This is a genomic window from Nonomuraea sp. NPDC052265 (genome assembly GCF_044547985.1).
Lineage (GTDB): Bacteria > Actinomycetota > Actinomycetes > Streptosporangiales > Streptosporangiaceae > Nonomuraea.
Genome location: NZ_JBIUBJ010000004.1, coordinates 1 through 52,747 on the forward strand (window position 1 = coordinate 1; position 52,747 = coordinate 52,747).

At 73.6% G+C, this 52,747-nt stretch carries 62 protein-coding genes (1 of these 62 cut by a window edge); 40 read left to right on the plus strand and 22 right to left on the minus strand.

Translation table 11 applies throughout. The features are described from left to right. Positions 1-246: 246 nt before the first annotated feature. Positions 247-570: a hypothetical protein gene (locus ACIHAD_RS13460; protein ID WP_397354671.1), complete on the minus strand. Its 324-nt coding sequence runs from the start codon at positions 568-570 to the stop codon at positions 247-249. Positions 571-964: 394 nt separating this feature from the next. Between ACIHAD_RS13460 and ligA the strand changes: the two genes are divergently transcribed. After that, complete coding sequence (gene ligA / locus ACIHAD_RS13465) at positions 965-3,040, plus strand: NAD-dependent DNA ligase LigA (RefSeq protein WP_397354672.1); 2,076 nt, start codon at positions 965-967, stop codon at positions 3,038-3,040. Positions 3,041-3,238: 198 nt separating this feature from the next. Here ligA and ACIHAD_RS13470 read toward each other — a convergent pair whose 3' ends face one another. After that, complete coding sequence (locus ACIHAD_RS13470; protein WP_397354673.1) at positions 3,239-4,135, minus strand: hypothetical protein; 897 nt, start codon at positions 4,133-4,135, stop codon at positions 3,239-3,241. A 349-nt stretch (positions 4,136-4,484) separates the two neighbouring features. Further along, positions 4,485-5,060 (minus strand): TetR/AcrR family transcriptional regulator, encoded by a 576-nt coding sequence (locus tag ACIHAD_RS13475; protein ID WP_397354675.1) that lies wholly within the window; start codon positions 5,058-5,060, stop codon positions 4,485-4,487. Between the two features lie 62 nt (positions 5,061-5,122). Between ACIHAD_RS13475 and ACIHAD_RS13480 the strand changes: the two genes are divergently transcribed. Then, entirely contained in the window at positions 5,123-6,085 is a 963-nt protein-coding gene (locus ACIHAD_RS13480) for an SDR family NAD(P)-dependent oxidoreductase (RefSeq protein WP_397354677.1), read from the plus strand. Between the two features lie 146 nt (positions 6,086-6,231). Continuing rightward, entirely contained in the window at positions 6,232-6,630 is a 399-nt protein-coding gene (locus ACIHAD_RS13485) for a sensor histidine kinase (protein ID WP_397354678.1), read from the plus strand. Positions 6,631-6,632: 2 nt separating this feature from the next. On the opposite strand, the gene ACIHAD_RS13490 is transcribed toward ACIHAD_RS13485, so the two are convergent. Further along, complete coding sequence (locus tag ACIHAD_RS13490) at positions 6,633-6,998, minus strand: YybH family protein (RefSeq protein ID WP_397354679.1); 366 nt, start codon at positions 6,996-6,998, stop codon at positions 6,633-6,635. Between the two features lie 70 nt (positions 6,999-7,068). On the opposite strand from ACIHAD_RS13490, the gene ACIHAD_RS13495 reads away from it, so the two are divergent. The 19 genes from ACIHAD_RS13495 to ACIHAD_RS13585 all read left to right on the plus strand — a co-directional run bounded on the left by ACIHAD_RS13495 (position 7,069) and on the right by ACIHAD_RS13585 (position 21,903). Beyond that, positions 7,069-7,974 (plus strand): LysR family transcriptional regulator, encoded by a 906-nt coding sequence (locus ACIHAD_RS13495; RefSeq protein ID WP_397354680.1) that lies wholly within the window; start codon positions 7,069-7,071, stop codon positions 7,972-7,974. A 31-nt stretch (positions 7,975-8,005) separates the two neighbouring features. Further along, positions 8,006-8,467: a ClpX C4-type zinc finger protein gene (locus ACIHAD_RS13500; protein WP_397354681.1), complete on the plus strand. Its 462-nt coding sequence runs from the start codon at positions 8,006-8,008 to the stop codon at positions 8,465-8,467. Between the two features lie 47 nt (positions 8,468-8,514). Next, entirely contained in the window at positions 8,515-9,153 is a 639-nt protein-coding gene (locus tag ACIHAD_RS13505) for a TetR/AcrR family transcriptional regulator (RefSeq protein WP_397354682.1), read from the plus strand. Positions 9,154-9,165: 12 nt separating this feature from the next. Further along, positions 9,166-9,450, plus strand: a complete 285-nt coding sequence (locus ACIHAD_RS13510; RefSeq protein WP_397354683.1) for a DUF6204 family protein — start codon at positions 9,166-9,168, stop codon at positions 9,448-9,450. A 30-nt stretch (positions 9,451-9,480) separates the two neighbouring features. Next, complete coding sequence (locus tag ACIHAD_RS13515) at positions 9,481-10,041, plus strand: helix-turn-helix domain-containing protein (protein ID WP_397354684.1); 561 nt, start codon at positions 9,481-9,483, stop codon at positions 10,039-10,041. Positions 10,042-10,059: 18 nt separating this feature from the next. Continuing rightward, complete coding sequence (locus tag ACIHAD_RS13520; RefSeq protein WP_397354685.1) at positions 10,060-10,587, plus strand: GNAT family N-acetyltransferase; 528 nt, start codon at positions 10,060-10,062, stop codon at positions 10,585-10,587. Between the two features lie 81 nt (positions 10,588-10,668). Beyond that, positions 10,669-11,967 carry an alpha-amylase family protein gene (locus ACIHAD_RS13525; protein ID WP_397354686.1) on the plus strand — a complete coding sequence of 433 codons (1,299 nt, stop codon included), beginning with the start codon at positions 10,669-10,671 and terminating at the stop codon, positions 11,965-11,967. Positions 11,968-12,141: 174 nt separating this feature from the next. Then, complete coding sequence (locus tag ACIHAD_RS13530) at positions 12,142-12,774, plus strand: DNA/RNA non-specific endonuclease (protein WP_397354687.1); 633 nt, start codon at positions 12,142-12,144, stop codon at positions 12,772-12,774. A 61-nt stretch (positions 12,775-12,835) separates the two neighbouring features. Continuing rightward, the gene (locus ACIHAD_RS13535) at positions 12,836-13,429 is read left to right on the plus strand and encodes a biotin transporter BioY (RefSeq protein ID WP_397354688.1); all 594 of its coding nucleotides are present in this window, start codon (positions 12,836-12,838) and stop codon (positions 13,427-13,429) included. Further along, positions 13,429-14,769, plus strand: a complete 1,341-nt coding sequence (locus ACIHAD_RS13540) for a class I adenylate-forming enzyme family protein (RefSeq protein ID WP_397354689.1) — start codon at positions 13,429-13,431, stop codon at positions 14,767-14,769. The genes ACIHAD_RS13535 and ACIHAD_RS13540 overlap by 1 nt, the downstream gene beginning before the upstream one ends. A 1-nt stretch (position 14,770) precedes the next feature. Beyond that, a complete protein-coding gene (locus ACIHAD_RS13545) occupies positions 14,771-15,895 on the plus strand; it encodes a thiolase family protein (protein WP_397354690.1) in 1,125 nt (374 codons plus the stop codon). Then, positions 15,892-16,566, plus strand: coding sequence for an energy-coupling factor ABC transporter ATP-binding protein (locus ACIHAD_RS13550; RefSeq protein WP_397354691.1), 675 nt, complete (start codon positions 15,892-15,894; stop codon positions 16,564-16,566). The genes ACIHAD_RS13545 and ACIHAD_RS13550 overlap by 4 nt, the downstream gene beginning before the upstream one ends. Continuing rightward, positions 16,563-17,168 (plus strand): energy-coupling factor transporter transmembrane component T family protein, encoded by a 606-nt coding sequence (locus tag ACIHAD_RS13555; RefSeq protein ID WP_397354692.1) that lies wholly within the window; start codon positions 16,563-16,565, stop codon positions 17,166-17,168. The genes ACIHAD_RS13550 and ACIHAD_RS13555 overlap by 4 nt, the downstream gene beginning before the upstream one ends. 33 nt (positions 17,169-17,201) lie before the next feature. Next, the gene (locus tag ACIHAD_RS13560) at positions 17,202-17,513 is read left to right on the plus strand and encodes a hypothetical protein (protein ID WP_397354693.1); all 312 of its coding nucleotides are present in this window, start codon (positions 17,202-17,204) and stop codon (positions 17,511-17,513) included. Between the two features lie 217 nt (positions 17,514-17,730). Further along, positions 17,731-19,770 carry a prolyl oligopeptidase family serine peptidase gene (locus ACIHAD_RS13565; RefSeq protein ID WP_397354694.1) on the plus strand — a complete coding sequence of 680 codons (2,040 nt, stop codon included), beginning with the start codon at positions 17,731-17,733 and terminating at the stop codon, positions 19,768-19,770. Positions 19,771-19,802: 32 nt separating this feature from the next. Continuing rightward, positions 19,803-20,141, plus strand: coding sequence for an ArsR/SmtB family transcription factor (locus tag ACIHAD_RS13570; RefSeq protein ID WP_397354695.1), 339 nt, complete (start codon positions 19,803-19,805; stop codon positions 20,139-20,141). Further along, complete coding sequence (locus ACIHAD_RS13575; protein WP_397354696.1) at positions 20,128-20,745, plus strand: SRPBCC family protein; 618 nt, start codon at positions 20,128-20,130, stop codon at positions 20,743-20,745. The genes ACIHAD_RS13570 and ACIHAD_RS13575 overlap by 14 nt, the downstream gene beginning before the upstream one ends. Continuing rightward, positions 20,742-21,140, plus strand: coding sequence for a VOC family protein (locus ACIHAD_RS13580; RefSeq protein WP_397354697.1), 399 nt, complete (start codon positions 20,742-20,744; stop codon positions 21,138-21,140). The genes ACIHAD_RS13575 and ACIHAD_RS13580 overlap by 4 nt, the downstream gene beginning before the upstream one ends. A gap of 124 nt (positions 21,141-21,264) precedes the next feature. Next, positions 21,265-21,903 (plus strand): NAD(P)-dependent oxidoreductase, encoded by a 639-nt coding sequence (locus ACIHAD_RS13585; RefSeq protein WP_397354699.1) that lies wholly within the window; start codon positions 21,265-21,267, stop codon positions 21,901-21,903. A gap of 7 nt (positions 21,904-21,910) precedes the next feature. Here the strand turns inward: ACIHAD_RS13585 and ACIHAD_RS13590 are convergent, their stop codons facing one another. After that, positions 21,911-22,498: a TetR/AcrR family transcriptional regulator gene (locus ACIHAD_RS13590; RefSeq protein WP_397354700.1), complete on the minus strand. Its 588-nt coding sequence runs from the start codon at positions 22,496-22,498 to the stop codon at positions 21,911-21,913. A gap of 44 nt (positions 22,499-22,542) precedes the next feature. Here ACIHAD_RS13590 and ACIHAD_RS13595 point away from each other — a divergent pair, with 44 nt between their 5' ends. Further along, complete coding sequence (locus ACIHAD_RS13595) at positions 22,543-23,490, plus strand: GNAT family N-acetyltransferase (RefSeq protein WP_397354702.1); 948 nt, start codon at positions 22,543-22,545, stop codon at positions 23,488-23,490. Positions 23,491-23,497: 7 nt separating this feature from the next. Here the strand turns inward: ACIHAD_RS13595 and ACIHAD_RS13600 are convergent, their stop codons facing one another. After that, positions 23,498-23,995, minus strand: coding sequence for an FBP domain-containing protein (locus tag ACIHAD_RS13600; RefSeq protein WP_397354703.1), 498 nt, complete (start codon positions 23,993-23,995; stop codon positions 23,498-23,500). 69 nt (positions 23,996-24,064) lie between these two features. Here ACIHAD_RS13600 and ACIHAD_RS13605 point away from each other — a divergent pair, with 69 nt between their 5' ends. Beyond that, positions 24,065-24,634: a TetR/AcrR family transcriptional regulator gene (locus ACIHAD_RS13605; protein ID WP_397354704.1), complete on the plus strand. Its 570-nt coding sequence runs from the start codon at positions 24,065-24,067 to the stop codon at positions 24,632-24,634. A 47-nt stretch (positions 24,635-24,681) separates the two neighbouring features. Next, on the plus strand, positions 24,682-24,951 hold the full coding sequence (locus tag ACIHAD_RS13610) for a hypothetical protein (protein ID WP_397354705.1): 270 nt from the start codon (positions 24,682-24,684) through the stop codon (positions 24,949-24,951). Between the two features lie 15 nt (positions 24,952-24,966). Here the strand turns inward: ACIHAD_RS13610 and ACIHAD_RS13615 are convergent, their stop codons facing one another. Further along, positions 24,967-26,136: an SWIM zinc finger family protein gene (locus ACIHAD_RS13615; protein WP_397354706.1), complete on the minus strand. Its 1,170-nt coding sequence runs from the start codon at positions 26,134-26,136 to the stop codon at positions 24,967-24,969. Continuing rightward, a complete protein-coding gene (locus tag ACIHAD_RS13620; RefSeq protein WP_397354707.1) occupies positions 26,133-28,868 on the minus strand; it encodes an SNF2-related protein in 2,736 nt (911 codons plus the stop codon). The genes ACIHAD_RS13615 and ACIHAD_RS13620 overlap by 4 nt, the downstream gene beginning before the upstream one ends. A gap of 101 nt (positions 28,869-28,969) precedes the next feature. Between ACIHAD_RS13620 and ACIHAD_RS13625 the strand changes: the two genes are divergently transcribed. The 3 genes from ACIHAD_RS13625 to ACIHAD_RS13635 are packed head-to-tail and all read left to right on the plus strand — an operon-like array spanning position 28,970 to position 31,306. Further along, on the plus strand, positions 28,970-29,587 hold the full coding sequence (locus ACIHAD_RS13625) for a DedA family protein (RefSeq protein ID WP_397354708.1): 618 nt from the start codon (positions 28,970-28,972) through the stop codon (positions 29,585-29,587). After that, entirely contained in the window at positions 29,571-30,671 is a 1,101-nt protein-coding gene (locus tag ACIHAD_RS13630; RefSeq protein WP_397354709.1) for a sensor histidine kinase, read from the plus strand. The genes ACIHAD_RS13625 and ACIHAD_RS13630 overlap by 17 nt, the downstream gene beginning before the upstream one ends. Continuing rightward, positions 30,662-31,306, plus strand: a complete 645-nt coding sequence (locus ACIHAD_RS13635; protein WP_397354710.1) for a response regulator — start codon at positions 30,662-30,664, stop codon at positions 31,304-31,306. Before ACIHAD_RS13630 ends, ACIHAD_RS13635 begins: the two co-directional genes overlap by 10 nt. 155 nt (positions 31,307-31,461) lie before the next feature. Here the strand turns inward: ACIHAD_RS13635 and ACIHAD_RS13640 are convergent, their stop codons facing one another. Next, entirely contained in the window at positions 31,462-32,424 is a 963-nt protein-coding gene (locus tag ACIHAD_RS13640; protein WP_397354711.1) for an alpha/beta hydrolase family protein, read from the minus strand. Positions 32,425-32,584: 160 nt separating this feature from the next. On the opposite strand from ACIHAD_RS13640, the gene ACIHAD_RS13645 reads away from it, so the two are divergent. Beyond that, the gene (locus ACIHAD_RS13645) at positions 32,585-33,145 is read left to right on the plus strand and encodes a TetR/AcrR family transcriptional regulator (protein WP_397354712.1); all 561 of its coding nucleotides are present in this window, start codon (positions 32,585-32,587) and stop codon (positions 33,143-33,145) included. A gap of 75 nt (positions 33,146-33,220) precedes the next feature. Beyond that, the gene (locus ACIHAD_RS13650; protein ID WP_397354713.1) at positions 33,221-33,829 is read left to right on the plus strand and encodes a dihydrofolate reductase family protein; all 609 of its coding nucleotides are present in this window, start codon (positions 33,221-33,223) and stop codon (positions 33,827-33,829) included. An 11-nt stretch (positions 33,830-33,840) separates the two neighbouring features. Here the strand turns inward: ACIHAD_RS13650 and ACIHAD_RS13655 are convergent, their stop codons facing one another. Continuing rightward, positions 33,841-34,641, minus strand: coding sequence for a TetR/AcrR family transcriptional regulator (locus tag ACIHAD_RS13655; protein ID WP_397354714.1), 801 nt, complete (start codon positions 34,639-34,641; stop codon positions 33,841-33,843). A gap of 149 nt (positions 34,642-34,790) precedes the next feature. On the opposite strand from ACIHAD_RS13655, the gene ACIHAD_RS13660 reads away from it, so the two are divergent. The 3 genes from ACIHAD_RS13660 to ACIHAD_RS13670 all read left to right on the plus strand — a co-directional run bounded on the left by ACIHAD_RS13660 (position 34,791) and on the right by ACIHAD_RS13670 (position 36,269). Continuing rightward, a complete protein-coding gene (locus tag ACIHAD_RS13660; protein ID WP_397354715.1) occupies positions 34,791-34,949 on the plus strand; it encodes a hypothetical protein in 159 nt (52 codons plus the stop codon). Positions 34,950-34,997: 48 nt separating this feature from the next. After that, positions 34,998-35,579: an SRPBCC family protein gene (locus ACIHAD_RS13665; protein WP_397354716.1), complete on the plus strand. Its 582-nt coding sequence runs from the start codon at positions 34,998-35,000 to the stop codon at positions 35,577-35,579. A gap of 108 nt (positions 35,580-35,687) precedes the next feature. Next, the gene (locus ACIHAD_RS13670) at positions 35,688-36,269 is read left to right on the plus strand and encodes a sigma-70 family RNA polymerase sigma factor (protein ID WP_397354717.1); all 582 of its coding nucleotides are present in this window, start codon (positions 35,688-35,690) and stop codon (positions 36,267-36,269) included. A gap of 126 nt (positions 36,270-36,395) precedes the next feature. Here ACIHAD_RS13670 and ACIHAD_RS13675 read toward each other — a convergent pair whose 3' ends face one another. Continuing rightward, complete coding sequence (locus ACIHAD_RS13675) at positions 36,396-37,220, minus strand: alpha/beta hydrolase family protein (RefSeq protein ID WP_397354718.1); 825 nt, start codon at positions 37,218-37,220, stop codon at positions 36,396-36,398. Between the two features lie 81 nt (positions 37,221-37,301). Here ACIHAD_RS13675 and ACIHAD_RS13680 point away from each other — a divergent pair, with 81 nt between their 5' ends. The 3 genes from ACIHAD_RS13680 to ACIHAD_RS13690 all read left to right on the plus strand — a co-directional run bounded on the left by ACIHAD_RS13680 (position 37,302) and on the right by ACIHAD_RS13690 (position 39,216). After that, the gene (locus ACIHAD_RS13680) at positions 37,302-37,913 is read left to right on the plus strand and encodes a TetR/AcrR family transcriptional regulator (protein WP_397354719.1); all 612 of its coding nucleotides are present in this window, start codon (positions 37,302-37,304) and stop codon (positions 37,911-37,913) included. Between the two features lie 363 nt (positions 37,914-38,276). Then, positions 38,277-38,813 carry a dihydrofolate reductase family protein gene (locus tag ACIHAD_RS13685; RefSeq protein ID WP_397354720.1) on the plus strand — a complete coding sequence of 179 codons (537 nt, stop codon included), beginning with the start codon at positions 38,277-38,279 and terminating at the stop codon, positions 38,811-38,813. A 1-nt stretch (position 38,814) separates the two neighbouring features. After that, positions 38,815-39,216 (plus strand): hypothetical protein, encoded by a 402-nt coding sequence (locus ACIHAD_RS13690; protein WP_397354721.1) that lies wholly within the window; start codon positions 38,815-38,817, stop codon positions 39,214-39,216. A gap of 134 nt (positions 39,217-39,350) precedes the next feature. Here ACIHAD_RS13690 and ACIHAD_RS13695 read toward each other — a convergent pair whose 3' ends face one another. Continuing rightward, positions 39,351-39,818 carry a GNAT family N-acetyltransferase gene (locus ACIHAD_RS13695; protein ID WP_397354722.1) on the minus strand — a complete coding sequence of 156 codons (468 nt, stop codon included), beginning with the start codon at positions 39,816-39,818 and terminating at the stop codon, positions 39,351-39,353. Between the two features lie 207 nt (positions 39,819-40,025). Between ACIHAD_RS13695 and ACIHAD_RS13700 the strand changes: the two genes are divergently transcribed. Continuing rightward, positions 40,026-40,310, plus strand: a complete 285-nt coding sequence (locus tag ACIHAD_RS13700) for a hypothetical protein (protein WP_397354723.1) — start codon at positions 40,026-40,028, stop codon at positions 40,308-40,310. A 65-nt stretch (positions 40,311-40,375) separates the two neighbouring features. On the opposite strand, the gene ACIHAD_RS13705 is transcribed toward ACIHAD_RS13700, so the two are convergent. Then, on the minus strand, positions 40,376-41,080 hold the full coding sequence (locus ACIHAD_RS13705) for a sigma factor (RefSeq protein ID WP_397354724.1): 705 nt from the start codon (positions 41,078-41,080) through the stop codon (positions 40,376-40,378). Further along, entirely contained in the window at positions 41,077-41,406 is a 330-nt protein-coding gene (locus ACIHAD_RS13710) for a YciI family protein (protein ID WP_397354725.1), read from the minus strand. The genes ACIHAD_RS13705 and ACIHAD_RS13710 overlap by 4 nt, the downstream gene beginning before the upstream one ends. A gap of 34 nt (positions 41,407-41,440) precedes the next feature. Between ACIHAD_RS13710 and ACIHAD_RS13715 the strand changes: the two genes are divergently transcribed. Next, complete coding sequence (locus ACIHAD_RS13715; RefSeq protein ID WP_397354726.1) at positions 41,441-41,875, plus strand: SRPBCC family protein; 435 nt, start codon at positions 41,441-41,443, stop codon at positions 41,873-41,875. A 6-nt stretch (positions 41,876-41,881) separates the two neighbouring features. On the opposite strand, the gene ACIHAD_RS13720 is transcribed toward ACIHAD_RS13715, so the two are convergent. Next, entirely contained in the window at positions 41,882-42,469 is a 588-nt protein-coding gene (locus ACIHAD_RS13720) for a response regulator (protein ID WP_397355370.1), read from the minus strand. Between the two features lie 67 nt (positions 42,470-42,536). Continuing rightward, a complete protein-coding gene (locus ACIHAD_RS13725) occupies positions 42,537-43,838 on the minus strand; it encodes a sensor histidine kinase (RefSeq protein WP_397354727.1) in 1,302 nt (433 codons plus the stop codon). Positions 43,839-43,988: 150 nt separating this feature from the next. Between ACIHAD_RS13725 and ACIHAD_RS13730 the strand changes: the two genes are divergently transcribed. Further along, a complete protein-coding gene (locus ACIHAD_RS13730) occupies positions 43,989-44,984 on the plus strand; it encodes a hypothetical protein (protein WP_397354728.1) in 996 nt (331 codons plus the stop codon). 26 nt (positions 44,985-45,010) lie between these two features. Here the strand turns inward: ACIHAD_RS13730 and ACIHAD_RS13735 are convergent, their stop codons facing one another. Further along, positions 45,011-45,439 (minus strand): hypothetical protein, encoded by a 429-nt coding sequence (locus ACIHAD_RS13735; RefSeq protein ID WP_397355389.1) that lies wholly within the window; start codon positions 45,437-45,439, stop codon positions 45,011-45,013. Positions 45,440-45,473: 34 nt separating this feature from the next. Here ACIHAD_RS13735 and ACIHAD_RS13740 point away from each other — a divergent pair, with 34 nt between their 5' ends. Beyond that, a complete protein-coding gene (locus tag ACIHAD_RS13740) occupies positions 45,474-46,154 on the plus strand; it encodes a LysR substrate-binding domain-containing protein (RefSeq protein ID WP_397354729.1) in 681 nt (226 codons plus the stop codon). 64 nt (positions 46,155-46,218) lie between these two features. On the opposite strand, the gene ACIHAD_RS13745 is transcribed toward ACIHAD_RS13740, so the two are convergent. The 5 genes from ACIHAD_RS13745 to ACIHAD_RS13765 all read right to left on the minus strand — a co-directional run. Next, complete coding sequence (locus ACIHAD_RS13745) at positions 46,219-47,550, minus strand: serine hydrolase domain-containing protein (RefSeq protein ID WP_397354730.1); 1,332 nt, start codon at positions 47,548-47,550, stop codon at positions 46,219-46,221. 205 nt (positions 47,551-47,755) lie between these two features. Beyond that, positions 47,756-48,865, minus strand: a complete 1,110-nt coding sequence (locus tag ACIHAD_RS13750) for a hypothetical protein (protein WP_397354731.1) — start codon at positions 48,863-48,865, stop codon at positions 47,756-47,758. Between the two features lie 124 nt (positions 48,866-48,989). Beyond that, positions 48,990-49,298 (minus strand): MiAMP1 family antimicrobial peptide, encoded by a 309-nt coding sequence (locus ACIHAD_RS13755; RefSeq protein WP_397354732.1) that lies wholly within the window; start codon positions 49,296-49,298, stop codon positions 48,990-48,992. A 223-nt stretch (positions 49,299-49,521) separates the two neighbouring features. Further along, the gene (locus ACIHAD_RS13760; RefSeq protein ID WP_397354733.1) at positions 49,522-50,715 is read right to left on the minus strand and encodes an Ig-like domain-containing protein; all 1,194 of its coding nucleotides are present in this window, start codon (positions 50,713-50,715) and stop codon (positions 49,522-49,524) included. 187 nt (positions 50,716-50,902) lie between these two features. Then, positions 50,903-52,747: the 3' portion of an ATP-dependent RecD-like DNA helicase gene (locus tag ACIHAD_RS13765; RefSeq protein ID WP_397354734.1), read on the minus strand. The gene runs 324 nt beyond the window's last position; the window shows 1,845 of its 2,169 coding nt (coding positions 325-2,169); its start codon lies off the right edge, out of view; its stop codon occupies positions 50,903-50,905.

Here is a 52,747-nt window from a genome sequence, read left to right on the forward strand (position 1 = left end):
TGGTGGCGTCGTAGATGAGGGTGTGGGCCACGGCCTCCATCGCCGGCCAGCCCGGGAAGTCGCGCATCGGGGCCACGAACTCGGCCGGGATGCCGCGCCGAGGAGGGCCGAGCCGCCCTCGACGCACTGATCACGAGTACGGGCAGGAGAACCCGGTAACTCGTCCGCTCCCACTCCCGCGTACCCGGCGGCGGTGAGAGGGGTGACCGGCAGCGCCAGGCGCGCCGCCGACACCCCGGTATCCGGCTATGGGGCGTTCGTACCGTCGCGCGCTTCGATGGCCGCGGCCATGAAGTCCTGGAAACGCGCGAACTGCTGCTGATCCATCTTCAGCTGTACCCCGTTGACGATCCGGTCCTTGTACCGGGTACCGATCGTGACCTTGAAGCCGTCACCGTGCGGTTTCGCGTCCACTCCGAGGAACGCCACGTGGTATCGCCTGGCCTCGGCCAGGCAATGGAAGATTTCGAAGGTCCTCCCGTCTTGCACCAGGATGTACTCACCGATCGCGAACTCCGCTGTCATGGCTTCCCGTTCATGCCGCTTGATGTGTCCGGGGTCAGGGGTCACCCCAGGCACTGTCGTCGAACCACGAGCCCCTGCTCCGGTGGTTGCTGTACGGGTGAGACGCCACGGGCCTGCCGACAGTTGTCACGCTCGGGCGATCGAGCAGCGCGACCCGAACCGGGAGGCGCCGCCGGGGTCATGTTGCGCTGCCTGCCGGGGGCGCCCGGGACCCGGAGGTCGCAGCGGTGACCAGGATCGTCCTCAGGCATTCAGCTTGCCTCCGCCGTCGACGGTGAGGACCGTGCCCGTGGTGAAGGCGTTGCCGACGACGAACGCGATCGCGAAGGCGATGTCGGCCACGCACCACGCCCGGCGAGACCGCGTTGACCCTGATCGGCAGTCGGCCAAGACCCACGGCGAGCGGCGGATTGTCGGTGACGACCGGCATTGTAGTGCTATGACCGAGACGCCCCCTTTCACCGTCCTCGCTGATGACACGGCCTACGCCGAGGCCGTGCAGCTGGCCGTGGACTCCGCCGCCGCCTACTACGCCGACGGCACCTCCACCCTCGACGACGACGCCTACGACCGGCTCGTGCGCGGCATCCAGGCGTACGAGGAGGCGCATCCCGAGCAGGTGCTGCCGACGTCGCCGACGGGCAAGGTCGCGGGCGGCGCGGTCGTGGGGGACGTGCCGCACACCGTGCCGATGCTCAGCCTGGACAACGTGTTCGGCGCCGAGCAGCTCGCCGACTGGGCCGCCTCGGTCGAGCGCAGGCTCGGCCGTCCGGTCACCGCGTGGAGCGTCGAGCCCAAGCTCGACGGCCTGGCCATCTCCGCCCGCTACCGCGGCGGCCGGCTGGCCCAGCTCGTCACCCGGGGCGACGGCACCGCGGGTGAGGACGTCTCGCACGCCGCCGGCACCATCGTCGGCCTGCCCGAGCGGCTGGCCGAGCCGGTCACGGTGGAGCTGCGCGGCGAGGTCATGATGACGACGTCGCAGTTCGAGGAGGCGTGCGCCAAGCGCTCGGCGCACGACGGCACCACGTTCGCCAACCCGCGCAGCGCCGCCGCCGGCACGCTGCGCGCCCAGGACCGGCCGTACGTGTGCGAGCTGACGTTCTTCGGCTACGGCGCGCTGCCCGCGCCCGGCGACGAGTCCGACCTGGCGGTGCGGCTGCGCGAGCTGCCGCACAGCCAGGTCATGGAGTGGGTGGCCGGGCAGGGCGTGCAGACCACGGCGGCCACCGCGGTCGCCGGGATCGTCACCGACACGCTGGAGCGGGTGCAGGAGCGCGTCGGCGAGATCGCCGCGGCCCGCGCCGGGCTGCCGTTCGGCATCGACGGCATCGTGATCAAGTGTGACCTGGCCTCCGACCAGGCCGAGGCCGGGTTCAGCTCGCGTGCGCCGCGGTGGGCGATCGCCTACAAGCTGCCCGCCACAGAGAAGATCACCAAGCTGGTCGGCGTGGAGTGGAACACCGGCCGCACCGGCATCATCGCCCCGCGCGCCGTGCTGGAGCCGGTCGAGCTCGACGGCAGCGTCGTCACCTACGCCACCCTCCACAACGTCGCCGACATCACCCGCCGTGGCCTGATGCTGGGCGACAGCGTGGTCGTCTACAAGGCGGGCGACGTGATCCCGCGCGTGGAGTCGCCGGTGGTGCACCTGCGTACCGGCGAGGAGCGGCCGATCCCGATCCCGCAGGTCTGCCCGTCCTGCGGCGACGCCATCGACAGCTCGCAGGAGCGGTGGCGGTGCGTGCGCGGCCGGGCCTGCCGGGCGATCGCCTCCATCGTCTACGCCGCCGGACGCGACCAGCTCGACATCGAGGGCCTGGCCGAGAACCGCATCAAGCAACTGCTGGACGCCGGTCTGATCGCCGACTTCGCCGACCTGTTCTTCCTGACCCGCGAGCAGCTGCTCAGCCTGGAGCGCATGGGCGAGACCAGCACCGACAACCTGCTGGCCGCCTTCGAACAGGTCAAGGCCCGGCCGCTGAGCCGGGTGTTCGCGGCGCTCGGCGTCCGCGGCACCGGACGGTCGATGAGCCGCCGCATCGCCCGCCACTTCGGTTCGATGGAGGCCATCCGGGCCGCCGACGCCGAGGCGATCCAGGCGGTCGAGGGCATCGGCCCGGAGAAGGCGCCGGTCGTGGTGGCCGAGCTGGTCGAGGTGGGGCCGCTGATCGACAAGCTGGTCCGGGCGGGGGTGAACATGGCCGAGCCTGGCTGGACGCCGCCCGCCGAGCCCGGCTCCCCGGAGGCCGACGGCGGGTCCGCGCTGCCGCTGGCCGGGATGTCGGTCGTGGTGACCGGCGCGATGAGCGGCGCGCTGGAGGCGTTGAGCCGCAACCAGATGAACGAGCTGATCGAGCGGGCCGGTGGCAAGGCGTCCTCCAGTGTCTCGGCCAAGACGTCGCTGCTGGTCGCGGGGGAGAAGGCGGGCTCCAAGCGGACCAAGGCCGAGAGCCTGGGGATCCGGATCGTGACGCCGGAGGAGTTCGCCGAACTCGTCGCCTCCTTGCCGTAGCCCGACAGCCGTCGAGCCTTGGGCCGGGACGGTCTCGCCCAGGGCGGCGGCGCTGACCAGTTCGGCCTGGTCGAGCATGCCCAGCACGGGCTTGCGCATCGGGCCGGGAATCGGTTCTCGGGCGATCCGAAGCCCGAGAACCCTTTGTCCGGACGCGGGGCGGCCGGGCCGGTCGTCCGGCCCGGCCGCGGCGGGGCGTCAGGCGGGCGGCACCGCGCCGTTCTTGGAGACGGGCACGGCGAGCTGCGTGGCGCCGGTGAGCCTCAGGTCCTCGGCGGGCAGGTTCGCCAGCACGGGGTTCAGGTGCTTGACGTTCAGCGACACGATGGGCGTCGTCGGGCCGGTGACGTCGAACTTCTCCAGGTCGACCCACCGGACGATGCCGAACACGTCCGACGGGATCTGGTCACCGCTCTTCTGCACCGGGACGCAGAGCTGGCGGGCGGCGCCGACCTGCACGGTCCTGGGCGGGATCTGGTTGACCAGCACGGGGTTGAGCTGGGTGAGGTTCAGGGCCTTGTTCATCGCCGGGTTGGGCGTATGCCCGTAGCACAGCAGGTCGATGTGCGAGACGACGCGCAGCACGTCCGCCGGGGGGACGACGCCGTTCTTGGCCACCGGCACGCACAGCTGCTGGGGGGCGTTCAGCGTGACGCTGAGGCCCGGCAGGCCCTGGAGGACGGGGTTGAGGTGGCGCAGCGCCAGGGGCAGGTTGATCTGCGGCCCGGTCACCTGGTAGCAGGACAGGTCGACGTACCTGACGTAGTCGAGGACGGTCGCCGGCGGGATGACGTTGTTCTTGGCCACCGGCACGCACAGCTGCTCACGCTGGCCGAGCGTGACCTGCACGGGCGGCTGGTTGGCGAGCACCGGGTTGATGTGCCGCAGCGACAGCGTGACGGCCGGCGGCTGGTACGGCGTGGTCTTGTAGCAGTCCAGGTCGAGGTTCGACACGAACTCCTTGGCCGTCGGCAGCGCCAGGGCCCCCGCGGGGGTGGCGACGAGGAAGGCGGCGGCGAACACCGCGAGACCAGCGGATAAGAGCCGTCTCACCGCGGTCGTGGCGCGGCGATGGGGGGTGGGCCTTGCGTTCATCCATCCTCCTGGACAGGGCGATCTGGGCAGGGTGATTCGGGCAGGGCGATCCGGGCTGTGCGATCCGGGCGGGGCGATCGTGCCTTGACTGTGCGCCCGCGTGCCCGGCCCGACAAGGTGGATGGCCGCTGTTTGACAGGCGCTTGTCACGCCCGCTGATGGGCGGCCCCGCCGGGGTCTCCCTGCGGCGGGCCGCGGCCGTTCTCACGACGGGGTGACGGTCCCGAGCAGCACGCGGTGGTCGGAGCACAGGCCGCCACGATCGAGCTCACGGCCGCCCGGACCATGCCGTTGCCGGTCGAGCCGTGGTTCAGGGTGTCGCCGGCCGCGTCAACCGCCCAGCCCGGCGTCAGGCGCGCTCGGTCCAGCCGGATTCCAGGAGGTCGAAGACGGCGTCCAGGGCGGCGCGCGGATCGGGCTCGGCGCCGGCCAGCTCGGGGATCTCCAGCACGTAGCGGGCCAGCGCGCGCACGCCCATGTCGGCGGGATCGCGCCCGGTCCCGGCCGCGATCGCCTCGGCCAGGGGGCCCTCCGCGGCGATCCAGAGGCGGCGCGAGTACTCACGCAGGGCGGGCGTGCCCACGATCAGGTCGCGTTTGCGCCGCTGCTCGGGCGGGAGGCCGCCGGCGAACGGCCCCCGCTCGGCCAGGCAGCGGCGCAGGGCCTCCAGCACGCTCTGCCCGGGGGGCCGCTCGCGGACGGCGGCGGTCAGCCAGACGTGCCGCTCGTCGCCGTCGTCGAAGATCAGCGCGTCCTTCCCGTCGGGCACGTGCGCGAACAGGGTGGCGATGGAGACGTCGGCCTCCTCGGCGATGCGGGCGACGGTGACGCCGTCGTAGCCGTGCTCGGCGAACAACTTCACGGCGGCCTCGGCCAGGGCCTTGCGGGTCTGTGCCTTCTTGCGTTCGCGGCGTCCTGTCGTCATGCTTCCAGCGTAGCAAAAACTAGAATGATTCTGATTTCATAGTCATTACAGAAGGAGCTCCCGTGTCCTCCCACTCCACTGCCTGGGACGTCAGGCGCCTGCCGGACGCCCGCGGCAGGCACTTCCTGGTCACCGGCGGCAACGCGGGCATCGGCTACTTCGTGGCCGAGCAGCTCGCCGGCACGGGCGCCACCGTGATCCTCGGCAGCCGCGACCCCGCCAGGGCGGAGACGGCCGCGCTCTCCATCCGGAGCCGGGTCCCCGACGCGCGCGTCCGGCACGTGCCGCTCGACCTGGCCGACCTCGCCTCGGTCGAGACCGGCGTCGAGGCGCTGGGGCTGGAGAGCCTGGACGCGGTCGTCTGCAACGCCGGCGTGCTGCTCGACCACCCGCCGCGGCGCGAGACCGGGGACGGCCACGAGCTGATGTTCGCCACCAACCACCTCGGGCACTTCGCGCTGGTCGCGCGGCTGGCGCCGCTGCTGGCCGCCGCTCCCGCCGCCCGCGTGGTGACCACGGGCAGCCTCACCGCCAGGTCCGAGACGCTGGACCTGGACGATCTCCAGAGCGTGCGCGACTACCGGCCCAAGCGCACCTACGCACGCTCGAAGCTGGCGCAGATGCTCTTCGGCTTCGAGCTGGACCGCCGCCTGCGCGCCGCGGGGGCCACGACGAGGAGCGTGGTCACGCATCCCGGCGGGGCGCTGGACTCCCTGACGCCCTCGCGGCCCATCCGCCTCCGCACCACCGGCGAGCGGCTGCGCGGCCTGCCCGCCGGGCTGCTCCTCCAGGGCAAGGAGGCCGCGGCGTGGCCGGCCGTGCGGGCGGTGCTGGATCCGTCCGTACGCGGGGGGCAGCTCTGGGGGCCGCGGGTGCTGGGGATCCGCGGCCTGCCGGTCCTCGAACCGGTGCGCGGGCACATGGCGGACGAGGTGCTCGCGGGCCGCCTGTGGGACGTGAGCGCCGCCCTGACCGGGCTGGACCCGTTCGCGGACGCTCCGGGCGGCACGCCCCGGCCTTGCTGACGCGACGATCCCCGCTCGCGGTGCTACGCTTCGACGATCGTGCCCGGGTGAGGGCTCAACAGCGGCTCAACACAGGCTCAACGCCCCGATTCCCATACTCAGGGCAGTCCCACCCGTTCAAGGGGAGGGCGGCCGGAGGAGATGCGATGACGGGCATCATGGACAAGGCCAAGCCGGCTCTGGCCGGTGAGCTGGAGAGCGTCTGCGGCCGGTGGTCCGAGCGCACGGGCGTGGCCGTGGAGATCTGGGCGCTGCCCGCCGGTCCCGTGACGGCGGCGTTGCGGCGGGCCGTGCTGGCCGTCGTGGACGAGGCGCTGGACAACGTCGAGGCCCACAGCGGCGCGAGCACCACCTCGCTGGCCGTGACCTGCGGGGCCCACGGCCTGCGCCTGACGATCAGCGACAACGGCCGCGGCTTCACCTCCACGGCCCCGGGCGGCGGCACCGGCCGCATGCGCACGGCGTTCGCCGAGCTGGGCGGGCGCCTGTCGGTGCGCGGCGTGCCCGGTGAGGGCACGACCGTCAGCGGCACCGTCCCGGCCTAGCCTCACTGCGCGGGGTTGACGAACTCGGGCTGGTCCAGGACGCGCAGCCAGCTCCCGTCGGGCTGGCGGCGCACGACCTGAGCGCGGGCGCCCGAGCCGTCCTTGGGCGGGGTGGAGGTGAGGGCGAGGTCCCCGCTGATCAGCGTCGGCAGCGGCTGTTCCGGCTCGAAGTGCGGGCGGCCGGCCAGCACTTTCTCCCACAGTGCCTGGATGGCGGCCCGCCCGACGGTCCGGCCGCCGGGCGGGTAGGCCAGCACGGCGTCCTCCTCGTAGAGCGCGGCGACACCGGCCGCGTCGCCGGCGTTGGACCGCTCGACGAACAGGCGGGTGATGTCCTCGGGGCGCATGGCCTTGTCGTAGGTGGTCATGGTTCCAGCCTGCCGATCCTCTTTCAAGAAGTCCAACAGATGGTTGTGATGGCTTCTAGAATCGCCAGTTATGGAACTGAGGCAGCTGGAGTACTTCGTCGCGGTGGCCGAGGAGCGCAGCTTCACCCGGGCGGCCGAGCGGGTGCACATCAGCCAGTCGGGCGTCAGCGCCCAGATCCGCCGGCTCGAACGCGAGCTCGGGGCCGAGCTGTTCGACCGGTCGGCCCGGGTGGCCACGCTCACCGTCGCGGGCAAGGCGGCGCTCGAACACGCCCGCGCCGCGCTGGCCGCCGCCGGTGCGGTGGGCCAGGCGGTGGGCGAGGTGACCGACCTGATCCGCGGCACGCTGACGGTCGGCATGGTGCTCGGCTGCACGGTCACGCCCCTGTTCGACGCGCTAGCCGCCTTCCATCGGGCGCATCCGGGCGTCGAACTGTCCCTGCTGGAGGACAACTCGGACAAGCTGGTCGAGGGCGTCCGCGGTGGCGCGCTCGACCTGGCGCTCATCGGCGCCGCGAACGCCGTCCCCGAAGGGCTGGAGGCGCTGACGATCGTCAGCGAGCGGCTGGTCGCGGCGGTCCCGCCCGGAGACCCGCTGGCCGCCAGGCCGCGGATCACCCTGAGCGACCTGGCCGACCGCCCGATCGTGTGCATGCCGCACGGCACGGGGTTGCGCGCGGTGTTCGACGAGGCGTGCGCGGCGCAGGGCCTGCGGCCGCCGATCGCGCTGCGGGCCGGCGCCGCCGACGCCATCGCCGACCTGGCCGTACGCGGCCTCGGGGTGGCGATACTCAGCGAGTCGATGGCCGCGCACCATCGCGACCGGCTCACCGCGCTGCTCATCGACGACGTGCCGGCGCCGGCGCTGCTCGCCCTGGTCTGGCGGGAGGGCGGTGGCCCTGCGGTGCGGGCGCTGCTGCGTCAGGCCCGCCGCGCGTTCTCCGCCCGGCCCGTGGGAGTGTCAGCCCGTCCTTGACACGGCGAGCCGTCAAGGTCAGGCTGACAGCATGATGACACGCAGCAAGAGCACCCGAGAGGTGACGCCCGTCGAGCAGCTGGCGACGCGGTGTTCGTTCTGCGGCAAGCCGCACGAGGAGGCCAGGAAGGTCGTCGCCGGGCCCGGCGTCTACATCTGCGACGCCTGCGTCCGGCTCAGCCACGACATCGTCACCGGCGAGCTGCTCAAGGCGGAGCGGGAGGGCGAGGCGGCGCCGGAGGGCGACCGCAAGGCCCGCGTCCACTGGGGTCCCGACCCGGCCGACCAGTACGTGACGGGCATGTCCGACGAGGACGTGCTGGCCGCCCTGCCGCGCCAGGCGCTCACCGTCGAGCTGGCCGAGCGCGACCTGCGCGCCTGGGTGGGCATCCTGCGCGACCGCAACGTGACGTGGGCCAGGATCGGCGAGGCGCTCGGCATCACGCGCCAGGCAGCGTGGGACCGGTTCGCCGCCGACGTCGAGTCCCGCTGACGGCCAGAAAATCGTAATCCACTTCAAGTTTGCAGTAGAGTCCTGGCATGACCGAAGGGCTTCGCGAGCGGAAGAAGCGCAAGACCCGCCGGCACCTGTCCGACGTGGCGATCGGGCTGTTCGTGGACCGCGGCTTCGACCAGGTCACGATCGCCGAGATCGCCGCGGCGGCGGAGGTGTCGGTGAACACGCTCTACAACTACTTCACCGCCAAGGAGGACCTCGTCCTGCCGCCGGAGGACGCCTCGCCGCAGCGGCTCGCCGACATCGTGCGCGAGCGGGCGCCGGGGCAGTCGGCGGCGGGGGCGGTGCTGGCCCGGCTGCGCGAGGAGGTGCGCGGGCGCGAGCGCAGGCTGGGCCTGACGGCCGGGTTCGGCCGGGTGCTGGAGATGATGCTCGCCGCCCCCACGCTGCGGGCGCGCCTGGAGGAGCTGGCCGGGCAGATGACCGAGGCGCTGGCCGAGGCGCTGGCCGAGGAGACGGGGGCCGCGCCGGGCGATCCGCTGCCGCGCGCCGTCGCCTGGCAGATCGGCTGCCTGCACTCGCTGGTGTACGCCGAGGTCGGCAGGCGGGTGGCGGCCGGGGAGCGGCCCGACGCCATCGCCGAGGCCGTGCTGGAGCTGCTGGACGTGACCGAGGGGCTGCTCGCCGAGCGGTTCCTGACCTATGCCGTACGGGAGGGCTGAGCGTTGTTCCGGGTGACCATCCGCGGGAAGTTCGACGGGCTCGACGAGGAGGGACGGGCCGCGGTGCTGGGGGCGCACGACACGGCGTTCACCGAGGCGGGCACGTTCACCCATGACGGGACCCTGTCGGCGTTCACCTTCCGGTGCCAGGTGCCCGCCGGGCAGGGCGACGGGGAGCACGAGGCGACCGGGCGGGCGGTGGCGGCGCTGGAGGCGTACGGGGTGCCGTACCAGGTGTTGCAGGTCGCGGTGACGGACATGCGGGACATCAAGATCCGCCGCAAGGGCCGCGCCTGATTGTCCCGAACCTGGGATATGATCCCGGATATGGGACAGGATTTGGACGAGCGGCTGGCCGGGCGGCTCGCGGAGCTGCGCGTCGAGCGCGACTGGTCGCTCGACGAGCTGGCGCGGCGCTGCGGGATCAGCCGTTCGACGTTGTCCCGGCTGGAGCGCGGCGAGATCAGCCCGACCGCCGCCCTGCTCAACAAGCTCTGCGCGGTCTACGGGCGGACGATGTCGCGCCTGCTGGCCGAGGTGGAGTCCGAGCCGGCGCAGGTGGTGCGGTCCGCGGCCCAGGCGGTGTGGCGGGACGAGAGCTCGGGGTTCGAGCGTCGTTCGGTCTCGCCGCCGCATCCCGGGCTGCGCGGCGAGGTCGTCGAGGGGCGGCTGCGGCCGGGCGCGGACATCGCCTACGACCAGCCGCCGGTTCCCGGGCTCGAACAGCACGTCTGGGTGCTGGAGGGCGTCGTGGAGATCACCGCCGAGGGCCGGGCCCACCTGCTGGAGGCGGGCGACTGCCTGCGTTTCCGCCTGTGGGGGCGGTCGCGGTTCCGCTGTCCCGGGCCCTCGCCGGTCCGCTACGCCCTGTTCGTCGTCCTGCCCTGAGCGCACAAGGAGCCCCTCATGCACACCGTCAATCGCATGTCCGCGCAGGAGTTCGCCGGTAGCGTCGATGAACTGGCCGTGCTGCTGGCCGACGCCGTGGACGGCGGCGCCTCGGTCGGGTTCCTGAAGCCGTTCGGCCCGGCGGAGGCCGCGGCGTGGTGGCGGGAGCAGGCGGCGGTGGCCGAGGGCGGCATGGCGGTGTGGGCCTGCCGCGCCCCGGACGGCTTCCTGGCCGGCACGGTCGGCCTGGTCATGGCCCGCAAGCCCAACTCGCGTCACCGCGCCGAGCTCGTCAAGCTGCTGGTGCACCGCCAGGCGCGCGGGCGTGGCCTGTCCCGCCTGCTGCTGGCCGCCGCCGAGCAGGGCGCCGTCGCGGCCGGGGCCGACCTGCTGGTGCTCGACACCGAGACCGGCAGCGCCGCCGAGCACGTCTACCTCACCGGTGGCTGGACCCGGTACGGCGTCGTGCCGGGCTACGCCGGCGCCCCCGACGGCACCCTGCTCGACTGCAGTTTCTTCTACAAGCGCCTCACCGCTCCCGCGTGAGCCCGCCCAGGCCCCCGGCGACCGGCTCGCGGCGGGGCCGCGCCTAGAATGGGCTTCGGATCTTCATCGGGGGGGGTTGACGTGCCGTCCTGGGCAGAGCAGGCGATCTTCTGGCACGTCTATCCGCTGGGCTTCCTGGGCGCCGAGCGCGCCGCCGTGCCGACGGTCACCCACCGGCTCGGGGGTCTGGTGCCATGGCTGGACCACGCCGCCGCCATGGGCGCCGACGGGCTGCAGCTCGGCCCGATCTTCGCCGCCGAGACCCACGGCTACGACACCCTCGACCACTTCCGCGTCGATCCGCGCCTGGGCGACGACGGCGACTTCGACGCGCTGGTGTCGGCCGCGCACGAGCGCGGGCTGCGGGTGCTCCTCGACGGCGTCTTCAACCACGTGGGGCAGGGATTCCCGCGCTTTCAGCAGGCCCTTCGCGAGGGGCCGGGCTCGCCGGCCGCGCGCTGGTTCCGGCTGCGCTGGCCGGCCGGCGGCGGTGCTCCCGCGCACGACGACTTCGAGGGGCACCGGTCGCTCGTCGCGCTCGACCACGCCGAGCCGGCCGTCGCCGAGCACGTCGCGGCGGTGATGGCCCATTGGCTCGACCGGGGCGCCGACGGCTGGCGGCTGGACGCCGCCTACGCCGTGCCGCCGGAGTTCTGGGCGCGGGTGCTGCCGCGGGTGCGCCGGGGTAGGCCCGAGGCGTACGTGGTGGGGGAGGTCATCCACGGCGACTACGCCGCGTTCGTGGCCGAGACCGGCATGGACGCGGTCACCCAGTACGAGCTGTGGAAGGCGATCTGGAGCTCGCTCAACGACCGCAACGCCTTCGAGCTGGCCTGGGCGCTCAAGCGGCACACCGCCTTCGCCGAGTCCTTCGCGCCGATGACGTTCGTCGGCAACCACGACGTCACCCGCCTGGCCAGCCGTCTGGCCGACGAGCGCCACCTGCCCCACGCCCTGGCGGTGCTGATGACGGTCGCCGGCACGCCGTCGCTGTACGCCGGCGACGAGTACGCCCTGCGCGGCGTCAAGGAGGAGCGCGAGGGCGGCGACGACGCCGTGCGCCCGGCCTTCCCCGCCTCCCCGCGCGAGATGCCGCCGGGCGGCCTGCCGGTCCTCGGCCTGCACCGGCGGCTCATCGCCGTGCGCCGCCGCCACCCGTGGCTGTCGCGCGCCCACACCACCGACCTGGTCCTGTCCAACCAGCTCTACGCCTACGAGAGCCGCTGCGACGGCCGGGCGCTGGCGGTCGCGCTGAGCACCGCCGACGAGCCGTCGCAGGTCACGCTGCCCTTCCCCGGGAGCCTCGCCGCCGGTGACGGCCACCTGGACGACTCGCTGCTGACCCTGCCGCCGCACGGCTGGGCCGTCGTCGAGCCCTGAACAGGACGACCTACCTGCAATCACTACGAAAAGTAGCGTTCTAGCAACGTTCCGCTACGAACTTCTCCGGGCATGAATCTCGCGACAAAGCCGACGTGGTCGCCGAAAGCGCGAAGCAACCTGCGAAAGCGGGCCCGTCGTGCGTCCCCCCGCGAGAGGACCCTTCTCATGCCCATGACCCGGCTCCCCCCTGTCCTGTGCGCCGCCGCCCTGGCGCTCACCTCCCTGACGGCCCCCGCGCAGGCGGCCGGCACCGACACCGCCTCCTGCGTCCAGCACCTGGCCAAGAGCCACACCTACAAGGACGGCCCCCGCACCTACACCACCGACGGCGCCGGACGGCCCGCCCAGGCCCTGGCCCCGCAACTGGCCAGGAAGGCGGCCGCGCGCAGCGAGTGCGAGGCCACCGTCGGCAACTGGGGCGGCAGCGGCGACTGGCAGGGCGGCCATCTCATCGCCTCCTCCTTCTCCGGCGCCAGCATGCGCTACAACCTGGTCCCCATGCGCGGCAGGCAGATCAACCAGGGCCTGATGCTCCGCGTCGAGAACGGCGCCCGCGCGTGCCTGGAGGCCAAGGGCGGCGCGGTGGCCGACTACCGCGTCCAGGTGCACTATCCCGACGGCTCGACGGTGATCCCCGACCGCATCCACGTCTCCATGGCCGCGACGATCTCCGGGGTGTCCAGGCAGGTCACCGTGACCTTCCCGAACGACACCCTGTCGGCCCGCGACCTGGACTCCTGGCACACGAAGATCACCAACGCGTTCCGGGCGGCGCACTGCATGAGCGGCTCTGACAAGGCGTAGCCACCGGCGTTGTGGGAACCCTGCATGCGGGATCGACCCGTTCTGGTGTGGGATCGTCCTCATGGAGAACGCAGGAAGACAGCGGAGGTTCCCCACGGGTGACCTGGCCAGGATCGCCGTGTTCGCCGCGTTGATCGCGGTGCTGGGCGCGCCCGGCTCGGTCAACGTCTTCGGCAACGGGGTGCCGATCACCTTGCAGACGCTCGGCGTCATGCTGGCCGGGGCCGTTCTCGGGAGCTGGCGGGCGGCGCTGGCGGTGGTCGTGCTGCTGGTCCTGGTCGCGGCCGGGCTGCCCCTGCTGGCGGGCGGGCGCGGCGGGCTGGGCGTGTTCACCGCCGCCTCCGCCGGGTTCCTGATCGGCTGGGTCCCCGGGGCCGCGGTCACCGGGCTGCTGGTGGAGCGGGCCGGCCGGACGCCGAGCGTCCTGCGGCTGCTGGTGGCCTGCGCGGTGGGCGGCATCGGGGTGGTCTACCTGGTCGGCGTGCCGGTGCAGGCTCTGGTGACCGGGCTGCCACTGACCAAGGCGCTGGGCCTGACCGCCCTGTTCCTGCCGGGTGACGCGCTCAAGGCGCTGGCGGCCGCGTTGGTGGCCCGGGGCACGCAACGCGCCTATCCCGACGCGGTTCCGGCCGTGCACCGCGAGCGGGTGCGCTGATGCCCGTCGCCGAGCACGTCCTGCGGCACGCCGCCGACAGCCCGTCCCGGGTCGCGCTGCGCGGCCCGCGCGGCTCGCTGACCTACGGCGAGCTGGCCGGGCGTGTCCAGGGCGGCGCGCGGCATCTCCGGGGACGCGGCACGCTGGCCGCCATCGCCCTGGAGGACCCGGTCGAGCTGCTGACCGCCGTGCTGGCGGCCGATCTGGCGGGGGTGACGCCGCTGGTGGGCGATCCCGCCTGGAGCCCGGAGCGGTGGGCGCGCGTGGCCGGGGCGGCCGGGGCCGATCTGTGGGTCGGCGAGCCGCTGCCGTCCGCGCCGGGCGCCCCGCTGACGCCCGATCCCCGTCCCGGTGACCGGGCGTGGGCGTGCTTCACCTCGGGCAGCACCGGCCGGCCGCGCGCGGTCGTCCGCACCCGCGCCTCCTGGACGGATTCCTTCCCGCACCTGACCGAGCTGACCGGGATCGGCCCGGCCGACGTCGTCCTGGTGCCCGGCCCGCTGGTCTCCTCCCTGTACGCCTTCGCCGCCGTGCACACGCTGGCCGTCGGCGCGACCGCCCTGGTGCCGGGCGGGCGGCCCGCGCCCGCGTTCCTGCGCGCGGCGACCGCGATCCACCTGGTGCCGCACCGGCTGCCGGAGGTGCTGGAGCAGGCCCCCCGCCTGCGTACGGCCGTCGTCGGCGGCGCGGCCCTGAGCCGGCGGGCGCGGGACCTGGCCGGGCGGGCGGGGGTGCGCGTGATGTCCTACTACGGCGCGACCGAGCTGTCGTTCGTGGCCTTCGACGCCGACGGGGGCGGGATGCGTCCCTTTCCGGGCGTCGAGGTCGAGGTCAGGGCCGAGCCGGGGCACACGCTGGGCGAGGTGTGGGCGCGTTCGCCGTGGCTGGCCGAAGGCTACCTGGGCGGCGCGGCGGGTCCGCTGCGCCGCGACGGCGCTGGCTGGACGACGGTCGGCGACCTGGCCGAGCCCTACCGGGCGGGGCAGGTGCTGCGGGTGCGCGGGCGCGGCGACGGCGCGATCCAGACCGGCGGCGCGACCGTCGTGCCCGAGGACGTCGAGGCGGTGCTGCGGAAGGTGCCGGGCGTGGGGGACATCGTGGTGATCGGCTCGCCGCACCCCTCGCTCGGCTCGGTGGTGACCGCGGTGGTCGAGGGCGCCTCGCCGCCGCCGCGCGCGCTGCTGGAGGCCGTCGCCCGCAGCGGGCTGGACGTGGCGCAGCGGCCCCGCCGCTGGTACGCCGTCCCCGCGCTGCCGCGCACCGGGTCGGGCAAGCCCGCGCGCGGCCTGGTGGCCGACCGGCTGGCCGGCGGCGACCCCGAGATCCGGCGGCTGGTCTGACGTGGGCGGACGACCCGTCGTCGTGGCGGCCCGCCGTACGCCGATCGGCACGGCCGGGCACGCCTTCAAGGACGTGACCGTCGACCGGCTGGCCGCTCCCGTGATCGAGGCGGTGGCAGCCGAGGCCGGCCGGCCGGTGGACGACGTGGTGCTCGGCAACTGCATGGGCCCCGGCGGCAACGTGGCCCGGGTGTCGGCGCTGGCCGCCGGGCTCGGTCACGGCGTGCCCGGCCTGACGGTCGACAGGCAGTGCGGCAGCGGGCTGGCGGCGATCCTGGTGGCCGGGCAGGCGGTGGCCTCGGGCGAGATGGACCTGGTGATCGCCGGGGGAGCCGAGAGCGCCTCGACCGCGCCGCTGCGGACGCCGCGCGGCGCGGACCGCCCCTACGAGCGGGCGCCCTTCGCCCCCGAGGGGCATCCCGACCCCGACATGGGCCCGGCCGCCGAGGCCCTGGCGGCCGCGTACGGCATCGGCCGCGACCGCCAGGACGACTACGCCCGCCTCAGCCACGCCAAGGCGCTGGCCGCCCGCGCTTCGGGCGCCTTCGACCAGGAGATCGTGCCGGTCGGCGGCCGGGCGGAGGACCAGCGTCCCCGGGCGTTGCGGGCGGCGTCGCTGGCCCGGCTGCCCGCGGCGTTCGTGCCGGGCGGTACAGTGACCGCCGGTAATTCCTCTCCGGTCAGCGACGGCGCGGCCGCCGTGGCGCTGGTTCCCGAGCGGGCCGGCCTGCCGGGGTTGCGGCTGGTGGCCGGGTCCGTCGTCGGGTGTGATCCGGCGCTGCCCGGGTGGGGGCCGGTGCCGGCGGTCCGCCGGGTGCTGGCGCGTACGGGGGTGGACATGGGACGGGTGGCGGCGGTGGAGATCGTGGAGGCGTTCGCGGCGCAGGTGCTGGCCGTCACCGACGCGCTCGGCCTCGACCCGCTGGACGCCGACCGCGAGCGGGTGTGCGCCGGCGGCGGCGCGCTGGCGCTGGGCCATCCGTGGGGCGCGACCGGCGCGGTGGTGGTGACCAGGCTCTTCTCCAGGCTCGTACGGGCCGGGGCGCCCGCGGGCACGCTGGGGCTGGCGGCCGCGGCGGTGGGCGGCGGGCTGGGCGTGGCCGCGCTGTTCGAGGTGGTCGCGTGATCGAGTTCGCCGACGTGCACGTCCGGCTGGGCACGCGCGACGTGCTGCGCGGCGTCACCGCGAGCCTCGGCGAGCGCCGCGTGGGCGTGGTGGGCGCGAACGGCTCGGGCAAGAGCACGCTGGCCCGGCTGATCAACGGCCTGGCCGTGCCCACCTCGGGCCGGGTCACCGTGCTCGGCCTGGACACCCGCCGTCAGGCCGCGCGGATCAGGCGGCGGGTCGGGTTCCTGTTCACCGACCCCGACGCGCAGATCGTCATGCCGACCGTGGCCGAGGACGTCGCCTTCTCCCTGCGCCGCAAGGGCCTGCCGCGCGAGGAGGTCGAGCGCCGCGTGCACGACGTGCTGGCCCGTCACGGCCTGGGCGGGCACGCCGACCATCCCGCCCACCACCTGTCCGGCGGCCAGAAGCAGTTGCTGGCCCTGTGCGCGGTCATGGTGCTCGAACCCGACATCCTGGTCATGGACGAGCCCACGACGCTGCTCGACCTGCGCCATTCGCGGCAGGTCGCCGAGCTGTTGCGGGAGATGCCGCAGCAGGTGGTGGTGGTCACGCATGATCTGCCGCTGCTGGCCGGGTTCGACCGGGTGCTGGTGCTCGACGAGGGCCGGGTGGTCGCCGACGGCTCGCCGGCCGAGGCGATCGGCCACTACACCAAGCTGATGGCGTGAACGGGCTCACCGGGGCGTACGTGCCGGGCGGTTCGTGGCTGCACCGGCTGCCGGCCGGGGTCAAGCTGGGCGGGCTGGCGTTGTCCTGCACGGCGGTGGTGCTGTTGCGGCCGCCTGTGGCGCTGGCGGGGGCGGCGGTCGTGGCGGCGGTGTTGTACGCGTCGGCGCGGGTGGGGGGACGGGCGGCGTGGGCGCAGGTCAGGCCGGTGCGCTGGTTCGCCCTCGTGCTGTTCGTCCTGCAACTGGTGTTCACGGACCTGGACGCGGCGGTGTCCTCGACGTTGCGGGTGGTGCTGGCGGTGGCGCTGGCGGGGCTCGTGACGCTGACCACGCGGACGGCGGACATGCTGGCGACGCTGGAGCGCGGCCTGTCGCCGGTCGGGTTCGTGGGGCTGGACCCGTTCCGGCTGTCGTTGCTGCTCTCGCTCACCGTGCGCAGTGTGCCGGTGCTGGCGTCGCTGGCGGTGCGGGTGCGGGAGGCGCAGCGGGCGCGGGGGGTGGAGCGCAGTGTGCGGGCCTTCGCGGTGCCGCTGGTGGTGGGCGCGCTGCGGCACGCGGACGCGCTGGGCGAGGCGCTGTCGGCCCGCGGGCTCGACGACTGACCTCGCACTTCATCACAAAGCGAACATAAGGCAGTGACAACTTGCCCCCTTCCCGCCTGGATCCACCCCAGCCCGCGCCCGGCGGCCAAGGAGCCGACGGCGGCCCAGCGCCGCGACTACGCCGGTTTCCCCAACCTGACCGCCGTCGACGTCGTCAGGCCCGACGGCACGCCCGGCCAGAAGCTGATCGCCACCTGGTCCACCAACGTGGACGCGGTCATGGCCCAGACCAGCGGCATGGCCGTCTCCGACGACGGCGGCCTGACCTTCGGCCCGGGGCGCGCCACCCCGCTGCGCGAGGCCCCGGTGCAGCTGCACCTCGGCCGCCACCCTGTACGCCGGTGACCGCCAGATCGCCACGCTGCCCCGCACCGCCGCGGTGACCTCGATGGACGGCTACGCCTTCAGCAGCGCGGGCACCGCCCCCACCGGCGACGAGGCGCTGTTCGACGACGTGCGCTTCGAGGACCGCTGACCTCGCGTGGCGGCGCGGGAGCGATGCCCGCGCCGCCACCCTGGCCTGCCTTGCGCCGTCTCGACGGGCCGTGCCTATGATCGCGCCATGCCTCCCCTGACGCTTCCCCGCCAGCACGCCCGCACGGCCCGCTTCGCCTACGGCGTCCCGCGGAACTTCACGATCTCCCCGGACGGCGCGCGTGTGATCTTCCTGCGGTCGTCCTCGGGCGAGGATCCGGTGCACCGGCTGTGGTCGTTCGACGTGGCGACGGGGGAGGAGCGCCTGCTGGCCGACCCGGGCGCGCCCACGCCGGGCGCGCGGCCGTCGGAGGCCGAGCGTGCCCGCAGGGAACGCACCCGCGAGCACGCCCGCGGCATCGTGGCCTACGCCACCGACGCCGCCGTCACCAGGGCCGTCTACGCGGCCGACGGCGCGCTGCACACCGTCGACCTGCTGACCGGCGAGGTGACGGCGCTCGGCCTGACCGGTTCCGACCCGCGGCTCGACCCCACCGGCGAGCACGTCGCGTTCGTCTCCGGCGGCGCGCTGCACGTCGGCGAGCGGCCGCTGCTGGTCCCCGACGGCACCGACGTGACGTGGGGGCTGCCCGAGCACGTGGCGGGCGAGTCGATGGGCCGCCATCGCGGCTACTGGTGGGCGCCCGACGGGAGCCGGTTACTGGCCGCCCGGGTGGACAACGCCGCGGTGCAGAAGTGGTGCCTGGCCGAGCCGGCCGACCCCGCCAGGCCGCCGCGGACCGTGGCCTACCCGCCGGCCGGCACGGCCAACGCCGACGTGTCGTTGTGGCTGGTCACACTGGAGGGCCGGCGCACCCGGGTGGTGTGGGACCGGGTGGCCTTCGAGTACGTGGCGGCGGTGTCGTGGACCGGCCAGGGCCTGCTGGTGCTGGTGCAGAGCCGCGACCAGCGCACCACCCGCGTCCTGGAGGTCGATCCGGCCACCGGGGCGACCACCCTGGTGCGCGAGGACACCGACGACGCCTGGCTGGAGCTGGTGGGCGGCGTGCCGTCGCGCACGGCCTCGGGCGAGCTGGTCTGGACGGTCGACCGCGACGACACCCGCCGCCTGATGGTGGGCGACGACATGGTGACCCCGCCCGGGCTGCAGGTGCTGGAGGTGCTGGCCGTGGACGGCGACACCGTGCTCTTCCAGTGCTGCGAGGAGCCGACCGAGCGGCAGCTGTGCACCTGGTCCAGGGCCGAGGGACTGGTCAGGGTGACCGCCGAGCCGGGCGTGCACACCGGCGTACGCGCCGGCGGGGCGACGGTCGTGGTGCGCCGCGTCCTGGAGGAGCACGGTGTGCGGGTGAGCGTGGGTGATCGGGTGATCGCCTCCCTCGGCGCGGTCCCGGTGCTGCGGCCGCGGGTGGAGCTGGTGTCGCTGGGCAAGCGGGACCTGCGTACGGCGGTCCTGTTCCCGTCCGGGCACGTGCCGGGGTCGGGGCGGCTGCCGGTGCTGCTGTCGCCGTACGCCGGGCCGACGGCCGCGCGGGTGCTGCGCGGCCTGGACGGCTTCGCGGTCGAGCAGTGGTTCGCCGAGCAGGGCTTCGCCGTGCTGGTGACCGACGGGCGGGGCACGCCGGGGCGGGGGCCGGCCTGGGAGCGCGCGGTGCGGTTCGACAAGCTGAGCGCCGCGCTGGAGGACCAGGCCGACGCGCTGCTGGCCGCCGCCGCCCGCCATCCCGACCTGGACCTGGGCCGGGTGGCGATCCGCGGCTGGTCCTACGGAGGTTACCTGTCGGCGGCGGCCGTGCTGCGCCATCCCGACGTCTTCCACGTGGCCGTGGCGGGCGCGCCGGTGACCGATCCCCGCCTGTACGACACCCACTGGCAGGAACGTTACCTGGGCCACCCCGACGAGCATCCCGAGGCCTACGACCGCTGCTCGTTGCTGGCCGACGCGCCCCGGCTGTCCCGTCCGCTGATGCTGGTGCACGGTCTGGCCGACGACAACGTCTTCGCCGCCCACACGCTGCGCCTGTCGGCGGCGCTGCTGGCCGCGGGCCGTCCGCACACCGTTCTGCCGCTGAGCGGCGTGACGCACATGACCCCTCAGGAGGACGTGGCCGAGAGCCTGCTGCTGCTGGAGCTGGACTTCCTGCGCCGACATCTATCCCAGGTTTGACTTATATAAGGCTGTCCTGAAACACTGAGCTCGTGCACGCGTTCGACGTCCTCGGGGATCCGGTCCGCCGCCGGATCCTGGAGCTGCTGGCCGGCGGCGAGCAGAGTTCCGGCGAGGTCACCGCAGTCATCCAGCGAGAGTTCGGCATCTCGCAGCCGGCGGTCTCCCAGCACCTGAAGGTGCTGCGCGACAACGGGTTCGCCAGCGTGCGGGCCGAGGGCACGCGACGGCTCTACGCCGTGGAGGCCGCGCCGCTGCGGGAGGTCGACCTCTGGCTCGACCGTTTCCGCGGGTTCTGGGACCAGCGCCTCGACGCGCTGGCCACCGAGCTGGCGCGGGGCAGAAGAAAGAAGCACGATGGACAGCCTTGACGAGATATCCCGGATCAGGCGCGAGCTGGAGGACGGCGAGCGCAAGAGCGTGGTCCTGGCCCGCCGTTACGACGCGGAGGTGGAGGACGTCTGGGACGCCTGCACCGACGGCGAGCGCATCGCCCGCTGGTTCATGCCCGTCTCGGGCGACCTGCGGCTCGGGGGCACGTACCAGCTGGAGGGCAACGCGGGCGGGGAGATCCTCGACTGCGATCCGCCCGCCTACCTCAGGGTGAGCTGGCTGTTCGGGGTCGACCCCGGATTCTCCGAGGTCGAGGTGCGCCTGTCGCCCGAGGGCGAGGGCACCCTGTTCGAGCTGCGCCACACCGCCGAGGTGCCGCCGGAGATGTGGGGCCGGTTCGGGCCCGGGGCGGTCGGCGTGGGCTGGGACCTCGCGCTTCTGGGTCTGGGGCTGCACCTTTCGGGGCTGCCCCTGCCCGACAAGGTCGGCTTCGAGCTGACCGGCGACGGCCGCCGCTACATCGCGGCCAGCAGCAGGGCGTGGGGCGAGGCTTTCGAACAGGCGGGGGCCTCGCCCGAGTCCGCCGCCACCGCGGTCGCCGCCACCACCGCTTTCTACCTACCTACGGAGGACCAGTCATGAGCCAGAAGACCACGACGTTCCTGATGTTCCAGAACCGCGACGCCGAGGAGGCGATGAACTTCTACGTGTCGCTGTTCGAGGACTCCAAGGTGGTGGCCGTCTCCCACTACGGCCCCGGCGGGCCGGGGCCCGAGGGCACCGTCATGCACGCCACGTTCACCCTGGCCGGTCAGGAGTACATGTGCATCGACAGCAGTGAGCAGCACGCGTTCGGCTTCACCCCCTCGATGTCGATCTGGGTCGCGTGCGACAGCGAGGAGGAGATCGACCGGCTGTACGCGGCGCTGCTGGAGGGCGGCCAGCCGCTGATGCCGATCGGCTCGTACGGCTTCAGCACCAAGTTCGGCTGGGTGAACGACCGGTTCGGCGTGTCCTGGCAGCTCAACCTGGCCTGACGCGGCCCCGGGCGGAGGTCGGACCGGGCTCTGGCCTCCGTGACGAGCACGTCCCGGCGCGCGCCGGCTGAGCCTGCGAGTAGGGTGAGTGAGTGTTCACCCACCCTCTCGTGAAGGGCACGACATGAGGCTCGTCATCTTCGGCGCGACCGGCCGCACCGGGCTCGAACTCGTCCGCCAGGGGCTCGGCCTGGGGCACGAGGTCACCGCCGTCGTCCGCGACCCGGCCAGGCTGCCGGAGGGGCTGCGCGACCGCGTCGAGACGGTGACCGCCGACGTGGCCGACCCCCAGGCGATCGCCCCGGCGGTCAAGGGCCGGGACGCCGTCCTGATCGCGCTCGGCCCGCGCGGGCGCGGCCCGACCACCGTGCACTCGACGAGCATGCGCTCGGTCACCGAGGCGATGGCGCGCGTCTCGGCCCGGCGGGTGCTGCTGGTCAGCGCCGCGGGCATGGTCGCCGACGCCGGCGACGGCCTGGTCACCCGGTACGTGCTCAAACCCCTCGTCCTGCGGCCGCTGCTCAGGAACTCCTACACCGACCTGGCCGAGTCCGAGCGCCTGCTGCGCGCCTCGGGCCTGGACTGGACGATCGTGCGCCCGTCCCGCCTGCTGGAGGCCGGGCCGACCGGCCGCTACCGCACGGCCGTGGACCTCAACCTGCGCGGCGGCCGGGCCACCACCCGCGCCGACCTGGCCGACTGCATGCTGAAGCTGGCCGCCGACCCGGCCTCGGCCGGGCACGTCGTGTCGGTGGCCACGTAGCGGCGGGTCAGACCGCGATCGAGGCCAGGAAGTCGTCGAGCAGCGCCGTCTGGATGTCGTCGGTGAAGCGGCCGGGGTCGAACAGCGCCTGGACGACGAGCCCGTGCGTGAACGCCACGGCACTGGCCGCCAGCCGTTCCGGGTCGGCCGCCGGGGGCAGTTCGCCGAGGTCGCGGGCGGTCTCCAGGTGCGCGCGCAGCGCCGAGCGCAGCCGGGCGTAGCGGGCGGCCTGGCCGGCGCCGAGGTCGTCGTCGGCCAGCGCCAGGTCCCATGAGCTGACCCAGACGCGGTTGCGGGCGACGTCGGCGGGACCCAGCGGCAGGATGTCGAGCAGCGCGGCCCGCAGGGCGGCCAGGCCGGCGGGGGCCTCGCGCCGGGGGCGGGCGGCGGTGCGCCGCTCCAGCAGGTCGAGGGCGTGCCCGACCAGGGCGCGCTTGGTGGGGAAGTAGTGCATGAGCAGGCCGGTCGACACGCCCATGGCGGCGGCGACGGCGCGCAGTGTCAGCCCGCCGAACCCCTTGTCGGCCAGCACCTGCCAGACGGCCTGCGAGACGTCTTCCCGGCGGGCTTCACGGTCTCCTGCGGCGGGTGGCATGCTGCTACCTTACATACCGAACGCTCGTTACGTACCTTTGGACGGTGTCCGTGTTCGCACTACCGCTCGGCGAGGACGCCGAGCTCCGCCCGCTGGAGCCCTGGCAGGCCCAGGAGTTCCTGGACCACATCGACCGCGCCCGCCCGTCGGTGGACCCGTGGATCCCGTGGGCCGCGCGCAGCACCGACCTGGCCTCGGCCACGGCCGTCCTGCGGCGCTACGCCGACGACCAGGCCGGGGACGCCGCCCGCGTCTACGGGATCTGGCTGGCCGGCACGCTGGTCGGCGGCGTCATGTTCACCCGGTTCGACGCGGTGTCGGGGGTGTGCGAGATCGGCTGCTGGCTGGAGGCGGCCGGGGAGGGGCGGGGGCTGGTGACCCGGGCGTGCCGGCTGCTGATCGACTGGGCGTTCGCCGAGCGCGGCATGGCGCGCGTGGAGTGGTGGGTCTCGCCGGGCAACACGCGCAGCATCCAGGTCGCGCGCCGTCTCGGGATGACCCGCGACGGCGTGCTGCGCAAGCGGTTCCCGCACCGGGGCGAGCGGCACGACAGCGAGATCTGGTCGCTGCTGGCCGACGACGCGCCGGCCTGCGGCGTCAAGGCCGAGCTCGACCGGCTGATGGCCGCCTTCATGGGCGCGTTCACCAACACCGGCGGCCGCCGCCCTGACGTGGGCGCCGTCCGCGAGCTGTTCGTCCCGCAGGGGATGATCGTCAACAACACCGGGCCCGAGCCGGTGTTCCACGACCTGGACGGCTTCGTCGAGCCCCGGGAGCGCATGCTCACCGACGGCACGCTGACGGAGTTCTGCGAGTGGGAGGTCGCCGAGCGCACCGAGATCTTCGGGGCGGTCGCGCACCGCTTCAGCGACTACCGCAAGTCCGGCGTCCGGGACGGCGTCCCGTTCGAGGGCTCGGGCCACAAGACCACCCAGTTCGTCCGGACGCCGGCCGGGTGGCGGATCAGCTCGATGGCCTGGGACGACGACTGAGGCCTGGTCAGGCGGCCACCTTGTCCAGGAAGGAACGCACGTTGGCGTGCGCTCGGGCGATCTTCTCCGCCGTCGTCAGCGACTCCTCCACCACGCCGGCGCCCGCGGCCTCCTTCCTGCCGCGCAGGTAGAGCGGGCAGGCGAGGTCGGCGCACAGGTACTGGCCGACGGTGTTGCCCTGGCGGCCCGGCTCGCCGGTGCGGCGGGCGGTCATCAGGGCGACGCCGCCGCCGGTTTGGGTGGTCAGGCAGAACGAGCACATGCTGCGCGAGGTGAAGACCCGCGAGGCGCCGGAGGTCACCCGCAGGGCTACGCCCACGAGGGTGTCGTCGCTCTCGGCGACCAGGTAGGCGCGCTCGGGGGCGCCGGGATCTCGCCAGCCGAGGAAGTCGAGGTCGTCCCAGGGCAGGTCGGCCAGGTCCCGGGGCAGGCCGGCGCGTTTGGCCTCGCCTTTGGAGCAGTTGATGAACGACGTGCGGATGTCGCGTTCGGTCAGAGGTCTCATGGTTGTGGAGGCTAGCCGCCCTTAACGGTAGTATGCAAATACTTAAAGCCTGTAAGAAGGGGTGCTGCCGTGGCCCGCGCGGGAGTGACCGTCGACCGTCTGACCAGGGCGGCGGCGGACCTGGCCGACGAGGTCGGCTTCCAGAACGTGACCGCCTCCGCGCTCGCCCGCGGTTTCGGCGTCAAGCCCGCGGCCCTGTACGCCCACATCAAGGACATTCAGGAGCTGCGGGTCCGGGTGGCCGAGCTGGCCCTGGGCGAGATGGCCGACCGGGCCGCCGCCGCGCTGGCCGGCCGGTCGGGCAAGGAGGCGCTGGTGCCGTTCGCCGACGCCTACCGCGGCTATGCCAAGGAGCATCCCGGCCGCTACGCCGCCACCCAGATGGAGCTCGACTCCGAGTCGCTGGACGTCAGCGCGGGCCGCCGCAACTCCGAGCTGACGCGGGCCGTCCTGCGCGGCTACGGCCTGGCCGAGCCCGACCAGACCGACGCGGTGCGCATGATGAGCAGCACGCTGCACGGTTACGTGACCCTGGAGACGGCCGGCGGGTTCCGCCGCCATCCCCGCGACGTGGAAGCCTCCTGGTCCAGGACGCTGGACGCCCTGGACGCCGTCCTGCGGAACTGGCCGCCCGCCTGAGCCTGGTCCGGTCGGCGTCCAGGGTGTGCGGGCCGCTCCCCGCCCGCATGCCTGAGGAGCTGGCCGCCGAGGTGGCTCGGGCCTGCGCGCGGGAGGGTGAGCGGCTGGGGGCGTTGGCCGAGCTGCTGGCGTACGGGAGCGCTGATCCGGCCGATCCGTTCTGCGCGGCGCATCTGCACTGTCCGCCGCTGGCCGTGGCGGTGGCGGCCGATCCGGCGGTCTCGGCGCTCAACCCGTCGCTGGACTCCTGGGACCAGGCGCCGGCCGCGACCGCGCTGGAGACGTCGGCGGGCGAGGCCGAGGACTCCGCCCCCTGACCCGCCCCCCCGGGGTCAGTGGAGGAGCGTGGAGGGGTCGCGTTCCGGGGGGCCGGCGGGCCACCAGTGGCCGTCGTGCTCGGTGAAGGGGTACCAGCGGCCGTCGCGGCCGTAGCGCACCTGGCGGGGGCCGAGGGTCCAGCGGTTGCGCCAGGTCTCCAGGCGGGGCGGGGGGTCGCCGTCCCAGCCGGACTCCAGCAGCGCCTGGGCTCTGGCCAGGTCCTGGCGGGGCGGGGTCCAGGCGGTTTCGAGCGCGTCGAGGGCGGGGGCGCCGCCGTACCGCCAGGCCTGGACGGCGGGTTGCAGGCCGGGTTGCAGGCCAGGTTGCAGGCCGAGGTCGTGCTCGGCGGCCAGGCGGACGCGGTCCTGGTGTTCGGTCAGCGGTTCCAGGCGGCCGCGCAGCAGGATCTGGCGGGCGCGGCCGGCGGCGGAGGCGGCCAGCGCGGCCAGGGCGGTCACGTCCACGCCGGGGGCGGGGTCGAGCGCGAGGGGCGTGAAGGCGGCCTCCTGCGGTGGCGGTTCGGGCAGCGGCGGCTCGCCGACCGCGAACGCCTGCGCGGCGGGCACACCTGCGGCCGCCGCGCCGGGCCCGGCTGTGGCCGCGTTGTGGGACGCGTGGGTGAGGGGCGGGGACAGGTGGCGGGTCTGCAGGGCCTCGATCAGGTCCTGCTCGCCGCGTCCGCGCAGCAGCAGCAGGACGAACGGGTCGCCGTCCAGCAGCCAGGACGCCTGGTAGCACAGGGCGGCGGCGTGCTTGCACGGGTGTCCCCAGTCGGGGCAGGAGCATTCGGGCTCCAGGTCGCCGACGGTGGGCAGCAGCGGCACGGCGGCGTCCTCGGCGGCCTCGACCAGGTCGTGCGGGACGTCGCGGTCGAGCAGGGCGGCGATGTGGCCGGCCTTGGCGGCGACCTGGTCGAGGAAGCGTTCCCAGGCGGCGTCGGTGAGCTGTTCGACGCGGACGACGGTGTCGTACTCGCTCTCGGTGACGGCGGCGAGCCGGCCGGGGCTGACGGTGATCGGGCCGACCTGGCCGGTCTTGGCGTAGGCGCGGCCCTTGCGCAGCAGGGTCTGGTCGAGCGAGGTGTCCTCCAGGGCCTTGATCCACGCCTGGCCCCACCAGGTGGTGGCGAAGCGGGCGCCGGCGCGTTGTGGGGGGAAGGCGGGGAATCCGCGTACGGCGGTCATCTGAGCTCCACGAGTGCGGCGAGGTCGGCGTCGGTCAGCTCGGTGAAGGCGGCCTCTCCGGAGGCCAGGACGGCGTCGGCGAGCGAGCGCTTGGCGGCGAGCATGGCGGCGATGCGGTCCTCGATCGTGCCTTCGGCGATGAGGCGGTGCACCTGGACGGGCCTGGTCTGGCCGATGCGGTAGGCGCGGTCGGTGGCCTGGTCCTCCACGGCGGGGTTCCACCAGCGGTCGTAGTGGATGACGTGGTCGGCGCGGGTGAGGTTCAGGCCGGTGCCGGCGGCCTTGAGGGAGAGCAGGAAGACGGGGGCGTGGCCGTCCTGGAAGCGGGCGACCATCTCCTCGCGGCGGGCGACCGGGGTGCCGCCGTGCAGGAGCTGGGTGGCCACGCCGCGGCCGGACAGGTGCCTGTCCAGGAGCCTGGCCATGGCGACGTACTGGGTGAACACCAGGACGGCGCCGTCCTCGGCGACGATCGTGTCGACGAGTTCGTCGAGCAGTTCGAGCTTGCCGGAGCGGCCGGTCAGCCGGGGGGACGATTCGTGCAGGTAGTGGGCGGGGTGGTTGCAGATCTGCTTGAGCCCGGTCAGCAGTTTGACGATCAGGCCGCGTCTGGCCATGCCCTTGGCGTTCTCGATCTGGGTCATGCTCTCGCGGACGACGGCCTCGTACAGGGCGGCCTGTTCGGTGGTGAGGGGGACGGGCCGGTCGGTCTCGGTCTTGGGCGGCAGTTCGGGGGCGATGCCGGGGTCGCTCTTGCGGCGGCGCAGCAGGAACGGCCCGACGAGCCGGGCCAGCCGGGCGGCGGTGTCGGTGTCGCCGGACTCGACCGGTTTGGCCCAGCGGGCCCTGAAGCGGGTCAGGGGGCCGAGCAGGCCGGGGGTGGTCCAGTCGAGGATGGCCCACAGTTCGGACAGGTTGTTCTCCACGGGGGTGCCGGTGAGGGCGACGCGGGCGCCGGCGGGGATCTCGCGCAGCGCTTTGGCGGTGCCGGAGGCGGGGTTCTTGACGTGCTGGGCCTCGTCGGCGACCAGCAGGCCCCAGGGATGGGCGCCGAGGGCGGCCGCGTCCAGGCGCATGGTGCCGTACGTGGTGAGCACGAACCCGTCGTCGGCCGGCGTGCGGGCGGCGCCGTGGTAGCGGCGGACCGGGACGCCGGGGGCGAACCTGGTGATCTCGCGTTCCCAGTTGCCCAGCAGCGAGGCGGGGCAGACCACGAGGGTGGGCCCGGTGCCGGCGCGGTGCAGGTGGAGCGCGATCAGGGTGATGGTCTTGCCCAGGCCCATGTCGTCGGCCAGGCAGCCGCCGAGGCCGAGCGAGGTCATCCTGGCCAGCCACCGCAGCCCTTGGAGCTGGTAGTCGCGCAGGGTGGCGGCCAGGCCGGGTGGCGGGTCGACGGGGTCGGGGTCGGTGAGCCGGTCGCGCAGGTCGGCGAGCCAGGCGGTGGGCTCGACGGCGATCTGTTCCGGTTCGCCCCCGGCGCCGGTCTCGGCCTCGATCTCGACCGTGCCGGTGAGCGCCGCGCCGAGCGCCTGGAGGCCGGTGAGGGGTTTGAGGTCGCGCAGGCGGGCCTTGCGGGCCAGGCCGGGTTCGATGAGCACCCATTGGTCGCGCAGCCGTACGACGGGCCGGTGGGACTCGGCCAGCAGGTCCATCTCGGCGGCGCTCAGCGGGGCGCCGCCGAGGGCGAGCCGCCAGTTGAAGCTGGTCAGGTGGTGGCCGCCGAGGAAGGAGGGCAGGTCGGAGGGCGCGCTGTCGCCTTCGCCGACGACGGCGTGCGCGCTCAGGCCGCGGACGAGGGAGCGTGGCCAGTGGACCTCGACGCCGGCGGCGGTGAGCCGGTCGGCCGCGCCGGCCAGCAGGTCCTCCACGTCGCCGTCGGTGAGGGCGAGCTCGTCGGGGACGGCGTGGTCGAGCAGCCGTTCCAGCCGGGGCCAGGCGCGGGCGGCGCGGCGCAGGGCCAGGGTGACCTCGATCCTGGCGCGGGGGCCGAACCCGGGGTCGCGTCCCTGCCACAGGTCGGCGGCGTCCACGACGAGGGAGGGGTCGGGCGGGCCGTGCACCTGGACGACGGCCCGGAAGTCGGCCTGGGCCAGGTCGTCGGCCTCCAGCCGGAGCGAGAGCCGTACGCCGGAGTCGAGTCCCGCCGAGACCTCCTCGGCCCAGGGGCGCAGGTGGGGCACCTTGACGGGTTTGACGGCGGCGAAGGCGGTGGAGCCGGTGGCGCGTACGGCGCCGGGCGAGCGCGGCATGGCGTCGGCCACGGCGTCGAGGAAGGCGCGCAGGAGGGGTTCGGCGTCGGGCAGCAGCAGGTCGCCCACGGGGATGGCGCGGGCGGCGGCGGGCATGGCCTCGGCCAGCTCGCGCACCCGGCGGGCGTCGGCGGCGTCCAGGGGGCCGGCGCGCCAGGAGTCGTGGCCCTCGGGCGAGACGGCGGGCAGGATGCGGCCGCGGGTGACGAGTTGCAGGGCGACCAGCGCGACCGCGCCCCAGAAGCGGGTGGCCGGGTGGGCGGTGGCGTCGGCGCGCGCTCTGGCCAGCACGGCGACGGCGTCGGCCACCGGGATCTCGGTGACGGCGCGCTCGCGGGGGCGGGGGCGGCCGTCGTCGTCCTGTTCGATCACCGTGGCCGTGCCGTCGCCTTCGTCGTCGAGGAAGACCAGGTGGCCGGACCTGGGGGGATCGCCGGGTCGGAAGATCGCTGGGTGTCGCGCCAGCTCCGGATGAGGACTCATAGGCCGTACAGTGTACGGTACGTGGGGGTGTGGTTTACCACAGAGCACATCGGCAGTCCGCCTCATTACCGGCCTACCCGATCATTCGTAGCCTGGGGGACATGACGGATTGGTTGATTGCGTTGATGGAGGACCTCGGCGCGTTCGGGGCCGGGCTGGCGATCATGCTGGAGAACCTGTTCCCGCCGCTGCCCAGCGAGGTCATCCTGCCCCTGGCCGGCTTCACCGCCAGCAGGGGCGAGCTGGACCTGCTGGACGTGCTGGTGTACACCACGCTCGGCTCGGTCGCCGGGGCGCTGGCCCTGTACGGGGTGGGCGCGATGCTCGGCCGCGAACGCACCCTGGCCATCGCCGCCAGGTTGCCGCTGGTCAAGGTGTCCGACATCGAGAAGACCGAGGCGTGGTTCTCGCGGCACGGCCGCAAGACCGTGTTCTTCGGCCGGATGATCCCCATCTTCCGCAGCCTGATCTCGGTGCCGGCAGGCGTGGAGCGCATGCCGCTGGTGACGTTCACCCTGCTCACGACGGCCGGCAGCGCCATCTGGAACACCATCTTCGTGCTTGCGGGATACTTTCTCGGCGAGAACTGGTCGCTGGTCGAGGCCTACGTCGGGATCGGCACCAACGTCGTGATCGGCCTGGTGGTGCTGGCGATCGCGGTCTTCGTCGCGGTACGGCTGACGGAACGACGCAAGGGAAGGCATGCGAACCACCGCTGAGGGGCTGAAGGTGCTGGGCGCGGTGGCCCTGGGCGGGCTCACCGCTCTGGCCGGCATGGCGTTCCTGCTGCTCACGCTGCCCTTTCTCGGCCGGCCGCGGGTGCGGGCGACGGCGGCGCGGCTGGCCGCGTTCGAGGCGCGCCGCCTGCGCCTGGACACCGCCGCGCTCGGCGCGCCGGCCGGGCGGGGCACCCGGCCGGCGCGCTACCTGGCCGCCAGGATCCCGGCCGGGGTGCTGGGCGCGCTGGTGGTGGCGCTGCTGGTCCTGGGCGCGCGCGCCGGGGTGCTGCTGGCCGGGGCGTGGGCCCGGGGGGAGCCGTTCGACGGGATGAGGCCGACGCCGCCGCTGGTGCTGTACTTCCTGGTGGGCGGCTGCGTGCTGCTGTTTATCGGCCTGTCGGGGCTGGTGGGGGTGCACGCGCTGGAGCGGCGGCTGGCCGGGCGGATGCTGGGGCCCGACCGTACCGAGGCGCTGGAGCGCAGGATCGCCGAGCTGGCCGAGAGCCGGGCCGGGATCGTGGCCGCGGTCGACTCCGAGCGCCGCCGGATCGAGCGTGATCTGCACGATGGGCTGCAGCAGCGCCTGGTGGCGTTGTCGATGCTCATCGGGCGGTCCCTCCGGGGGCGTCCGGAGCTGCTGGGGCAGGCGCACGAGCAGGCCCAGCAGGCGCTGGCCGAGCTGCGCGAGGTGGCCTGGCGGGTCTATCCGAGCGGGCTGGACACCCTCGGGCTGGGCGAGGCGCTGGCGGGGGTGGCCGAGCGCGCGGGCGTGCCGGTCAAGGTGGTGTGCGAGCTGCCGCGGCGGCCGCCGATGGCGGTGGAGACGGCGGCGTACTTCGTGGTGTGCGAGGCGGTGACCAACGCCGCCAAGCACGCGGCCGCCACGCTGGTGACGGTCGAGGTCAGACAGGAGGACGACAGGGTGCTCGTACGGGTGAGCGACGACGGGACGGGCGGCGCGCGCCCCGGCGGGGGCGGCCTTTCCGGGCTGGCCAGGCGGGTGGCGGCGCTCGACGGCGCCTTGGACGTGGTCAGCCCGCCCGGCGGCCCGACGACGGTGGCGGCGGTGCTGCCGTGCGGGTGATCCTGGCCGAGGACTCCACGCTGCTGCGCGAGGGCCTGGTCCGCCTGCTGGGCGAGGAGGGGCACCAGGTGCCGGCCGCCGTGAGCGACGGCGAGGCCCTGGTGGCGGCGGTGGCCGAGCACGCCCCCGACGTCGTGGTGGTGGACGTGCGCATGCCGCCGACCCACACCGACGAGGGGTTGCGGGCGGCGCTGGAGATCCGGCGGCGCTGGCCGCGGGTCAAGGTGCTGGTGCTGTCGCAGTACGTGGAGAAGCGTTACGCCACCGAGCTGATGAGCGCCGACGTCGAGGGCGTCGGCTACCTGCTGAAGGACCGCGTGGCGCAGGTCGGCGACTTCCTGGACGCGCTGGAGCGGGTGGCGGCGGGCGGTGCGGCCTTCGACCCGGAGGTGGTGCGGCAGTTGCTGGCCCGTACCACGCAGGTCGACCCGCTGGCCCGGCTGACCGCGCGGGAGCGGGAGGTGCTGGAGCGCATGGCCCAGGGCATGACCAACGCCTCGATCGCCGCGCAGTTGCACGTGTCGCAGAGCGCGGTGGAGAAACACGTCAACGCGCTGTTCGACAAACTGGGCCTGTCGCACGCCAGCGGGTACAGCCGCCGGGTGCTGGCCGTCCTTCACTTCTTGAAGTCCTGAGGAGTTCGCTGTGCGCGTGCGGGTCTTCCGCCATGAGGATCTGCCGGACCTGCGGTCGGTCATGGCGTGACGGCGGTGACGGTGAACCACGACGCGGACAACACCGCCGCCCGCCGGCTGTACCGTTCGCTCGGGTTCGTCCGGCGGCACGAGACCTACGGCTTCCGCCGCCCGGTGGGCTGATCGGCCTGCTTGCTCTGCACCTGTCCCAGGGGGTGGGGGGCGGCTTGCAGGGCGGCGCGGGCGTCGGGCCAGGCGGGGTCGCCGGGGGTCAGGGCGCTGCGCAGGAAGGCCGTGGTGAGCCGTTGCAGCAGGGCCAGGCGTTCGGGGCTCTCGTCGGTCGTCTCGGCGACGCGGTGCCCGGCGAGGCCGCCGAGGGTGTGCTCGGCGCCGAACAGCGTCAGCAGGCTCTTGTCCCCGGGGCTGAGGTGGTAGCCGTCGGTGAACCAGTCCGGTCCCCGTACCGACAGCGGCGAGTCGTCCTGGTCGCCGGCGACCAGGAGGGCCGGGGTGGTCATGAACGCGAAGGCGGGGTTCATGAAGGGGAAGTGCTCGGCGGCGAACGGTGACAGGTCCTGGCCGCCCTGTCCGGGCAGGGCGAGCAGCACGCCGGCCGTGACGCGGGGGTCGGACAGGTCCTCTCCCGGCGTGCCGTCGGCGTCCAGGACGCGGGCGCCGAGGAGCATGCCGGCGCTCTGGGCTCCCCAGGAGTGCCCGGCGACGGCGACGCGGCCGTGGTCCAGGCGTCCGGCCAGTCCGGGAAGGGCGGCTTCCAGGACGTCCAGGCCGTCGATGACGCGCCTGAGGTCCTCGACCCTGATGCGCCAGATCAGCGGGGTGCGGGGGTCGTCGGCGGGCAGGGCGAGGGCCCGGGAGTCGAGGTGGGTGGGTTGCAGGACCGCGAAGCCGTGGGCGGCCCAGTAGTCGGCCAGGGGGGCGTAGCCGTCCATGGACCAGCCGTGGCCGTGGGAGAGGACGACGACGGGCAGGTGGTCGCCGGTGGCGGGGGCCGAGACGCGGACGTGGAGGTCCTGACCTCGTCCGGGCGCGGGCAGGACGACCGGCCTGACCGAGACGACCGGGGTGGGCGATGTGGGCGATGTGGGCGATGTGGGCATGGTGGTGCCTTCCGGGTGGGTGGTGGCAGGTGAGCACGGCAGGGGGCAGGGCTTTGCCGCCTGGTCCGCGCTCTGGCATCATGAGCAAGCGGGACCATGTCCCGTTTTCGACGATACGGGACCATGTCCCGTTTAGCAATCCGACTCTGGAGGGAGCGTCGTGGACCACTCGCGTCCTAAGCGGGCCGACGCCCGGCGTAACGAGGAGAACCTGCTCCGCGCGGCCGCCGCGGTGTTCGTCACCTCGGGGGTGGAGGCGCCGATCCGCGACATCGCGGCCGAGGCCGGGGTCGGGACCGCCACGATCTACCGCCATTTCCCGACGCGGGCCGACCTCGTCATCGCCGTCTACCGCCACCAGGTGGAGTCCTGCGCCGAGGCCGGTCCGGCGCTGCTGGCCGGCGCCGCGAGCCCGTACGCGGCGCTGCGGCAGTGGATCGACCTGTTCGTCGACTTCCTGGTCACCAAGCACGGGCTGGCCGCGGTCCTGCGGCCGGACAACACCGGCTTCCAGACGCTGCACGCCTACTTCCTGGACCGTCTGGTGCCGGTGTGCGCCCGCCTGCTGGAGGCGGCGGCGGCAGCCGGTGAGATCCGCGCCGATCTGGAGGCCCTGGAGCTCATGCGCGGGGTGGGGAACCTGTGCATCGGGGCCGAGTCCGATCCCCGCTACGACGCCCGCCGCCTGGTCGGGTTCCTCGTGGCCGGGCTGGGCCGGTGAGAGGGAGACCGTAAGAGATCCGTAAGCCGATCCCGCGAGACTTCAGGAACATCCCAAGACGCATGGAGGCTCATCATGAGGAAGATCAGCGCGAACCTGTTCATCTCGCTCGACGGCGTGGTCCAGGACCCGGCGGACTGGCACCTCCCGTACTTCGACGACGAGATGGGCGCGGCGGTGACGGCGCAGATGGCCGACACGCTGCTGCTGGGCCGCAAGACCTACGACAGCTTCGCCGGGGCGTGGCCGGAGCGCGAGGAGGCGGGCGGCGAGGACGCCGATTTCGCCAGGACGATCGGTGACGCGCGCAAGATCGTGGTGTCCCGTCAGCCGCTGGAGTTCACCTGGCGCAACTCCGAGCTGCTGCGGGGCGACCTGGTCAAGGCCGTGACCGCGCTGAAGTCCGAGCCGGGCGGCCCGATCGCGATGAGCGGCTCGGTCTCGGTGGTCCGCCGGCTCCTGGCCGCCGGGGTGCTGGACGAGCTGCACCTGCTCGTGCACCCGATCGCGGTGCGCAAGGGCGAGCGGCTGTTCGACGAGGGGCAGGAGGCGATCCCGCTGGAGCTGGTCAGCTCCGAGACGTTCACCACGGGTGTGCTCCACCTGGTCTACCGGCCGGCCGGGGCCGTCGGCGAGGGCTCCTACGACGACGCCGGGACCCACCTGCCCCAGGACGTCCGGTAACGCGCGTCCCGTCAGGCCCGGTCCCGCCTCCGGCGGGCCGGGCCTGACGCGTGCCCGCGGGGTCGGCGTGCCAGCAGGTCGTCCAGTTCGGCGGCGAACAGCAGGGCGGGGTCGAAGCCCATCGCGGCGAAGTGGCCGGCCAGCTCCAGGGACAGCACGCCGTGGATCCGGGTCCAGAAGCTGAGCGCCTGGTGCAGGACCGCGGGCGGGGCGGGGTGGCCGGCGGCCCAGTCGCGGTGGCCGGCCAGGTGGCGGTCGAGCGGGGTGTCGGGACGCTCGGGCGGGGCGGCCGAGCCGGCGTCGAGCAGGAGCGTCATGATCTGGGATGAGATGGCGGTGGTGTCGTCGGGGGCGTGGTAGCCGGGGACGGGGGTGCCGTAGATGAGCAGGTACCGCTGGGGGTCGCGCAGGGCCCAGCGGCGTACGGCGTGGGCCAGCGCGGCCAGGCCGGCGACGCCTTCGGCACTCTCTTCTGCGCTCTCTTCTGCGCTCTCTTCTGCGCTCTCTTCTGCGCTCTCTTCTGCGCTCTCTTCTGAGGCCTTCTCCGCGGCTTCTTCGGTGGCCTCTTCAGCGGCTGATCGCAGGGTGTCGGCGAGGCTGCGGTAGGCGTCGCGGATGAGTTCGGTGATCAGCTCGTCGCGGTTGGCGTAGTAGCGGTAGAGCGCCGGGCCGCTCATGCCCATCTGTTTGGCGATCGCGTTGAGGGACAGCGCGGAGGCTCCCGTCGTGGCGATCTGCCGCCAGGCGTGTTCCTTGATCTCGGTACGCACCTGGGTGCGGTAGCGCTCGCGCGGGGTCACTGTGTCCGCCATGGTCTGCCACCCTCCGCCGCTACACCCCAGAAATTCAGTTAGAGGCTATCACGAACGTTGTTGACACTCCTCTCGCCATGCAGTTATAACTTCTAACGAACGCATGAGCATCTAGCCGCTCGTGGCCGTCCAGACGAAAGGGGAGCGTCATGACCACCACGTACCAGCCGTTCGCCCGTACCGGCCGCGGCACGCCGGTGGCGGTGAGCGTCGCCGCCTGGAAGGACATGCACCCCGCCTTCGCCGTGCTGATCGTCGCCGCCTCCGCCGCGCTCGTCGCGGCCGTCCTGCGGGCCGGCCGGCGCTGACAACGCCCCTACCCGGTCCCTTCGATCCCTCAACGAGAGGAAAACACCATGTTCCGCAACGTCCGCATCGCCTCGTTCCTGGTCCCGCTCGCCGTCGCCGGCGTCCTGGCGGGCAACGTCCCGGCCGCCCAGGCCACCACTCAGGGGCCTGCGTGCCGCGGGGAGGGCGTGGACGCCTCGGCCCGCATCCGCTACCGGGCCGACATCGTGATCCATGCTCCGCTGAGCCGGATCTTCCGGCTGCAGACGCGGGTGGAGCAGTGGCCCGACTGGCAGAAGCCCGTCCTGTCCAGCAAGCGCCTGGACCGCGGCCCGCTGCGCGCCGGGTCGTCGTGGCGGTGGACCACCCCGGCCCCGGCCACCACCATGCACATCACCTCCACCCTGCGCCGCCTCAAGCACGACGCCTGCCTCCTGTGGAGCGGGCCTGCGGTCGGCGAGGGCGTGCGCATCGACCAGGGCGTGCACCTGTGGACGTTCACCAAGGTCAAGGGCGGTGTGCGCGTACACACCGAGGAGACCTGGACCGGCGACCAGGTCGAGGCCGACGTGGCCACCTCCACCAAGCTCCTCGGCGCCGGGCTGGAGGCGTGGCTACGCGACCTGAAGGCCGCCGCCGAGTCCCGCTGACCGTCCGCGGGATGTGACGCACGCCACCCTCCTTCGATGTCACAGGGCGGCGGTGACCGGCGCCTTGCGCGTGTGGCAGGGTCGAGAACCGGCAGGCAGGAGCGGGTAGTGAGCCAAGACGTCGAACCGTCGGACCAGGCGGACAGCGCGACCCAGACGTTCCTCACCCATCGCAACCTGCTGTTCACCGTCGCCTACGAGATGCTCGGCTCGGCCGCCGACGCCGAGGACATCCTGCAGGAGACCTGGCTACGGTGGGCCTCGATCGAGCTGGAGGAGGTGCGTGACCGGCGCGCGTTCCTGGTCCGCATGGTCACCCGGCAGGCGTTGACCCGGCTGCGCACGCTGCGCCGGCGCAAGGAGTCCTACGTCGGCCCGTGGCTGCCCGAGCCGCTGCCGACCTCCCCGGACGTGGCCGAGGACGTCGAGCTGGCCGAGAGCGTGTCGATGGCCATGCCGCTGGTGCTGGAGACGCTCCATCCCACCGAGCGCGCGGTGTTCGTGCTGCGGGAGGTGTTCGGCCTGGACTACGACGAGATCGCCGAGGCCGGTCAGGAGGTCTTCCACCTCCACCTGCACGTGGTGCCGCGTTATGCGGGGGACGGGGTGGTGGTCGGCGCCGAGTGGCGGGGCCGCTCACGCGAGCGGCTCGACGCGGACGCGGCGCTGATCCGGGCCGCGCCGCCTTGAGCCCGCGTCGGTCCCGGGCCGCGTTGTCCTGGGGCCGCGTTGTCCCACGGAGAGCTCGCCCTGAAAGGGATCCGCCTGCCCTGTGGTGCCCTTCCCTGGGGTCGTCTCTTCGTCAGGGCGCGCCGGTCACAGGGCGCGTTCCAGGAAGGCGAGGATCGTGCGGGCCAGGGTGACGCGGTGGTCCGACAGGGCGTGGTCGGTGGGGAAGAGGTGGTGTTCGAGGCGTTCGACGGGTTGTGCCCGGTAGGCGGCGACGAGGGGATCGTGGTGCAGCTCGTTCGGCGTGACGACGTCGTGGCCGGTGCCGATGAGGAGCACGGGGCGTCCGGCCAGCCGCGGCGCGAGCCGGGTCAGCTGCCAGGCGTCGCCGGCCGCCTCCATCTCGGCGACCAGCGCCTGCCCGCTGGTCCCGCGCAAGGGGGCCAGCGCGCCGTCGAACTCCTTGACGTACCCGGCCCGGACCTCGGCGTCGTCGCGGCACAGCGCGCCGACCGCGCCGAAGTCGAACGCGGCGGCGGAGGCGACGGCGGTCACGGACGGGTCGGCCGCCGCCGTCATCAGCGCCGCGAACCCGCCCATGCTGTGGCCGGCCAGCGCCAGGCGCCGCAGGTCGAGCCGGTGGGCGTCGGCCAGTCCTGGCAGCCCGGCGACGACGGCGGCGGCGTCCTCCAGCACGTGTCCCCAGGACCAGGAGCCGCCGACACCCCATGATCCGCGGTAGTGGAACACCAGGCAGGCGTAGCCGGCGCGGCGCAGCGCCTGGGCGAGGTCGAAGTTGCGCTCGTTGCCGGGGAATCCGTGCAGCAGCACGACGGTGGGGTGCGGGCCGCGTCCGGAGGGCACGTGCAGCACGCCGAGCAGGCGCTCGCCTCCGCTGTCGAACGTCACCTCCGGCGTGGTGGCCGGGAATTCGGGGTCGCGCGGAGGGTCGGCGGCAAGCGGATCAAACATAGGTGAACTCCCCGAGAACGAACCGACCGGTACGAGCCGAGACGTTAGCACCCGATCGAACCGACCGGTACTATCTCTGCCATGCCCGTGGCCAAAGGCTCCACGATCGACCCCGCCCGCACCCGCGCCGCCATCCTGAGCGCCGCCGCCGACCTGCTGTACGAGCGCGGCCTCGACGGCATCGGCGTCGCCGGGCTGTGCGCGGGCATCGGCATCTCCAAGGAGACCCTCTACCGCCACTTCGGCACCAAGGAGGGCCTGGTCGAGGCCGTGCTGCGGGAGCGCAGCGACCGGGTCGCGCGGTGGCTGGCCGCCTGCGCCCAAGCCGCGGGCGACGATCCGCACGCCCAGCTGGCCGCGGTGTTCGACGCTCTGCGGCAGTGGTACGACGACCCGGCCTTCCGCGGCTGCGCCCTGCTGAACGCCGCCGCCCAGCACCACGCCGATCCCGTACGGGCCATCACCGCCCGCCACCTTGACCGTTACCTTGAGCTGCTGACCGGCATCGCCGAGCGCGCCGGGGCCGCCGATCCCGGGCTTTTGGGGCGGCAGTTGCTGATGCTGGTCGAGGGCGCGACCGTCGTGGCGGCCCACCTCGACCGCACGGACGCGGCCGACCAGGCCCGCCGCGCCGCCCTGACCCTCCTGTCCGCCGCCGCACCCCACGACCAGCAGCCGTCCGCCCGCGCCTGAAGCGGTTCGCCGCAACCAGAACCGTTCCCCCGCTCCGGCTCCCGCAGGGCCGTCCGTAGCGACCCGCTGTCGCAGGGCCGTCCGTAGCCCGCGGCCAGAGGACCCCGCACACCCCAAGCGCCACCCGCGCGGGGTCTTTCGCGTTTCGCCGCCCGTCCCAAGGTCACGCCATCGTCGAGCAGCCCCTTCGCCCCCGCTTGACGATCCCGGCCACGCCCCTGCCGCCCGATGTGCGGCCCCGCTCCCGCCAGCCCGCGAACGTCCACCTCCGCCCTCGAACCTCGGACAATCGAAGTCGTCTTGACAACTCCATTTGTCGGTGGGAGGGTTGTCCCACTTCAGTAACACAAAGGAGCGACAATCATGAGAAAGATCACCGCGGGCCTGTTCATCTCCCTCGACGGCGTGGTCGAGGCCCCCGACACCTGGCATTTCCCGTACTTCAACGACGAGATGGGCCAGTCGGTCGGCGCCCAGATGCAGGCCGCCGACGCCATGCTGCTGGGCCGGAACACCTACGAGGAGTTCGCCGCGTACTGGCCGAAGCAGGACCCCGAGAAGGAGCCGATGGCCGAGGCGATGAACTCCTCGACCAAGTACGTCGTCTCCACCACGCTGACCTCGCCGTCCTGGCAGAACACCGAGGTCGTCAGTCTGGCCGACCTGGCGGCGCTGCGGGAGCGCCCCGGAGGCAACATCTCCGTCGTGGGCAGCGGCACGCTGGTCGTCTCGCTGCTGCGCGAGGGCCTGCTCGACGAGCTCAACCTGCTGCTCCACCCGATCGTCGTCGGCTCGGGCAAGCGGCTGTTCGACGACGCGCGCGAGCAGATCCCGCTCCGCCTGACCACCTCCACCACCTTCAGCACCGGCGTGCTGAACCTGATCTACACGAAGGCATGACATGGCCGCCAAGACCGTCGCCGACAAGCTGCTCATCAAGCCGCGTAGCGCCGTGTGGGTCTCCGACCCCGCCCACCGGCCGCTGCTGGGGCCGCTGCCCGAGGGCGCGCGCGAGGCCGGGGCCGTCGAGGAGGCCGACGTCGCGCTGATCTTCGCCTCCGACGCCGCCGCGGCCCACCGGATCCTGGACGAGCACCGCGACGAGCTCACCGCGCCGCCCGTGGTCTGGGTGGCCTACCCCAAGGGCAACAAGTCCGACATCAACCGCGACACGCTGTGGCCCATCGTCGGCGAGTACGGGCTGCGTCCCAATGGCCAGGTGGCGGTGGACGAGGTGTGGTCGGCGCTGCGCTTCCGCGCCCTGAAGGACGGCGAGCCCGCGTTCACCGGCGGCCGCGGCTGACCCCGCCGCCCATCCGCGCCTCAAAACCCGCGCGCCCCGGCGGAGACCGGGCAGGCGCCCCGCCCGGTGACGCGCGCCCCCGGCGGAGAACCCGGTCGGCGCCCCGCCCGGCGGCGGGCGCCCGCGCGTGACGGTCAGGCGGGCAGGTCGTCGCCCAGCACCATCAGCAGGTGCTCGTCGTCGCCGTGCCGGACCGTGCCGGCGTGCCGGAACCCGTGGCGTTCCAGCAGCCGCACCGAACCGGTGTTGCCCGCGAAGGGGTCGGCGTGCAGGGGCCTGGTCTTCTCCTCCGCCAGGAACAGCCCCAGCGCCGTGGTGCCGACGCCGTGGCCCCAGTGGGGGCGGCCCAGCCAGTAGCCGACGAAGCGCCGCCCGCCCTCCCACCAGGACACGATGTTCCCGGCCACCTCGCCGTCGACCATGACGGCGCGCACCAGGACGGTGGGATCGCCCAGGACCCGGGTGGTCCAGTGGGTCATGAAGGCCGCCCGCTCGCGCGGGGCGAACCTCGACCGCCGCACGGCCTCCTCGTCGTGCTCCTGCTCCAGGAACACCTCCAGATCGGTCTCCTGGACGGGCCGCAGCCGCACGTCATCGCTCATGCCGGCCGAGTGTGCCATCGGGCACCGACAGTTTCGGCGGTTCTCCGGAAGCGCGCTTCCCAGGCCACCGTTTCCATCACCCACCGTGATCGCCACCCCTGACTTGAGCTGCGGGCGAGGGATTTTACCCGGCCATCGAGCTTCACGGAGAGTGACATGGGGTAGTCACGGTGCAGAGTCGCCCGCTCGGGCAGGGAGGAGGAGCGCATGACAGGCAGAGCCGTCAGCGGGCCGGGGGCCGCCGTCGAGGTGCCGGCGGTCACGTTCGCCGGCGGCGGCTTCGCGGCCCAGGTCGCGACGGGCCCGGGCACGTTCCCGGGCGGGGCCGCGGGCCGCTGCGGTCATCACGGTCACCCCGACGGTCACCCCCATGACGCGGGGCAGGCCGCTGTGCGCAGCGCAACCGCGTACCGTCAGGCCGGGCAGTCCAGGCCGTACCTCACCGCGTACGGCCTGGCCGGCAACGGCGGGAATTCCTTGCCCGGGTCGTGATCCCGAGGCCGGTCCCGCCGCCGATGCTGACTTCCCCAGTCCTCAGCCCCGGCGGCGGGACCTTCTCATGCACCCACCCCGCCCACCTCCGCCAGCCGCCTGGCCAGGTAGCGGCGCTCGGCCTCGGCGGGGGCCAGGCCGAGCGCCCGCCGGTAGACGACGGCGGCCTCGTCCCGCCGGTCCAGGCGGCGCAGCAGGTCGGCGCGGGCGGCGTGCAGCAGGTGGTAGTCGCCGAGTTCGCCGGTGGCGGCCAGGCGGTCCACCAGTTCCAGGCCCGCCGCCGGGCCGCGGGCCATGGCGACGGCCACGGCCCGGTTGAGCTCGACCACGGGGGAGGGCAGCAGCCTGGTCAGCCGCCCGTACAGCAGGACGATCTGCGGCCAGTCGGTCGCGGCGGCCTCGGTCGCGGTGGCGTGACAGGCGGCGATGGCGGTCTGCACCTGGTACGGCCCGGCGGCCCGAAGGTCCAGCGCCGCCGCGGGGAAGTCGTCGGCCGGCGGCGGCCCGGCCTGCGCGGCCAGGGCGGCCTGGCGGAGTTCGACGGCCCCGGCCCGCTCGCGGCGCAGCCGGTCCAGGGCGCGGTTGCGGGCGGTGGTGGTCAGCCAGGCGCCCGGCCGGTCCGGTACGCCGTCACGCGGCCGGCGTTCCAGGGCGGCGGCGAAGGCGTCCTGGGCGCACTCCTCGGCCAGGTCCCAGTCGCCGGTGAGCCGGATGAGGGTGGCCACGACCGTGCCCCACTCGGCGCGGAAGACCGCCTCCAGATCGTTCACGGCTCCAGGACGGGTCTGATCTCGATCGAGCCGTAGCGGGCCACCGGGTGGGCGGCGGCGATCCGGACCGCCTCCTCCATGCCCTCGCACTCGATCAGGGTGAACCCGCCGATCTGGTCCTTGGTCTCGGCGAACGGCCCGTCGGTGAGCAGCATGTCGCCCCCGCGCACGCGTACGGTGGTGGCCTCGGCGGCCGGTCGCAGCCCGACGCCGCCCCGTACGACGTCGCGCCTGGCCATCTCCGCGCTCCAGCCGCCGCACCCGTGCAACGCGATCTCCTCCGGCATGTCGGATTCGTCCAGCCCGATCATGAGCACGTACTTCATGTCCCCGAGAATAGCCAGCACGAGGAGAGCGGCGATGAGACCTGTGTACGTGGGTGCGGCCGTGGAGATGGCGGCACCGCCGCAGGAGGTGTTCGCGCTGATCACCGACTGGCCGCGGCACCGCGAATGGATGTTCATGACGTCGGCGCGGCAGGTGGGCGAGCGCCGGGTGGAGGCCTACACCGGGGTGCGGCCGGTGGGGTTCCTGGACACGATGACGATCCTGGTGTGGGAGCCGCCCTCGCATGTGCTGATGGAGCACACCGGGCGGCTGGTGCGCGGCCGGGGCGCGATCCGGGTCCGGCCGTGGCGGGGCGGCGGCAGCCGGGTGATCTGGGCCGAGGAGCTGCTGCCGCCGCTGGGCGCGGCGGGCCGGGCGTTGTGGCCGGCGGCGCGCCCGATCGTGGCGGGCCTGGCCCGGTGTTCGCTGCGCAGGCTGGCACGCCTGCTCCCGGCCGACCCGGGCTGAGCGGCCTCAGGTGGCGTCGTGGACGACCAGGGCCAGCTGCACCCGGTTGTCCAGGCCCGCCTTGGTCAGGATGCGGGAGATGTAGCCCTTGACGGTGCCCACGCTCATGTGCAGCTCACCGGCGATGACCGCGTTGGGCTTGCCCTGCCCGACGGCGAGCGCCACCTCGCGCTCGCGCTCGCTGAGGGCCGACAGCACGCGGCGGGCCTCGGCGCGCCGCCGGTCGTCCTCCTCGGGCATCAGGTGGGCGATCAGGCGGCGGGTGACGCTGGGCGACAGGCTGGGCTCGCCGGCCATCACCCGTCTGATCGCCTCGACGATGCCCTCGGGCGGGGTGTCCTTGAGCAGGAAGCCGCCGGCTCCGGCGCGCAGGGCCCGAAAGACGTGCTCGTCGGCGTCGAAGGTGGTCAGGATGATGACGTGCGGGGCGCCGGTGCGGGCGCGCAGCCGCCGGGTGGCCTCGATGCCGTCGAGGCCGGCCATGCGGATGTCCATCAGCACCACGTCGGGGGCGTGCTCGCCGACCGCGGCCTGGACCTGGCCGCCGTCGGCCACGGCGCCGACCACGCGCAGGTCGGCGGCGCCTTTGAGCATCAGCGTCAGCCCGGTGCGGACGAGCGCGTCGTCGTCGACGATCAGCACCCGGATCGGGCCGGGCGGCTCACTCAACGACTGGCTCACGGGGCCATGGTAGCCGTGCGGCCAGCCGGAACCCGCCGTCGTCGGCCGGTCCGCGTTCCAGCCGGCCGCCCGCCAGCGTGACGCGTTCCTCCAGCCCGGCCAGCCCGGCCCCGGCCCCGGTGGCGGCCAGCGCCGCCCGCGGCCCGGCGGGCGCGGGGTTGCGCACCTCGACGGTCAGCTCCCGTCCGGCGGCGCCGCCGACCTCGACGGTGACGGGCCGGCCGGGGGCGTGCTTGCGGGCGTTGGTCAGGCCCTCCTGCACGACGCGGTAGGCGGTGCGCCGGGTCGTCTCGGGCAGGTCTGCGAACCGTACGCCGTGCTCGCGCAAATCGATGCGCATCCCGGCCCGGCGTGACTCCTGCACCAGCGGCGCCAGCCCGGCCAGCGGCGGCTGCGTGGACGGGCTCCGGCGCAGCACGCCGATAACGCCGCGCAGCTCCTGCAACGCCTGGTGGGCGCTGGCGCGGATGACCTCGGCCGCCTCGGCGACCTCGCCGGGCGTGGCGGCGGCGTTGAAGCCCAGCGCCCCGGCGTGCACGGCCAGCAGCGACAGCCGGTGGGCCAGCACGTCGTGCATCTCGCGGGCGATGTCCAGGCGTTCGGCGCGCCGGGCCTCCTCGGCGCGCCGGAGCTGGTCGGCCTCGGCGCGGCGGGCGCGCTCGGCCAGGGAGGCCAGCAGTTGCCGCCGGGTCCTGGCCAGGATGCCCCAGCCGGTGACCGCCCCGCCGAACAGCACGGCGACCAGCGCCCACACCGGGTACGGCGCCAGCCCCGGCGGCCGCAGGGCGAACCTGGCCAGCGAGGCGGCCACCCACGCCAGGCCGACGGCGACGGCGGCGGGCGGGCGCCGGTAGAGCGCGACGACGAGCGTGGCGATCCCGGCCGCCACCGACGCGGCGGCCGCCGGCACCGACAGCGCCACGGCGACCAGCCCGGCGGCCACCGGACGGCGGCGGCACCACCACAGCGCCGCGCACGCCGCCGCGCCACCGGCCACGTCGGCCCACAGGTACCAGGTGGGCGGGCCGGGGTCGAAGTCGCCCCACACCACCGAGGCGGCCGCGGCCAGGGCGAGCACGACCCCGCCCACGGCCGCCGCCCGCTCCCGCCCCGACCGCCCACCGGCCTGCTCGCCGTCCTGGCCGCCCAGCGCCTGACTTCTCAGCGCCTGACTTCTCAGCGCCTGACTTCTCAGCGCCTGACTTCTCAGCGCCTGACTTCTCAGCGCCTGTCCCGCCTGTTCCTCGCCGCCCGCCAGCGGGCTCCTCGCCCCGAACATCATGGCCGATCGTAGCCCGCGCCCGCCGCGCCGGCCGGCAACCGCGGTCACCGGCCATGACAACCAAAGTCACCCCTCGGACACGACCGCGGTGGCCACGGACCGGCCCCCAGGCAGCAGCGCCGCGCCCCCGGCGCGCGGGAGCGTGGGGTCATGGTCACCCTTCAGTCACGCGGCCGGTGGGCCGCGCTTGTGCTGGCCGGGCTCACCCCGGTCGTCGCCGAGCTCATGCTGGGCAATCCGCCGCTGCGCCAGGCGTGGCTGCTGCTGGTGTGGACGCCGATCTACGGCGCGGGCACCGTCCTGATCCGCGAGCTGGTACGCCGGGCCGGACGCGGGTGGGGGTCGGTGCTGCTGCTGGGAGCGGCGTACGGGATCGTGGAGGAAGGACTGGCGCTGCAGGCGCTGACCAGCCCCACTCTGTACGGCGCGGCCGGATGGGCGCCACGCGTCGCGGGCCTCAACAGCGCCTACACCGAGCTCAACATCCCCTACCACGCGGTGTTCAGCGTGGCGCTGCCGATCCTGCTGGCCGACCTGCTCTTCCCGTCGCTGCGTCACCGCCCCTACCTGGGCCGGGCCGGGCTGGCGGTGACGGGCGTGGTGTTCGTGCTGGGCGTCCTGCTGCTGCGCTGGACGGCGGCCTTCATGGACCCCGGCTACCTCGCGCCGTGGCCGATGCTGGCCGGGCTGCTGCTGGCGGTGGCGGTGCTGGCCGTGACGGCGCTGCGCGTCCTGCCGCCCGCGCACAGGCCGCCCGCGCGCCCGCCGGCCTCTCCCGCGGCGGGGGTGCCGGCTCCGGCGGCGGTGGCGGTGGGGGCCGCGATCGTCGCGTTCGGGTATCTGGCGCTGCTGTTCCCCTTCGGCGGGGCCCGGCATCCGGCCTTCACCCAGGGCGGCTGGGTGGCGGTGCCGATGGTGGCCGCCGCGCTGCTGGCGGTGGCGGCCGGCCTGCTGGTGCGGCGGTGGGCGGCGCACGGCGCCTGGCGGGACCTGCACGGTCTGGCCCTGGCCGGTGGCGCGCTGGCCGGGCACACCGCGTTCGGGGTGCTGGCCAACGGGGACACGGTCGCCGACCGGGTCGGGCTGGCCGTGCTCGGGCTGGTGACGGCCGGCCTGCTGGCGCTGCTGGCCCGCCGTACGCGCTGACCTGGCCGCGCTGACCTGGCCGCGCTTCAGGGGGCGGGGACGGGAGGCTGGGCGTGGCGGCGTACGGCGGCGGCGAACGCGCCGATCAGCGGGTGCGGCCGCCGCCCGTCGCCGGCCAGCTCCGGCTGGAACAACGTGCCGACGAAGAACGGGTGCCCGGGCAGCTCGGCCACCCGCACCATGCCGTCCTCGGCGTGGCCGGAGAAGACGAGCCCGTGGCCGGCCAGCGTCCGGCGGTAGGCGTCGTTGAGGCCGTAGGAGCAGCTGTAGGCCTCGACGATGGTGCCGGCCCCCATGATCTGCTCGATGCGCGAGCCGGGGGTCAGGCGCACCAGGCCCTCGTGCCCGGCCAGCGAGCACGACAGCGGCTCCACCAGGAACGCCTGGGCGCCGGGGTTGTTCTCGGCGTGGGCGACGTCCAGCCCGCACACGTTGCGGCCGTACTCCAGCAGCATGTGCTGGAAGCCGCCGCAGGTGCCCAGGAACGGGATGCGCCGCTCGCGGGCGGTGCGGGCGGCGTTGACCGCGCCGGCCTCGCTGGCGTACGGGTTGCTGAGCCGCCGCCCGGTGGAGCCGACCGCGGCCGGTGAGCGGCTGCTGGAGCACGCGGTGCCGCTGCTGCTGCGCCTGCGGGCGGCGCGCGCCGCCCAGCCGCGGTTGAGCGTGCTGGTACGCACCTGTGGCCGGGAGCGGCTGGCCGAGCTGCTGGCGGAGGGCGAGGCCGATCTGGGGCTGGCCGACGGCCTCGCCGCGCCCAGCGATCCGCTGCGCCTGCCGGAGTCGGGGCCGATGACCACGGTGGGGGTCAGCGAGGAGGACCTGGTGGTGGCGTTGCCGCCGGGGCATCCGCTGGCGGGCAGGCGGGCGTTGCGGCTGGCCGACCTGGTCGACGCCCGCTGGCTGCAGACGCCGCTGTGTCCGTTGCCGCGCCTGCGTGACCTGGCCGGTGACGGTTTCACGGCCGCGCTGGTCCATGAGGGCGACGACGTGCACACCGTGCTCAACCTGGTGGCCGCCGGGCACGGGCTGACGCTGCTGCCGGCCTCGGCCGGGCCGGGGGTGCCGCTGGTGGCGCCGCGCCTGGTGCACCGGGTGGAGCTGCTGCACGGCGCGCTGCCGCCCGGCCCGGCCACCGCCCTCGCCCAGGCGCTGGCCGGCCCACCGGCCTGACGGCACGGTCTGACGGCACGGTCTGACGGCACGGGCTTGACGGCTCCCGGCCGAGGGGGAGGGGTCAGGCGTGCCAGCCGGTCACGCCGCCCGGCACCGGCGCCGCCGGATCGTACGGTTCGCGGGTGAAGACGAACGTGTTGAGGTCGAGATGGTCGGCGGCCACGCGCAGCGTCTCGCCGGCGTAGTAGCCGTCCAGCCCCAGCCACGTCCCGTCGTCCTGGGGCACGAACCGGGAGGCGCGACCGCTGCCGTCCACCGGCGCCAGCGACAGCCCGCGACCGGGCAGCAGCCGCAGCGCGTACGGCTTGGGCCCCCAGTGCCACAGCCCGGTCAGCGCCAGCAGGGCGGGGTCGGCGGGGACGGGCTGCCATTCCTCGGGCAGGCGCGGCTCGTGCTCGTCGAGGATGTCGAGCAGGTCGGTGGTCAGGGTGCCGGTCATGCCGCTGGTGGTGTTGGCCATGAACAGCACGCCCACGCGTTCGGCCGGGTCGGCCCACACGGTGGCCAGGAAGCCGGGCATGGACCCGGTGTGCCCGGCCAGGCGGCGCCCGCCGGCGCGGGCCAGTTGCAGGCCGAGCCCGTAGCCGGCGGTCCAGGAGTCGCCGTCGGCGACGCCGGCCGGTTCGCGCATCTCGGCCAGGGTGTCGGCCGACAACACGCCGCCGGAGTCGCCGCCGACGAAGGCGGCCCAGCGGGCCAGGTCGTGCGGGGTGGACCACAGCTGCCCGGCCGGCCCCATGGCCACGGCGTCGTGCTCGGGCTCGGTCAGCACGACGTCGGCCCACGGGTGGACGGCGTAGCCGGTGGCGTGCGGGGCGCGGGGGCGGGCGGTGGTGGCGTTCATCTCCAGCGGCGCCAGCACCTCCTGCCGCACGGCCTGCTGCCAGCCGGTGCCGCGCAGCCGGGCCACCAGCTCGCCCAGCAGCGCGAACCCGACGTTGGAGTAGTGGTAGAGGCGTCCGGGCCGGTGTTTGACCTGGTCGGGGCCCACCCGCTTGAGCAGGTCGGGCAGGTCGAGGCCGGGGGTGCGCTCCCACCAGTCGGTCGGCGGCTCGGCGGTCAGGCCGGAGGTGTGCGACAGCAGCTGGGCGATGGTGACCCGCCCGGCGGGGGTGCCGGGCAGGTGGCGCTCCAGCGGGTCGGTCAGCGCGATCCTGCCCTCGTCGCGCAGCCGCATGACGGCCACGGCCACGATCGACTTGGTGATCGATCCCAGCCGGTACTGGGTGGCCGGGGTCGGCGGGCCGTCGCCGACGCGGCCGCGGCCGCCGAACCACACCGTCCGCCCGTCGCGGACGATCGCCGCCGTCAGCGACGGCACCCTGCACTCGGCCTGCTCGACGGCCAGCCTGCGCAGCAGCGCGCGGGCCGTCACCTGTCCCACCTGACTCATGGGCGACAGACTAGCGGCGTCGGGGGAGCACCCGGTGCGGACCTGCCGGCCAGGGTGCCGCGCGGTGGCCGGCGGCCGACCACGGCGGCCTCAAGGGGGGCGTTGCCCGGCCCGGCGCGGGAACCGCTTCGATCAGGACGCGCACGTCACGCATGGCCGGGCTCCCCGCCTGCCGGGCGGGGGTCGGTCGGCGGCCGGAGGCTGCTCAGCGGGTGGGGGCGTGGTCGAAGGTGTCGAGGATGAGCCGGCTGGCGTCCAGGTCGCGGGCGGTGGCGCCGAGCCGGGACACCTCGATGGGGCCGGGCCAGGTGTGGCCGCCGCCGTCGACCGTGTACAGGCGCACTGTGGCCTCCCGCGCGCAGGACCGCCACAGGCGCAGGCGGATGTCTCGCAGGGGGTGGGTGGTGGCGGGGGACGTGCAGCGCTGGGCGGCGGCCCAGGCGTCCATGGTCTGCTCGACGGGGGGCAGCACGACGAGCGCGGCCAGGTGTTGCAGGTCGCCGCCGGGCCTGGGGTGGCCGCCGGTGTAGGGGACCAGGCGGTCGGCGGTGCCGTGGAAGGCGATGATCGTGGTGGGCGCGGGGTCGCGGCAGGGCTGGGCGATGGGGATGCCGGCCACGGCGGCCACGCCGCTCAGCCGGCCGTCCAGGGCGCAGACCAGGGAGACGGCCAGGCCGGCGCCGTAGGACATGCCGGCGGCGAACTCGCGTCCGGGGTGGACGCATTGGCGGCGTTCGACCTCGTCGAGCAGGGCGGCCAGGTAGGCGGCGTCGTCGGGGCCGGCGGTGTGCGGCAGGGTCCAGGCCAGCCGTCCGGGGGCCGACTGGGGGGTGATGACGATGTAGCCGCGCAGGGCGCCGATCTGGGGCAGGCGGCTGTAGGCGGCCTGTTCGGCGGCGTCGGAGCCCAGGCCGTGCAGGTTGAGCAGCACGGGGTGAGGGCCGGGGGTGCCGGGGACGGCCAGCAGGTAGCGGCGGGTCAGGCCGCCGGAGGTGAGCTGGTGGGGGCCGGAGGTGAGCCGGTGGGCGGTGGCGGCGCATCCGCTGCTCATCGCGGCCCGATCCCGCCCTTGTGCCTGGTTCTGGGCCTGTGGGGGAGCCGAGGCGTGGGCCGAGGTCGGCGCGGACGGGGGAGCCGACGTCTGGGGCGAGGCCGGTGCGGACGCCTGCCCGGATTCTTGACCGCTTGCCGGGATCGAGGCGGAGGACGGGGGTGGCTGCTCGCCGGGCCGGGAGGTGGCCGCGCAGCCGGAGGGCAGCACGCCCAGCAGGAGCGTCAGCAGCGTTGTGGCCGTGGTGGTGGCGCTCCTGCCCATCTCGCCCCCCCCTGCGCGTGCCGATGGTCGTACCAGCAGTCTGCCCGCCACCGGCCGGTACGCGCGCACGCCGAGGCCGGCCGCCCCCGTGTGCCTGGGGGACGGCCGGCCTCGAGGCGGCTGGTCAGCACACGATGAAGATGCTCTTCCAGCCGACGGGGGTGCGCTGCTCGGCGTTGCGGTTGGAGGCCAGCTCGAAGTGCATCACGCCGCTGGCGTTGGGCTGGTTGTACATGCGGCCGCTCTGGCCGTCGCCGTACCACTTGTAGGAGCCGTGGTAGGGGATGTTGGACACGCCGCAGGCGTCGATGACGACCGAGCGGCCGGTGAAGCCGCGGCCTTCGTAGGCGACGTATTGGGAGGCGTACGCGGCGCCGGCCGAGGCGAGGACGAGCCCGGCGGTGATCGCGGGGACGAGAAGGATCTTCTTCAACGTGTTCTCCTTCGGGGTTCCTGACGAATGCCCACGGTGGGTAATCGTATGGCAACCCTTCGTGCACGTCGAGGCGTTTCCGCTGATGGCGAGGGCGAAGGTCCCCCCGGGGCGGTCCGGCGCAGGGCAAAAAGCAGCCGCTCACCGCCGCGCGGGTCGGCGGCGGTGAGCGGCTGGAAGTCGTCCCGAGGGGACGGGGGAGCGGAGGGGAGCGGGGGAGCGGTCAGGCCTTGGCGTGCAGGGCGCTGCCCTTCTTCCACTGCGAGAAGGGCAGCTGCCAGAAGCCCCAGCCGTTGTTCCACTCCAGCTTGCGGTCGGTGCCGGTGATGTCGACGACGTCGCCGCGCTGGAAGTTGTCGTAGAACCACTTGGCCTGGTCCGGGCGGGAGTTGATGCAGCCGTGGCTGACGTTGCGCACGCCCTGGGCCCAGACGTTGTCCTTGGCGTGGACGTACTCGCCGGAGTTGGAGATGCGCACGGCGTGGTCGATCATCACGTCGTAGTAGCCGGGGTCGCCCTTCTTGCGGCCGGGGGAGATCATGCGCACCGGGTTGCCGCGTTCCATCGTCAGGTGCACACCGGAGGTCGTGGTGTACTCGCGCGTGGTGGCCATGCCGGCGCTGATGCGCATGGTCTGCACGCGCTTGCCGTCCTTGTAGACGTACATCATGTGGGTCTTGGTGTCGACCTTGCTGATGACCTTGGCGCCGATCTTCAGGCCGGCGGAGTAGTCCTTCACGCCGTACAGGCCCTTGCCGGCCTTGACGCCGGTGATGCGGGCGTTGAAGGTGACCTTCTGGTGGGCGGGCCAGTACTTGGCGGTGCGGTAGATGACGGTGGTGTCGTTGATCCACCGCCAGGCGCCGTCCACGGGCTTTTCGGCCTCCACCTCCAGGGCGCGCTCGATGGCCGCCTTGCCCGTGACGGGCTGGTTGAAGGTGACGATGATCGGGGCGCCGACGCCGAGGGTCTCGCCCTTGGCGTTGGGGGTGACGTCGAGGACCTGCAGCTCCCGTTCGGGTTTGACCGTGGTGAAGGTGCTGGTCGCGGCGGTGGCGCCGGCCTTGGCCGAGACGTTGTAGTTGGTGGAGGGCTTCAGCGGCGTCCGGGAGACCCATGTGGTCTTGTCGGCGTTGAACTTGCCCTCGACCGTGTGGCCGTCTCCCTCGACGGTGACCTCCTCCAGCGCGCCGCCGGAGGAGGAGACCACGACCTTCTTGTCGGGGCTGACCTTGGCGCTGCCTTCGGCGGGGCTGATGGTGACGGTGGGCGCCTGCGGGGTGGCCACGGTGGTGGCATCGGGCGCTTCGGGCCCGCGCGAGGCGGCGTTGCCGCTCGAGCAGGAGGCCGTCAGGGCCGCCGCCGCCAGCAGCGCGAGGCCGGCGGCTGACTTCGTCCATGCGGGCGCAACGTTCAAGACTGTCCTCTCCCCCAGGGCGGCAAACCCACCCCAAAGACTTTAATGCTCCTGCATGTATGACGCAGAAGCATTTAGGAGAGTTCGGTCACATTTGCATCACTAATTGCTGTCAACCCCAGGTCAACCGGGGTCAACGCCACCATCAACCCCACGACCAGCGCCTGCCACAGCGCCGCGGCTCAGCTCAGCTCCGCTCCAGGCGGTGGGTCAGGCTCGTGTGCCGCCGCCCGGCGCCCTTGGTCCGTACGGCCTGGGCCAGCGCCCGCCGCGACCCGACGATCACCACCAGCCTCTTGGCCCGGGTGATCGCGGTGTAGAGCAGATTGCGCTGCAACATCATCCACGCGCTGGTGGCCAGCGGGATCACCACCGCCGGATACTCGCTGCCCTGACTGCGGTGAATGGACACGGCATAGGCGTGGGCCAGCTCGTCCAGCTCGTCGAAGGCGTAGTCGACCTCCTCCTCCTCGTCGGTGCGCACGGTCAGACTGTGCTCGTCGGGGCGGATCCCGGTGACGATCCCGACCGTGCCGTTGAACACCCCCGCCGCACCCTTGTCATAGTTGTTGCGCAACTGGGTGACCTTGTCGCCGACCCGGAAGACCCGCCCGCCGTAACGACGTTCGGGCATACCCTCGCGAGCCGGGGTCAACGCCTCCTGCAACGCCATGTTCAACGCCCCCGCCCCGGCCGCTCCCCGGTGCATCGGCGCCAGCACCTGCACCTCACGCCGGGCGTCCAGCCCGAACCTGGACGGGATACGCCGCGCGACGACATCCACCGTCATCGCCGCGATCTCCTCCGGCTCCTCACACGGAAACAGAAAGAAGTCCGACATGCCGGCCAACACCGGATGGTGCCCCGTGTTGACCCGATGGGCGTTGGTCACCACCCCCGACTCCTGCGCCTGACGGAAGATCTGCGTCAGCCGCACCCTGGGCACGTCCGCAGCCGCCAGCAGATCCTTCAACACCTCCCCGGCCCCCACCGAGGGAAGCTGGTCCACGTCCCCCACCAGCAGCAGATGCGTCCCGGGCGCCACAGCCTTGAGCAGCTTGTTGGCCAGCAACAGATCCAGCATCGAAGCCTCGTCCACCACCACCAGATCGGCGTCCAGCGGATTGTCACGATCGAACGTCGCCTCCCCGCCCGGCCGCAACTGCAACAACCGGTGCACGGTGGTCGCCTCGTGCCCGGTCAGCTCCGACAACCTCTTGGCGGCCCGGCCCGTCGGCGCGGCCAGGATCACCCTGGCCCGCTTGGCCCGCGCCAACGTCACGATCGACCGTACGGTGAAACTCTTGCCGCAACCCGGACCGCCGGTCAGCACCGCCACCTTGCACGTCAACGCCAGCCGCACCGCCTGACGCTGCTCGGCCGCCAGCTCCGCGCCCGTCTGAGCGGCCAGCCACCGCTCGGCCCGCTCCCAGTCGACGTCGGCAAAGGCCCGCAACCGGTCATGACCACTGTGCAACAACGACAACAACCCGCCGGCCAGCGACAACTCGGCCCGATGGAAGGGCGGCAGATACACCGCCGGCACACTGTTGTCCCCGGCCGGCACCTGCTCACGCACCACGCCCTCCTCGGCCGTCAGCTCCTCCATGCACCGCGTGGCCAACTCGGCCGGCACATCCAGGATCTTGACCGCGTCGGCCACCAGATTGGGCGCCGGCAGGTAGCAGTGACCGTCGTCGGCCGCCTGCGACAACGTGTACCGCAACCCCGCCTTGACACGCTCAGGACTGTCATGGGGGATACCGACGGCCTGGGCGATCGTGTCGGCCGTCTTGAACCCGATGCCCCACACCTCATCGGCCAGCCGGTACGGCTGCTCACGCACCACCGAGATCGACGAATCACCGTACTGCTTGAAGATCCGCACCGCGATCGACGTCGACACCCCGACCCCCTGCAGAAAGATCATCACCTCCTTGATGACCTTCTGCTCCTCCCACGCGGCCGCGATCATCTTCGTCCGCTTGGGACCCAGCCCCGGCACCTCCACCAGCCGCTGCGGCTCCTGCTC

Coding starts and splice junctions, on each gene's coding strand:
- ligA (WP_397354672.1), top strand. CDS start 965: ATGACCGAGACGCCCCCTTTCACCGTCCTCGCTGATGACACGGCCTAC.
- ACIHAD_RS13470 (WP_397354673.1), bottom strand. CDS start 4,135: ATGAACGCAAGGCCCACCCCCCATCGCCGCGCCACGACCGCGGTGAGA.
- ACIHAD_RS13475 (WP_397354675.1), bottom strand. CDS start 5,060: ATGACGACAGGACGCCGCGAACGCAAGAAGGCACAGACCCGCAAGGCC.
- ACIHAD_RS13485 (WP_397354678.1), top strand. CDS start 6,232: ATGACGGGCATCATGGACAAGGCCAAGCCGGCTCTGGCCGGTGAGCTG.
- ACIHAD_RS13490 (WP_397354679.1), bottom strand. CDS start 6,998: ATGACCACCTACGACAAGGCCATGCGCCCCGAGGACATCACCCGCCTG.
- ACIHAD_RS13495 (WP_397354680.1), top strand. CDS start 7,069: ATGGAACTGAGGCAGCTGGAGTACTTCGTCGCGGTGGCCGAGGAGCGC.
- ACIHAD_RS13500 (WP_397354681.1), top strand. CDS start 8,006: ATGATGACACGCAGCAAGAGCACCCGAGAGGTGACGCCCGTCGAGCAG.
- ACIHAD_RS13505 (WP_397354682.1), top strand. CDS start 8,515: ATGACCGAAGGGCTTCGCGAGCGGAAGAAGCGCAAGACCCGCCGGCAC.
- ACIHAD_RS13515 (WP_397354684.1), top strand. CDS start 9,481: ATGGGACAGGATTTGGACGAGCGGCTGGCCGGGCGGCTCGCGGAGCTG.
- ACIHAD_RS13520 (WP_397354685.1), top strand. CDS start 10,060: ATGCACACCGTCAATCGCATGTCCGCGCAGGAGTTCGCCGGTAGCGTC.
- ACIHAD_RS13530 (WP_397354687.1), top strand. CDS start 12,142: ATGACCCGGCTCCCCCCTGTCCTGTGCGCCGCCGCCCTGGCGCTCACC.
- ACIHAD_RS13535 (WP_397354688.1), top strand. CDS start 12,836: ATGGAGAACGCAGGAAGACAGCGGAGGTTCCCCACGGGTGACCTGGCC.
- ACIHAD_RS13540 (WP_397354689.1), top strand. CDS start 13,429: ATGCCCGTCGCCGAGCACGTCCTGCGGCACGCCGCCGACAGCCCGTCC.
- ACIHAD_RS13565 (WP_397354694.1), top strand. CDS start 17,731: ATGCCTCCCCTGACGCTTCCCCGCCAGCACGCCCGCACGGCCCGCTTC.
- ACIHAD_RS13575 (WP_397354696.1), top strand. CDS start 20,128: ATGGACAGCCTTGACGAGATATCCCGGATCAGGCGCGAGCTGGAGGAC.
- ACIHAD_RS13580 (WP_397354697.1), top strand. CDS start 20,742: ATGAGCCAGAAGACCACGACGTTCCTGATGTTCCAGAACCGCGACGCC.
- ACIHAD_RS13585 (WP_397354699.1), top strand. CDS start 21,265: ATGAGGCTCGTCATCTTCGGCGCGACCGGCCGCACCGGGCTCGAACTC.
- ACIHAD_RS13590 (WP_397354700.1), bottom strand. CDS start 22,498: ATGCCACCCGCCGCAGGAGACCGTGAAGCCCGCCGGGAAGACGTCTCG.
- ACIHAD_RS13600 (WP_397354703.1), bottom strand. CDS start 23,995: ATGAGACCTCTGACCGAACGCGACATCCGCACGTCGTTCATCAACTGC.
- ACIHAD_RS13610 (WP_397354705.1), top strand. CDS start 24,682: ATGCCTGAGGAGCTGGCCGCCGAGGTGGCTCGGGCCTGCGCGCGGGAG.
- ACIHAD_RS13615 (WP_397354706.1), bottom strand. CDS start 26,136: ATGACCGCCGTACGCGGATTCCCCGCCTTCCCCCCACAACGCGCCGGC.
- ACIHAD_RS13620 (WP_397354707.1), bottom strand. CDS start 28,868: ATGAGTCCTCATCCGGAGCTGGCGCGACACCCAGCGATCTTCCGACCC.
- ACIHAD_RS13625 (WP_397354708.1), top strand. CDS start 28,970: ATGACGGATTGGTTGATTGCGTTGATGGAGGACCTCGGCGCGTTCGGG.
- ACIHAD_RS13630 (WP_397354709.1), top strand. CDS start 29,571: ATGCGAACCACCGCTGAGGGGCTGAAGGTGCTGGGCGCGGTGGCCCTG.
- ACIHAD_RS13640 (WP_397354711.1), bottom strand. CDS start 32,424: ATGCCCACATCGCCCACATCGCCCACATCGCCCACCCCGGTCGTCTCG.
- ACIHAD_RS13650 (WP_397354713.1), top strand. CDS start 33,221: ATGAGGAAGATCAGCGCGAACCTGTTCATCTCGCTCGACGGCGTGGTC.
- ACIHAD_RS13655 (WP_397354714.1), bottom strand. CDS start 34,641: ATGGCGGACACAGTGACCCCGCGCGAGCGCTACCGCACCCAGGTGCGT.
- ACIHAD_RS13660 (WP_397354715.1), top strand. CDS start 34,791: ATGACCACCACGTACCAGCCGTTCGCCCGTACCGGCCGCGGCACGCCG.
- ACIHAD_RS13665 (WP_397354716.1), top strand. CDS start 34,998: ATGTTCCGCAACGTCCGCATCGCCTCGTTCCTGGTCCCGCTCGCCGTC.
- ACIHAD_RS13675 (WP_397354718.1), bottom strand. CDS start 37,220: ATGTTTGATCCGCTTGCCGCCGACCCTCCGCGCGACCCCGAATTCCCG.
- ACIHAD_RS13680 (WP_397354719.1), top strand. CDS start 37,302: ATGCCCGTGGCCAAAGGCTCCACGATCGACCCCGCCCGCACCCGCGCC.
- ACIHAD_RS13685 (WP_397354720.1), top strand. CDS start 38,277: ATGAGAAAGATCACCGCGGGCCTGTTCATCTCCCTCGACGGCGTGGTC.
- ACIHAD_RS13690 (WP_397354721.1), top strand. CDS start 38,815: ATGGCCGCCAAGACCGTCGCCGACAAGCTGCTCATCAAGCCGCGTAGC.
- ACIHAD_RS13695 (WP_397354722.1), bottom strand. CDS start 39,818: ATGAGCGATGACGTGCGGCTGCGGCCCGTCCAGGAGACCGATCTGGAG.
- ACIHAD_RS13700 (WP_397354723.1), top strand. CDS start 40,026: ATGACAGGCAGAGCCGTCAGCGGGCCGGGGGCCGCCGTCGAGGTGCCG.
- ACIHAD_RS13710 (WP_397354725.1), bottom strand. CDS start 41,406: ATGAAGTACGTGCTCATGATCGGGCTGGACGAATCCGACATGCCGGAG.
- ACIHAD_RS13715 (WP_397354726.1), top strand. CDS start 41,441: ATGAGACCTGTGTACGTGGGTGCGGCCGTGGAGATGGCGGCACCGCCG.
- ACIHAD_RS13720 (WP_397355370.1), bottom strand. CDS start 42,469: ATGCTCAAAGGCGCCGCCGACCTGCGCGTGGTCGGCGCCGTGGCCGAC.
- ACIHAD_RS13725 (WP_397354727.1), bottom strand. CDS start 43,838: ATGATGTTCGGGGCGAGGAGCCCGCTGGCGGGCGGCGAGGAACAGGCG.
- ACIHAD_RS13730 (WP_397354728.1), top strand. CDS start 43,989: ATGGTCACCCTTCAGTCACGCGGCCGGTGGGCCGCGCTTGTGCTGGCC.
- ACIHAD_RS13735 (WP_397355389.1), bottom strand. CDS start 45,439: ATGCTGCTGGAGTACGGCCGCAACGTGTGCGGGCTGGACGTCGCCCAC.
- ACIHAD_RS13740 (WP_397354729.1), top strand. CDS start 45,474: ATGCGCCGCTCGCGGGCGGTGCGGGCGGCGTTGACCGCGCCGGCCTCG.
- ACIHAD_RS13745 (WP_397354730.1), bottom strand. CDS start 47,550: ATGAGTCAGGTGGGACAGGTGACGGCCCGCGCGCTGCTGCGCAGGCTG.
- ACIHAD_RS13750 (WP_397354731.1), bottom strand. CDS start 48,865: ATGGGCAGGAGCGCCACCACCACGGCCACAACGCTGCTGACGCTCCTG.